Here is a 57671-nt window from a genome sequence, read left to right on the forward strand (position 1 = left end):
ATATAGAAGGCAAAAAAATGCGTATAAGCTTTTTTAATGCCCCTCTCTACCTCGCCTTAAAACGCCATACGTCGTGTATTCGATTTACGCCTCAGGGCATTATTAAGGATGCCAGCCCGCCATTTCTTGAGTCGATGGGCTATCAACTAGACGATATAAAGGGTAAGCATCACCGCATGTTTTGTGATGAGCAGGAAGTCAGCAGTGCCGAGTATCAACAGTTCTGGCACTCATTAGCGGCAGGGGATAGCCGTCAGGGTCGTTTTTGTCGCGTACGTGCGAACGGTGAAGAAGTCTGGTTAGAGGCGACGTATGTGCCTATACGAAATTTTCGAGGCCGTGTGACGGAAATCCTGAAAGTAGCGAATGATGTCACCCAGCGTCATCAAGAATCTCAACGGCAAAAGGCCGTGCTAAAGGCGCTCAATGACTCGATGGCCGTCATTGAGTTTACCCCTCAAGGGGAAATACTCGAAGCCAATAAAAACTTTGAAGCCGCGATGGGGTATCAACAAAAAGATATTATTGGTCAACACCACCGTATGTTTTGCCCACCTGACTTCTATCGTAACAATCCTGATTTTTGGGAGCGCTTGGCCCAAGGGGATTTTACCAAAGGCCGCTTTGAGCGCATCACTAAAAATGGCCAAAGCATCTGGCTAGAAGCCACCTACAATCCTGTTAAAGATGAAGATGGCAATGTGACCGAGGTAGTAAAATTCGCAGCAGACATCACCCAACTGGTCGACAAAGCCAATGCGACAACGGGAACGATTGGCTCCGCCCAAACCAGCACGTCACAAATTGAACGTACCGCTAAAGATAGCCTCGACCACTTGGATGAGATGGTAAAAGGCTCAGAGCAAGCCGCTCAAACGCTGGCCCAGGCACAAGAGCTTGTAGAGGCCCTGCATAAACAGTCGCAAAGCATTCATGCGATTACTGCCTCTATTGCCAAAATAGCCAGCCAAACCAACCTGCTTTCTCTTAACGCCGCGGTTGAAGCCGCCCGCGCAGGTGAACAAGGGCGCGGCTTTGCCGTGGTGGCTAACGAGGTACGCCAACTGGCTAAAGGGTCCAGCGAAGCCGTGGCACAAATTTCCCAAGTGCTAAAAGACAACAGTAACCTTGTCGAACGCACCACCGAAGCCATGCAACAGGTCATTCAACAAAGCAAAGCCGGGCAATCCAGGGTTAGCGAAATTGATGCGATTGTGAACAAGATTCTCCACGACGCTCAGGACGTCGCCCGCTCTATTGAGCAACTGGCTGCTGATACGCGGCTATAAGAAACGCTCAAACAAAAACGCCTCCGTGAAGAAGGCGTTCTTGTTTTCTCTGCAGCGGCGTCAAACGAACGGTCTTAAAAACGGTTTGAAAAGGCCGTTTTATGCAAACACTTGCGTCCATTCGCCACGCTTGGCAAGCAGGTCACGGGCGAGCTTCTGGGCGCCTTCCAGGCTGTGGCTCGCGGCCCAGCCGCACTGCATTTCGTTACAGGCAGGCACTTCAGTGGCCACCAGAACGTCGTTCAGCGTTTGCTCAATGATGGTTAACACGTCGTCGTAGTTATCGTGATTGATCATCGCGATATAAAAGCCGGTTTGGCAGCCCATCGGGCTGATATCGACCACTTTATCGGTATGATTACGCGATAGTTCAGCCATCAAGTGCTCAAGAGAATGCAGCGCTGGCATCTCCATGTGCTCTTTGTTTGGCTGGCAGATACGCAGATCATATTTATGAATCTGGTCGCCGTTCTGGCCCTGTTTGATATCAGCAAGACGTACATAAGGCGCTTTAACCTTGGTATGGTCCAGGTTAAAGCTTTCAACGTTCATTTTTTTTTCGGTCATGGTTGCTCCGCGTTTATCGGTGTCGTGGACCCATTCTACACGCTGGGGTTATACCTTGGGGGCATCAAAATTCCACGGTTCATCGGTATACACGCATACGTTGGCATCTTCGATATCGCCATCCGGTGATTCAACGTGCTTGGCAAAGAAGTCCTGGATCTCTTTACGCTGACAATGTGCTTCAAACTCCTCACGGCTCGCCCAGATTTCATGGAATACAATCGGGTAACTGGTGCCTTGAGCGAAGGGATTATCGATCTGGCGGGTCACCGTGTAGTGAATGCAGGCATCTTCCCGGTGTGTGTTTGGCTCCAGCGACTGAAGCGCTTTGAATACCGCTTCTTCTTTGCCTGGTTTGGGTTTGAAGCCAGCAATACAGTAAATTTTCTCTGACATGATCGCGTCCTGATATATGAATCGTACGTCATTATGCGGCTTGTTCTTATCGGTTAACAACCTGGCGAATAATACGCTCGGCCAAGGCCTCCAAGTCAGGCACCGTCATATCAGGTTCAATGCCCCAGGGGTCAAAGGGCGCATCGGAATGACGCCGCACCCAGGCACTTCGCAGCCCGGCATGGGTTGCACCAATCACATCAAAGGCGTTGCTTGAAATTAACCAGGTATGCTCAGGGCGCGCTTCCAGCTGTGAGCGAAGATAGCTATATACCGCCGGGTCTGGCTTAAAGCGCTTGATATCATCCACGCTGATCACCGCATCCATGTGGCTTTCTACACCGGCACGTACCAGTAACTGGGTTACCGCCTCCGTCGTGCCATTGGAAAACGCCACGCAACGAATGCCCGCATCACGCAACTGATCAAGCGCATCCACCACATCCGGGAAGGCTGGAAGCTCTGCATATACATCCATGAGGTGATCGTGGTCATTGTCAGAAAGACCTGCTTGCAGCGCGCGGCTGGTAAACACCAGAGCTTCTCTCGTGCATTCTGAAAAAGGCACATAAGCGCCCATTAAGGCATGCCGAAAGCTGTACTCAAGCTGCTTTTCCCGCCAGCGCTTGGCAAATTCTTCTGCGTTAGAGGCATCGCTAAGTCGCCGTTCGAGTTCCGCCGTAACGCCTTGGGTATCAATCAGCGTGCCATATACATCGAAAGCCAATACCGGTTGCATAGCCACTCCTAATGTATCCGTTCACCGTCACTGTATTTAGTAGCATAGCTTCCCACCCCAAAAACAAAAACGCCGCTGCATAAGCAAGCAGCGGCGTTACCAGATCAGCGTCTTTTCATTAAATCGTCAACGCAGCTTCCTGATGGCCCGCTTTTAAATCTCCTGAGCGGGTAAGTTCATCGGTTACCCGGTCAATGGCGCGCTTGGCACGGCCAATCACGTCATCAACTTCTGCGCGGTTAATGGTCAGCGGAGGCGCAAAACCTAGAATGTCGCCTTGGGGCATGGCGCGAGCAATCAGGTTCTCTTCCATGGCGGCGGCGGCCACTCGCGGTCCTACTTTGAGGGCAGGGTCAAAGTGCAGGCGCTGCTTGGCATCCGGTGAGAACTCAAGCGCGGCCATTAAGCCAACACCGCGTACATCCCCCAAGAGCGGATGGCCTTCAAACGTGGCCTTAAGCTGCGCTTGGAAGTAGGCACCGGTTTCAGCCGCGTTGCCCACCAGGTTTTCACGCTCGATGATATCCAGGTTGGCAATACCGGCGGCACAGCCCAGCGCGTGGCCAGAGTAGGTCCAACCGTGACCGATTGGGCCAAACTCGCCAGTGCCCTGCTCAAGCACTTGCCATACTTTTTCACCCACAATCACGCCAGAAAGCGGCTGATAGGCGCTGGTCAGGCCTTTGGCAATCGTGACCAGGTCCGGCTTCATGTTGTAATGGTGGCTACCAAAATCAGAGCCGGTACGCCCAAAGCCACATACCACTTCATCGGCAATCAACAGCACATCGTACTTGGCCAATACCGCCTGAATCGCATCCCAGTAACCTTCGGGCGGCGGTACGATACCGCCTGTGCCCAATACCGGCTCGCCGATAAACGCCGCCACCGTATCCGGGCCTTCTTCGAGGATCATCGCTTCCAGCTTGTCGGCACAGAAGGAGGAAAACTCAAGCTCGGTCATGCCATGCTGCTCGGCGGCACGCAGGTAGTAGTGCGGCGCTTCAGTATGCCGGATGGTATCAATTGGCAGGTCAAAGTGGTCATGAAACGCCTTAAGACCGGTCAAGGAACCAGAAGCAATGCCCGAACCGTGGTAGCCGCGCATACGCGAGATGACTTTTTTCTTCTGCGGGCGGCCAAGTACGTTGTTGTAGTAACGCACAATTTTCAGCTGGGTTTCATTAGCGTCACTGCCCGACATGCCGTAGTAGACCTTGGACATGTTCATGCCAGCGATTTTCAGAATACGCTCAGAAAGCGCGATCTGCGGCTCGTTCGAGTGGCCGACATAGGTGTGGTAGTAAGAGAGCTCCATCGCCTGCTTGTAAATGGCTTCGGCAATTTCCGTGCGGCCATAACCGATATTAACGCAGTAAAGCCCGGCAAAGCCGTCGATAAATTCGCGGCCATCCTTATCGACAATATTGATACCTTTACCGCCGGTAATCACACGGCCCGGCGCATCGCCATGGGCGAAGTCACGCAGGTGGGTAGAGGCGTGAAAAGTGACTTTGCGGTCGCGTTCGATCAGATCCTGATGTTGGCTCATAACGTTCTCTCTGTACGATAAACCTCCCCGATCAGCGGGAAGGAATTTGAAATATTGCGGGCTTCACGGCTGGTTAGTCACACGCGAACACGCTGTAAACCCATCCCTGGGCGCTCGGCTTTTTCACTGACCGCCATGGATGGCGGGAATGCCGAAACTGAATGGAGCATGTTTCGGCCCTGAAAAAGACGGTTCGCTTAGCGCCTAACTAGCCTCTACTGCGAAACTATCTACTCTAGCTCCCTGATACAGAACCCAGCGCGCCTAAGCAGTAATACTTGGTTTCGAGATACTCGTCGATACCGGTGGCGCCGCCCTCACGGCCAAGGCCAGACTGCTTCACGCCGCCAAAGGGTACCGGTGGGCCGGTCATCTTGACGGAGTTTACACTGACCATGCCGTACTCCAGCGCACGCATCAGCTTCCAGATCCGGCGGATATCATGGGTATACACATAGGCCGCCAAGCCATACTCAGTATCATTGGCAAGCTCAATAACTTCTTCGTCGCTCGAATAAGCGGTGATCCCGGCCACGGGGGCAAAGCTCTCTTCCCGCCAGACTTTCATTTGTGGCGTTACGCCTGTTAATAGCACCGGCATAAAGAAGTTTTCGCCCGGCGCTTGGTTCTGGTCTCCCATCACCAGCGTGGCGCCCCGAGAAATCGCGTCATCGACAATCGAGGCGGCCTTCTCTACCGCCTGGCGGTGAATCAGCGGGCCAAGATCGATCTCGCCCTGCAAACCATTGCCGACGGTTAATGCCGCCATGCGCTCGGTAAACTGCTCAACAAAGGCGTCATGAATGGATTCGTGCACCAGAATCCGGTTGGCCGCCAAACAGTCCTGCCCTGCCGTTTGAAACTTGGCATCTACCGCCGCGTAAGCCGCCTCTTTGGGGTCCATATCCGGCCCGACGATAAACGGCGCATTACCGCCCAACTCCAGTGAAAGGCGCTTAACAGTTCCCGCACTTTGCTCCATTAACAGGCGGCCAACGCGGGTGGAGCCGGTAAACGACAGCGCCCGGATGCGTGGCTCGCTGCACAGTATTTTTGAAACCTCGGCAGGCTCACCCAAAACAACGTTAAAGATACCGTCCGGTATGCCTGCCCGCTCGGCTAATTCTGCCAGCGCCAGCGCTGAAAAAGGCGTTTCATTGGCCGGTTTCACAATCACCGGGCAGCCAGCAGCCAGCGCGGCCGCCGCTTTACGGGTAATCATGGCCAGCGGAAAATTCCACGGCGTAATCATCGCGGCAATGCCAACTGGCTCTTTAATAGTCCCCAGCGAGGCATTAGGAATATGGCTGGGGATCGTTTCCCCATAAGTGCGCTTACCCTCTTCCGCAAACCAGCGCACGAAACTTGCTCCGTACTCTACTTCGCCCCGCGCATCGGGCAGCGGTTTGCCCTGCTCCAGGGTCATGATGGTCGCCAGGTCTTCGCGGTTGGCCTGAATCAAATCGTACCAGGCCAGCAAGCGCTCGCAGCGTTCATCGACACGCAGTGCGCGCCAGTGAACAAAGGCTGCCTCAGCGGCATCCACCGCCACGGTAATCTGCTCGGCTTCAAGTAAAGGGATATGCCCGATCGCTTCGTTGGTTGCCGGGTCATACACCGCTTCTTCACGGCCACCTTCCCCATGCGTCCACTTGCCATTCACATAAGCGTACTGGCGAAACAGGCGCGGATCTTCTAGCCGTTTCACCAGCGTGGTCGATAGTGTGGTCATGGGCACCTCCCCTGGCTGAAGCCATTAACCGGCGACAAACCGTTACACGTTGACGATTGAAGAGATCGGCTTTTGGCCGATCCTTTCGATGTGCCTAGCGTAAGGGAGAAGACGCACGAAGTGTTTTTGAAAACCAGGGCTTATCGTGCGACTTTTTTTGTCTATGGACGTTTAGCAGCGTGTTTTTTTGGAGGGAACGCGTGAGGGCCAAGAAACGCCGTTAAAGAACGTTGTCAACATCAATACCCATCGGCTGACGCTTAACCGTTTTGGTCACGATATAGGTGAAGTAACGCTCAATGCCCGCCTCAGACACCAGCCACTTATCCATGAGCCGCTGGTAGCTATCAATCGTGCGAGCTTCAAACTTCACCAGATAATCAACCCCACCGCCGACGGCGACACATTCGGTGACCTCTGGCGTATCCATGACCAAAGCTTCAAAGCGCGCAAAGCTTGCGGCGTTGTGGGCTGTAAGCTCAATTTGCACCCACACAGGGTTGCGCGGCACCAGTACATCGGCATTGATGCGCGCGGTATAGCCCTGGATGACCCCGGCTTTTTCCAGGCGTTTAACCCGCTCCCAGCAGGGGCTGACCGAGAGATTAATCGCCTCGGCCAGTTTGGATTTGGTGATCCGCCCATCACGGGAAAGGATATCGAGAATTTTAAGATCAAAACGGTCGAGTTTTATCATGCCTTGGGCTATGCCTCCAGGCGGTCGACGACATCGGCAATCACCGCAATGGTGTCCCCCATATTGACCAGGGCCGGGGCGCGCCGGGCCATCAAAATGCCATCGCGTTCGGCGCGGTAGGCAACCGGCTCGCTACCGGTACGGGTCATATCGTACACGTAAGCCAACACCTGCCCTTTGGTCACGGCATCGCCCAGCGCCACGCAAAGCTCAAGTACGCCGGAGTGCTGGCTCTGTACGTAGCAGCTGGCGTCAGGCATATCGAGATAGACCTGGCCGCCTTGCGGCATATCCACCTCGCCCTCTAGCAGGCCGTAATGGGTCAGAAAGTTACGTACGCCGCGCTCGGTAATCGCCATACTTTGTGGCGTGGAGGTGCCACCACCGCCAAGCTCTGTGGCCACAAACACCTTGCCTTGGCGCTCGCAAGCAGTATCGAAGAGTTTTTCGGCATCCAGCTCAAACATCACCATGGCGTAAGGCGCACCAAACGCTTTGGCGCCTTCCAGCGCGGCCTGTTGCTGGGCTTTATCATCCAGCACATGAGAAGCACCAAACGGCAGAATATCCAGCGTGCGGCCACCGGAGTGTAGGTCCAGTACCACATCGCTCATGGGCACCAAAACGCGGGTAAAGTAGTCGGCAATTTGCAGCGTTACGCTGCCGTTGGGGTCACCGGGGAAACTGCGGTTAAGATTGCCCTTATCCATCGGCGATGTCCGCTTGCCGGCCATAACGGCGGGCGTATTCATGCACGGCACAATAATCACCCGCCCACTGACGTCCTCTGCGGTGAGCGCATTGGCAAGCTTGAGCAGCGAAGTAATCCCCTCGTATTCATCGCCATGGTTGCCCCCGGTTAATAGCGCTGTGGGGCCTTCGCCATTTTTCACCACGGTAATCGGGATCATTACCGCCCCCCAGGCCGAGATATCGGTGGAGATGGGCAGCTTTAAAAAACCGTGCTGCACGCCGTCAGCATCAAAGTCGACAGTCGCGGAAATCGGGCTTGGTCGCAGGGTCATAACGACTCCTTAATCAGTTATAACGGCTTATTCTTTAACGACTTATCATCATTTAACAAATAACTGCCGTGGAAAGTTGGCCAGCGTCTCGCAGCCTGTTTCAGTAATCAGGATGCTTTCGGTAATTTCCAGCCCCCAATCCTCCACCCAAAGCCCAGGCATAAAATGAAAGGTCATACCGGGTTGCAGGATGGTCTCATCCGAAGGACGCAAACTCATGGTGCGCTCGCCCCAGTCCGGTGGGTACGAAATACCGATAGGGTAACCGCAGCGTGCGCCACCGCGGTCAAAACCGTATTTATCCATCGCCGCCCCCAGCGCCATGGCGATATCCGCCGTTCTATTTCCCGGCTTAGCAACGTCCAGGCCGTTTTCGATACCTTCCAGAAGGGCTGATTCAGCGCGAATAAAGTCGGTCGGCGGTCGTCCCAGAAATACGGTGCGCGACATGGGCGCGTGATAGCGCTTGAATACTCCGGCAATCTCAAAGAACGTGCCCTCGCCTTCACGAAACGGCGTATCGTCCCAGGTCAAGTGTGGAGCAGCGGCATCTTTACCGGTTGGCAGCATGGGGACAATGGCGGGGTAATCGCCGCCATACACTTTCCCATTTTCATCGAAAAAGCCTTCTATCCCCACCCGGTAAATTTCCGAGACCAGCTTGCTTTTGGGAAGCCCCGGTTCGATGACTTCCAGAATACGCGAGTGCATGCCTTCAACAATCTTGCCGGCAATGCGCATATAGGCGATTTCCTGAGGCGACTTGATTGCCCGGCACCAGTTCACCAGCGCATTGGCGTCAATAAAGCGCGCGTGGGGCAGCTCGCGTAGCAGGCTCTGGTAGGCTTTGGCGGTGAAATAGTAGTTATCCATCTCCATACCCACTACGCCGGTATGCCAGCCGCGATCAGGCAGGATCGACTGCGCCAGATAATCCATCGGGTGCATATCCGGATTTTGAACGTAGTAATCCGGATAATAAGTAATATTAACGGGGTCAATCCAACAGGTGCGCAGCGCGCCGTTAGCGTCCATACGACGCCCAAACCATACCGGCTCGCCTTCCAGGCCAACCAGTACACATTGGTGGACGTAGAATGACCAGCCGTCGTAGCCGGTCAGCCATGCCATATTCGACGGATCACTGACGATCAATACATCAATGCCGCGGCCGGCCATTTCAGCACGCACCTTCCACAAGCGCTGTGCATACTCTTCACGCGTGAAGGGCAGGGAAACCTGAGTCATCGGGCAACTCACCATCAAAGATCACCAAGAACCGGTGCGCGTTTTTTACGCCAAGCAACGGGGCACAAGGGCGACCAGGCTACCGCCATGGAAGGCTTGCCAATGTCGTCTTAGCCCGATACTAGCACCACCCCGTGGTTGCGGGTCAAAGCCTTTATTTAACTCATGTTGCCGGCTCTCTTAACCGGCCACGCAAAAGCTTCAGCACCGCGCGATCATCGGGGCCAATCAACGGCTTATTTTCAAGTTTGTTTTCAACCAGCTGGCGAAAATGCTCCCATGTACGGCCATCCCGGTAGCTCTCCACCACACGGAGATCAATGTAGGCCAAACGCCGTGGCATGTTACGACTTGCAGCGTGCAGACAACCTCCCCATGATAAATAAATAGAGTGAGAGACACCCATTCACCACGCAGGAGCCGAAATGAAGATTGTTGTGCACACCGATGATGCCACTCAATGGCGCGACGCCCTTTCCAAAGCGCTTCCTAACGCAACGGTCGTGACCAGCGACGCTCCCGAAGAGGCACGACAAGATGCTGACTATCTTGCGGTATGGAAAGCCCCTGCGTATCTCTTGAAAGAGCAGACTCGGCTTAAAGGCATCATCAACCTGGGCGCAGGAGTAGATTACTTACTCGGCACGCCAGGGCTGCCCGCCAATGTCCCCATCGTGAAGCTGCGCGATGCGGGCATGAGCGAGCCAATGGCCGACTACGTACTGTATGGCGTCTTACATTTTTACCGCAGTATGGACCGTTACACCGCTCAGCAAGCCAACGCTGAATGGCAGCCGCAACGCTTGGTAGATAAAGCTGATTGGCCAGTAGGTGTACTCGGCCTGGGCGCTATCGGGTCGCAGGTTGCCAGCGTCTTGCAGCAAGCGGGATTTCCTGTGCTGGGCTGGAGTCGTTCACCCAAAACCATCACAGGTGTACAGTGCCTACATGGTGAGGAAGGACTGGACGAGCTTCTTGGCCAAGTGCAGAGCGTGGTGACTATCCTGCCCGATACCCCCGCCATACGGAGTATTCTTAACGCCGAGCGGCTCGCCAAACTACCCAAGGGCGCCAGCGTGATCAACCCAGGCCGAGGCAGCTTGATTGATGAACAGGCGCTTCTTGAGGCACTGGGTGATAACGCTACGCCAGGCCACTTGCGCGGCGCGTTGTTGGATGTTTTTTGTGAAGAGCCGCTGCCCGCTAAAAACCCCTTATGGCAGCACCCCCGCGTCATCGTCACCCCCCACATGGCAGCGCCCACCCCGGTGAACGATGCGATTGACCAGGTCATTGCCTACCTGCATGCCTTTGAGGCGGGTGAAGACCTGCCTACGGTTAACCCCACACAAGGATACTAAGTCCGTTAAAACCAGCATGGGCGCCGCTGTCTGCACGCAACGGGTGGCGCTTCTTTCATAGTGATACACCGACCGCATCACGTGCGCATCAAATGTTAAGATACCCACTAAAGGCGCTCGAAATATATGCCAGGCCATGGAAATGCATGACAGATATGCAAGCAGGTCTTTGAACCCAAGACGACTCAGCTTATTGGGTTTATTTGCAAACAGCGCTAGCTAGCGGGGACTGCTTGCTCATAAGGAGAATCAGGATGCGACTCGCCCGTTTAAATGTTGTATCGGCTTGTATACGACTGTGCACCGCTTGGCTATTACTCAGCGCTGTACCAGTCAATGCAAGCGAAGAAGCCGCCAGCACTCTTGCAGACATAGTGCCATTTGAAGCGCAATACCGGCTGGAAACCCGCAACTGGCCCAGTGCAACGATTACCCATACGCTCAGCCAGGAAGGCCAGCATTGGCTAAGCGATATGCGCTTTTCATTGGCCATAGTCAGCGGTCAGGAGTACAGCCGCTTTTCAGTGGCTGATGACGCCGTCCGTTCACTGCTTTTTAGCAGCAGCTACTCGCTTCTGGGCGTAGGCGACAGCTATCGATTAACCGATAGCGATATTGCAGCACTTGATCGTCAAGCCGCGCTGGTTGATCTCTCTCGGCGTGCAGGCCATGAAACATGTACACAAAGCGCACCCTGTGATCTCGATTTTGTTGACCACCGCGGCCGAGATGAGCACCTCCAGTACTACGCCACACCAGCCACACACATCGTCAACGTGCCCGCTGGTGAGTTTGAGGTACAGCAGGTCATTTTGACGGATATCGAAAAACCCGACCGCCATCTGGAAATCAACTTTCACCCAGACTGGCCCGGCCTGATTGTCTCGGCGGATTATCAAAAAGAGGGTCGCCGCCAAACCCGCATCAGGCTTACTCAATTTAACCCTTAAGGCGCCACACCCTACATGCTGTCTGGATTATTGATTGTTCTTCTGCCTCTGATAGTGGGCTATTTATTACGCATTCACTCTCCTTACCTCCAGCAATTGATCAACCGTGCCGTTAGCGGCTCGGTTTATCTTATTTTGCTCTTCATGGGGGTAAGTCTTGCCGGGCTTGAAAATCTAACCAGCCAGCTTTCGCGGCTGGGGGGCAATGCATTGCTGCTGTTTAGTATTACCACGGCGTTTAACCTGGCCGCTTTATGGTGGCTGTCTCGCCGGGTAGCCCTACAAACGGGGGATTCACCTGTCGTTAAAAACGCACCGACCAGTAAGCTGGCCGCCATGCAAGGCTCGTTACTCTTGCTAGCAGTAGTGGTGGGCGGCGTTATAACAGGCCTGCTGCTGGGCCCAAGGCTAGGCGAGACGCTTTTTACCGCCGCAGACCTGTTAGCTGAATGGGTACTTTACGCGTTGCTAGTACTGATCGGCTGTCAGCTACGCAACTCCGGCATGCCGCTTAAGCAAATTCTGCTCAACCGGCTAGGGCTTGCTATTGCGATAACGCTGGCCGTTAGCTCGCTACTGGCGGGATTGGCTGCCGCCCCCTTGCTCTCGCTTAGCTGGAATGAAGGACTCGCCATGGCGTCTGGCTTCGGCTGGTATTCGCTTTCAGCCATTTTAATTGGCGACCAGCTAGGGCCGCTAATGGGCGGCGTGGCGTTTTTTAACGACCTTTCCCGGGAACTTCTGGCGTTTATTTTGATTCCGCTAGTGATCCACCGCCACACCGCCCTTGCCATTGGCTACGGCGGTGCCACGTCAATGGACTTTACCCTGCCTGTAATTCAACAGCACGGCGGCGTCGCCTGCGTGCCCATCGCGGTGGTTAGCGGGTTTATTCTTTCGCTGCTCTCGCCCCCTTTGATTCTGTTTTTTCTCTCGCTTTGACGCTTTATTGCACGCTAAAAAAACGCTGTGAGCTACCCCCACAGCGTTTTAAAACTACTCCCGTTTAATACGTGCTGTAGCTCTCCAGCTTGCTGTTTAGGTGCATACGAACGTTAGCGCTGCGGTCATCAAGGGAGTGCTGAATATCATCGGTGTCATGCATTTCCATTGAATAAGTGAAAACGGGAGGCGATTAAGCGCCCGCTTTTGCCGCCCGCGCGACGTGAAGCTTCTTGTAACTTTCAATCAAACGTTGATGACGCTCCAAACCATCAAGCTGCATGTTGGTGGGCGTCAGACCGTAAAAGCGCGCGCTGCCTTCCACCGAGCCGACAACCGCCGCCATGGTCTCTTCGCCAAACATGCGCTGGAAGTTAGGCAGGTAGTCGTCGATTTCAAGCTCGTCGTCCAGGGCAATTTCCAGCGTCGCGTTCATCGCCTGGTAGAAGAGACCACGTTCAACGGTGTTGTCGTTGTACTGCAGCAGCATCTGTACGCAATCAAGTGCTTCTTCATGACGGCCAAGCGCCAAGTAGACCAGAAGCTTAAGCTCCAGAATGGTGAGCTGGCCCCATACCGTGTTTTCATCAAACTCAATGCCGATCAGGGTGGTGATATCGACGTGGTCATCCATCTGGCTCTCTTCGAGGCGCTCGACCAAATCGGTGAGCTGGTCATCCTCTAATTGATGCAGATTGAGAATATCCTCACGGTAATCAAGTGCCTTGTTGGTGTTATCCCAGATCAAGTCTTCAATCGGATACACCTCAGAGTAGCCCGGCACCAGAATACGGCACACCGGCGCACCGAGATCCTCATGGACCGCCATGTATACCTCGGCCCCCAACTCCTCGAAGATACCGAATAGCGTTTCGGCCTCTTCTTCGTTGGTGCCGGAGAAATCCCACTCGCTGAACTCGAAATCCGCCTTGGCACTGAAGAAGCGCCAGGAAACCACACCAAAGGAGTCGATAAAGTGTTCAACAAAGTTGTTGGGCTCGGACACGGTCTGCGAGTTAAACGTTGGCAGCGGCAGATCGTTCAGGCCTTCAAAGCTGCGCCCCTGTAAAAGCTCGGTCAGGCTGCGCTCTATCGCCACTTCAAAGCTTGGGTGGGCGCCGAAGGAGGCGAACACGCCGCCGGTGCGCGGGTTCATCAAGGTCACACACATCACCGGGAACTGACCGCCCATGGAGGCGTCCTTTACCAGCACAGGGAAGCCCTGAGCCTCAAGCGCCTTAATGCCTTCAACAATATTTGGGTACTTCGCCAGCACATCTTGCGGTACATCTGGCAGGGTCATTTCCTGCTCCAGAATTTCTCGTTTGACCGCTCGCTCGAAAATTTCTGACAGGCACTGCACCTGAGCTTCCACCAGCGTGTTGCCCGCGCTCATGCCGTTGCTCAAGAACAGGTTTTCGATCAGGTTGGAGGGGAAGTAGATCGTCTCGCCATCCGACTGACGCACAAAGGGCAGCGAGACAATGCCGCGCGCCTCATTGCCGGAGTTGGTGTCAACCAGATTCGAGCCGCACAGCTCGCCTTCCGGGTTGTAGATCGCCAGGCAGTGCTCATCGAGAATTTCAGTGGGCAGCTCATCGTTGGGCCCGGGCTTAAACCACTTCTCATTGGGGTAGTGCACGAAGTCGCTATTGGCGATTTCTTCACCGAAGAATTGGTCGTTGTAGAAGAAATTGCAGCTCAAGCGCTCAATAAACTCGCCCAGCGCCGAGCACAGTGCGCTCTCTTTGGTGGCACCTTTGCCGTTGGTAAAGCACATGGGCGAGGCCGCATCGCGAATATGCAGCGACCAGACATGAGGCACGATATTACGCCAGGAGGCGATCTCGATCTTCATGCCAAGATCAGCCAGCAGCGCGCTTATATTGGCGATGGTATCTTCAAGGGGTAAATCCTTTCCCTCGATATAGGTGCGCTCGCTGCCTTCCGGGGCACCCATCAACAGCGCCTGGGAATCCTCATCGATATTCTCGACGGTTTCGACCTGAAACTCGGGGCCGGTTTGAACGACCTTCTTGACCGTGCAGCGATCAATCGAGCGCAGAATGCCCTGGCGATCTTTCTCGGAAATATCTTCGGGAAGCTCGACCTGAATCTTGAAGATCTGCTTATAGCGGTCTTCGGGGTCGACGATATTGTTCTGCGAGAGGCGGATGTTTTCGGTAGGGATATCCCGCGCGTTGCAGTACACCTTCATAAAGTAGGCGGCACACATGGCGGATGACGCCAGGAAGTAGTCAAACGGGCCAGGCGCCGAGCCGTCGCCCTTATAGCGAATCGGCTGGTCTGAAATAACGGTGAAGTCGTCGAACTTGGCCTCGAGGCGGAGGTTATCGAGATAGTTGACTTTGATTTCCATGAGCGGGCATCCAGAGCAATGAGTGTGCCTGGGCGGTTGAAAACAGAGCCCTCGGCGAATTGCCACCCATTATCCAGTTTTTGACCCGCTTCGTCTTGGTAAGTCTCGTTAAGCGCTTATTCAGCACTGAGCAGAAACGGAAGAGCTTCGTCTAGCAGCGTCTCGGGGATCTCTTCAGCAATATAGTGGCCGCAGGGCAGCGCCTTACCTTCCACCTGGGTCGCCACCTTGCGCCATTCGCTTAGTGCATCAAAGCAGGCTTCAATCGCGCCTTCAGCACCCCACATCACTTTTAGCGGGCAGGTAAGTTTTACACCAGCGTCGATATCGGCCTGATCGTGGACTAAGTCGATCGTGGCGCTGGCGCGGTAGTCGCCACAAATGCCGGTCGCGGTGCCGGGCAGTGCCAGGCAGCGTTCGTATTCCTTCAGCGCTTCCGGAGTAAACGGCGCCATCCCGGCACTGCGCGCACCCATCACACTTTTCAGGTACTGGGCCGGGGCGCTATTGATTAGCATTTCAGGCAGCGGCTGGGGGCGAATCAGAAAGAACCAGTGCCAATAGCTGCGCGCAAAGGCCTCGTTGGTGCCGCGGTACATGGCAAGGGTCGGCGCAATATCGAGAAGCACCATACGCTCAACGCGTGAGGCGTAGTCAACACCCAAGCGGTGGGCGACCCGCGCACCGCGATCATGCGCCAGCACTTTGAAGCGCTCGAACCCCAGATCACTCATCAGCTCGGCCATATCAGCTGCCATGGTGCGCTTTGAATAATTGAGATGCTCGGCGTCATCGTCGGGTTTGCCGCTATCGCCGTAGCCGCGCAGGTCGGCGGCTATTACGGTGAAGTGCTGGGCAAGCGTTTCAGCCACCTTATGCCAGATCACATGGGTTTGCGGGTGGCCATGGAGCAGCAGTAACGCGGGGCCGTGGCCTCCTATACGAAAAGCAATACCAACACCCTTTATGTAACGCAAATGCTTTTCAAACCCTTGGAACATGGCAGGCTCCTGGCTCAGTAATCGATATGAATAAACCGGTGGCTTAAAGGGTTGCTCATTCAACTGGCGACGTCAGCACCTGCTCGAACAGCAGCTTTTCAAACACTTCCATGGGAGCATCCGACTTCAGCGTCTTGGCACGCAAAATTGCCCCTTCCCAGCCGGAAAGAATAAAGCTTGCCAACTGATGCGGGTCCAGTGCTTGAGTGAGAGCCCCCTGGGCCTGGGCTGCCTGCAGGCAGTGAGCAAAGCGTGCTTCCCAACGCAGGAACGCGTGATTAAGCGCCTCGCGAAAGCGAACACTCTGCCCTGCCATCTCCTGACCTAAATTGCCGATCAAGCAGCCGGCCGCATGGTCGCGCTCGCTCATGTAAGCACGGCTGGTGGCAAAGTAGCGCTTCAGGCGGTCAAGAGGGGGTGTCATCGGATCTTCAAGCAGAGCGACCAGACTAGCATCATAGTCGTTGGCAAACCGCTCAATCACCGCCAGGCCAAAATCTTCCTTACTGGAAAAGTAATGGTAAAACGACCCCTTGGGCACGCCGCAGGCGTTAAGTACGGCATTAATGCCCGTTGCATTATACCCTTGTTGGGTAATCAGCTCAGCACCAGTATCAATTAACTTATCGCGGGTGGCGGTGTTTTTCATACGCTTGCACAAGACTCATCGGCCGGACGGTATTTATGAGAAATAGGTGTCGTGATAAGTCGCAGGCGTTTAGGTTAGCGAAGAGTTGCACGCTATTTTCATAATGCTTACCTAATCTCTGCGAGCCAGTGCGTGATGCTAGCATGATACGCTTCTTATACCGGAATTTTCGCTTTTACTACGTTTTCGCTCTTGCAACGGGTACTCCGTGTTAATAAAACCTCATGACTCTTTCTCCTCGATGCAACAAGGCCGTGTCCGTTTAGGCGCCGTGCTGGCCCTGTTGGTGTTTGCCATCGGCTTAGCCTGCGCCTGGTGGATTATCAGCCAGCCGCCACGTATTGAGCGGCGGGCTCCCCCGCCACCCACGCCGCCTGTCGTCAATGTCATGACAGTCGAACAGAGCGCCCTATCGCCTCTACTGAGCGGCTTTGGGCGAGTAGAAGCCGAGCAGACAACCCAGCTGGCCAGCCGCGTGGCAGGTCAGTTGGAACGCTTTGGAGAGGGCGTTTTTCCAGGCCAGGTCGTTGAGGAAGGTGCGCCCGTTGCGTATATCGACCAGGCCGATTTGCGCCTTGCCCTGGAGGACGCCGAGGCCCAGCTAAGCAACGCCCAAGCGCAGGTGGCGCTTGAAAATGCCGAACAGCAGCGCGCCCGTAGTGAGTACGAGTCGTTTGGGCGCCAGCTTTCCGCCGAGCGACGCTCGCTGGTCCTGCGCGAGCCTCAACTTCGCCAGGCCCAGGCTCAACTGACTCAGGCACGTGTAATACGCGACCAGGCAGCGCTCAACCTTGAGCGCGCAACGTTGACCGCCCCGTGGAAGGCGATGGTGCAAGAGCGCTTGGTGGGCGCTGGCAGCCTGCTAAGCCAAGGAACCGAGGTGATTAATCTGGTCGGTGTTGAGCAATTCTGGGTGCGCGCCTCATTGCCCGGCGATGCACTTGAATGGCTGGCGCCGGGTAGTCAGGTCACGATTACCAGCCGGGGCTGGCCAGAAGGCGCTTCGCGGGAAGGCGCACTGATATCGATCTTACCTAATCTGGAAGAGAGCGGACTTCAGGCACAGCTGTTGATTGCGGTGAATGACCCATTGGCGCTGGACACCGATGGTCCCGCGCTGCGCTTGGGCGATGTAATGCGAATAGCCTTCCAAACTCAGGCGCAGGAAGACCTGATTGCCCTGCCCTCAGCGGCGCTACGCCCGGGCGAGCGCGTTTGGTGGGTGGACGATGAAGACCGCCTACACAGCACAACGGTGTCGCTTGCCTATCGGGGTGAAAATGAAGCGCTGGTGCGCAGCGGCCTGGAGGCTGGTCAGCGCGTTGTCACTTCAGGACTTGCCCAACCCCAGGAAGGACAACAGGTTCGCGTTCGCTCGCGCAACGATGCGCCCACCCGTGATGAGGAGAGCAGCTAATGCGTCGCGGCCCGCTTGCCTGGATGATTGACCATGGCGTTGCGCCTAATCTGCTGATGCTGCTGTTTATCGTGGGGGGCCTTATGGCATCGCTCGCGATTAAAAAAGAGGTCTTTCCTGAGTTTGAAATTGAAATTGTTCAGGTCAGCATCAGCTACCCCGGCGCCACGCCAGAAGATGTCGAGCAGAGCCTACTACTTCCCGTTGAAGCGGCGGTATCGAATGTAGAAGGTATTGACGAGCTGACCTCCAGCGCTGGTGAAGGCAGCGGTATGGTCAGCGCGACGCTGATTGACGGCGTCGATGTGATGCGCGTTTATCAGGATATTCAGCAGGCAGTCAATGCCATCACTACCCTACCCAGTGCCGCCGACCCGCCCCGCTTCACGCTAGCGGGCGGCTCGCGCAGTGTGGTCAGCCTTCAGGTTTACGGCTCGGTTGGGCTTGCCGCCCTTCACGACGCCGCCGAGGATGTGCGCGCTGAACTGCAGGCCGCTGAGGGTATTTCACGCGCCGAGCTTTCGGGTAATCGCGAGCGCGAGATCCAGATTCACTTGGATGAAGAAGCTATTGAGCGCTACGGGCTTGATCATCAGCAGCTTGCCAGCCGCATTGGAGCTGAAGCGCTGGACCTGGCAAGTGGCCAACTCACCACGGCTGAAGGCGAGTGGCTGGTGCGCTACCAAGGCCGACGCAACAGCGCCGCCGAGTTTGCCGACCTGCCAATCCTTACCACTGCCCAGGGCACGCCCATTTTGCTGGGTGATATCGCCCGCGTGAGCAACGGCTTTGCCGAAACGGATCGTGAAGAGTTTTACAATGGCGAGCCGGGCCTATCGGTCAACATTTATCAAATTGGCCACCAAACCCCGACCAGCATTTCCGAGGCGGTCTACGGCGAACTGGAGCGCTTGCGAGCGGGGCTACCGCCGGGCGTTAGCCTGGACGTTGCACGCGACAGCTCGGAAATATACGAGGACCGCTTAAGCCTGCTGTTAAAGAATGCCTGGATGGGTCTGGCGCTGGTGATGGTACTCATGGCGCTGTTTCTTGAAGCGCGGCTAGCATTTTGGGTCACGCTGGGTATTCCTACGGCCTTTTTGGGCGCCATGCTGTTTCTGCCCTGGATCGGCGTCTCGCTGAATATGATGTCGATGTTCGCTTTCATTATCGCGCTGGGGATCGTGGTGGATGATGCGATCATGGTGGGCGAAAACATCTACAGCTATCGTGAGGAAGGCTACTCGCTGCGCGATGCGGCGGTCAAAGGGGCAGGTGAAATTGCCGTTCCGCTCACCTTTGCCATTTTGTCGAATATCGTGGCGTTTCTGCCCCTGCTGTTTTTACCCGGCTTTTTGGGCATGCTGTTTGCCACTCTGCCCGTGGTGGTCGTCACGGTGTTTTTGATCTCCTGGGCCGAAGCGCTGTTTATCCTCCCCTCCCACTTGGCACATAGCCGTAAACCGCGTGAAACACCGGCTTGGCAGCGGCCGCTGGAAGCGTTGCGCCAGCGCCTGCAGGGCGGGCTGCATCACTTCACATACCATCAGTTTGAGCCGTTTCTACAACGCGCACTTAATCAACGCTTACTGAGTGTCTCCATCGGTGTTGCGGTGCTGGTGGTAGTGCTGGCATGGTCCATGAGTGGACGGTTGGGCTTTTCACTCATGCCGCGTGCCGAATCCGATCAGGTTCAGGCAACGGTAACGCTGCCGATTGGCACCAACATCAGCGTTAGCCGAGAGCTTAGCCAACAGCTACTGGACGCCGCCCAGCAGCTGAGCGAGCGCGAAGAGACGCTAGCCTTTAGCAGCACGCGCAGCCGCTTGGATGGCGAAGAGCTGCAGGTACGGCTCGATATCGCAAGTAGCAGCCTGGACGCCTGGCCGCCTTCACGTATTGCAGGTGAATGGCGCGAGCTGGCGGGGGATTTAATTGGCGCTCAGTCGGTACGTTTTGAGTCAGATTTTGGCGGCCCCGGCAGCGGCGCTGCGCTTAGCTTGCGCTTATCTCACCCCGACACCCAAGTGCTGGAAGCCGCCGCCGCCCGGTTGGCCGAAGTGCTTGGTGAGTATGAGCTAACCGATATTGACAGCGGGATTGGCGATGGCAAACCTCAGCTTGAAATGCGCCTTTCCGCAGAAGGCCGAGCGCTAGGCCTGACCGGCAGCGACCTGGCCCAGGCACTGCGCGGACCTTTACAAGGTGCCACGGCGGTTGAACAGTTTGTGGGGCGTAGCGAGATCAGCGTAGAGGTACGCCTGCCCGAAACCGACCGCGCGAGCTTAAACGAACTTTACCGCATGCCCGTACGCACGCCCGACGGGCTTAGCGTGCCGCTTTCTCGCGTGGCAGACATTACCTTAAGCCAAGCCTCAAGCAGCCTGCAGCGCATAGATGGCAGGCGCATTATCACCGTGACGGCGGATTCAGAGGGCGACCAAACCATTAACCAGGTACTGGCCACCCTTCAAGAAGACGTGTTCCCAACGCTTACAAACTCCTGGCCGGGGCTTGAGGTCAGCCTGGGCGGCCGCCAGCAAGATACCGCCGACAATCTGGCCGCCCTTCGCACCGCCATGTGGCTTATGCTGGCCGCCCTTTACGCACTGTTGGCGATTCCCTTCAGAAGCTATTTGCAGCCCTTATTGGTGCTTGCGGCCATTCCGTTTGGCGTTGTTGGTGCTGTGGTGGGCCACATGATTATGGGGTTTGGGCTTTCGATTATCAGCCTGCTGGGCATGCTGGCGCTTTCCGGCGTGGTGATTAACGATGCGCTGGTACTGATTGATTACGCCAACCGCAAGCGGCGCGAAGGGGTGGCGCCACGCGCTGCCATTGTGGCGGCTGCTACCCGGCGCCTGCGGCCTATCATGATGACCACACTTACCACCTTTCTGGGCCTGGCGCCCATGATTCTGGAAACCTCGCGGCAGGCACGCTTTATGATTCCCATGGCAATCTCGCTGGGTTTTGGCATGATCTTCGCGACGGTCATTTTGCTGATACTGGTGCCCTGCCTTTACCTGGGTCTGGAGAACTGGCGCGAGCGACTTAGCATGCCTCGGCAACCTCTTCAGGAGGGCACTTCCTGATGGCCGTTACCTTGCCCACTTGGCGTCCTTCCCGGCTAGGACTAAAGCTGTTCTCGGCCATACTCAGCGTTAACGTGGCCATTTCCGCCACCATGTTTCTAGCCGTTTCCTACAGTATCGACCGTGGTTTTATCGACTATTTAAACCAGGCCCAGGAACGCCGTGCCATGCTGCTGGCCGATGGTTTGATTACCCGCTGGGAAACCCAGCAGGACTGGCGCTGGCTTGAACACAACCCGGAACGCTGGCCGCATATCGTGCGTTTTGAACTGGGTCAGGAGCATCGTGAACGCCCCTCCCCCTTGGGCGAAGCGCAGGATTTTGCGCTGCGTGCGCCAAACGGTGAGTTTGTGATTCCACCCATGAATGGCCGTATGGGCCCCGGCGATTGGCGCTGGCTCACGCTTCACAGCGACAGCGAGGCCATTGGCTCGTTAGGGTTTCGCCCTCCTCAGCAGATGATGGAGCGCATGGAAAATCGCTTTCTAGAGCTGCAACAGCGCAACCTGGTCATTATTGTTATCTCGATTGGGCTAGCATCGCTGCTGCTGGCCGCCGGGCTCTCGTGGTGGTTAAGCCGACGTACGCGGGCACTGGCTATCGCCACGCGGCGGCTTACCGAAGGCAACTACCATACTCGCCTACCTGAACGTGGTCGGGATGAGCTTGCCCGTTTGGCGCGGGACTTCAACGTACTGGCCGCCACATTGGAAGCCAACCGTGACGCCCGTGCACGCTGGGTCTCCGACACCGCCCACGAACTGCGCACGCCCTTGGCCGTGCTACGTGGTGAAATTGAAGCCATGCAGGACGGCATTCGCCCACTGAATCAGGAAAACCTCAGCTCGCTGGCGCAGGAAGTTGCCCAGCTTGAGCACTTGGTCGCCGATTTACGCCTACTTTCGCAAAGCGATGCTGGCGCGCTTGATATTCATCTGGCCCCCATGAACCTTAGCGACAGCCTGGCCAGCCGCCTTGAAGATGCGGACCGCTGGCTCAATGGCAGCGGCCTTACGCTGACGACGCACATAGCCCCCGGCGTAATGATTCGAGGTGATGCCCAGCGACTGCATCAGCTGTGGAATAATCTGTTGGATAACAGCTGCGCCTACACCGATGCACCGGGCAAACTTCAAGTAACGCTCAACATTGAGCGTGCCCAGGCGGTGATTGTTTGGCAGGATAGCGCACCGGGCGTTCCGGAAAGTGAGCTTTCCCGGCTTACCGAGCGCCTTTACCGTGTTGAAGGGTCACGCAATCGGGCAAGCGGCGGTAGTGGCCTAGGGCTATCCATTGCAAGCGCCTTGGTGATTGCGCACGGTGCAACGCTTGAGGCATCCAATGCGCCGCTAGGCGGGCTTTGCTGGACCTTACGTTTTCCGTTACTGACTTCCCATTAATGACAAGCGAGTCCGCCATGTTCCAAGACGCCCCGCTATTGATTGTTGAGGACGAGCCAAAAATTGCCCGCCTCATGGATGATTATTTAAGCTCCCACGGTTTTAATGTTGCAACGCTGGGTCATGGCGACGATGTAATACCCTGGTTGCAGCAGCACCCCACCACGTTGGTGCTTTTGGATGTCATGCTGCCCGGCAAAGATGGTTTGATGCTCTGCCGGGAAATACGTCAGACGTGGCCTGCTATCGCAATTATTATGGTGACCGCCAAGGTGGAGGAAGTAGACCGACTGCTAGGGTTGGAGTTGGGCGCCGATGACTATATCTGCAAACCTTTCAGCCCCCGCGAAGTAGTCGCCCGCGTGAAAGCGGTACTACGCCGCAGCCAAGCACTTGCCGAACAGGCCCACACCCCTGAGGCAGCGGTTTCAACCCCGGTGACCCTGAATGACGATGGCTGGCAGGCACTAGCCAACGGCCATGACTTGGGCCTCACCGCGGTTGAATTTCAGCTGCTGCGAGTAATGATGCAGTCACCTGGACGAATCTTTAGCCGTGAGCAGCTAATGGACCATATGTACCGAGACAACCGGATTGTTTCTGAACGCACCGTCGACAGCCATATTAAAAAGCTGCGCAAAAAAATCACTGAAGCCCTCCCCGAGCAGGAGATCATTCGTTCGGTGTATGGAGTAGGGTATAAATATCAGCCCGAGGGCTAACCCGCAGGATTAAACATGAAGGCGCTTATAGTAGAAGATAACGACAATTTAGCGCGCTCGATGGCCACAGCACTTAGCGAGGCAGGATTCAACATCACCGTCGCTAACGACGGCGCACACGCACTCCCAATGCTCGTGCAGGGTGGTTTCGATCTGATGGTATTGGATTTGGGCCTGCCTGAATTGGATGGCATTAGCCTTCTACGCAAACTGCGCCATCAGCAGAACACTATCCCCGTGCTGATTATTTCCGCCAGAGACACGCTGGACCAACGCATTTTAGGGCTTGAAGAGGGCGCAGATGACTACCTTTGCAAGCCCTTCTCACTTGATGAAGTAGTAGCCCGAGCCCGGGCACTGGTCCGGCGTGCCAAGCATTTTGGTGGTGAAACACTTAGCTGTGGCCGTCTGGCATTTTTACCCGACGCAATGGAGCTAAGAATTGATGGCCAGCCTGTAACGCTGCACCGTCGAGAGCTGGAAGTAATGGAATATCTGATGATTAATCAAAATCGACTCGTCAGTAAGGACCAGATTATTGATCGACTTTCCACTATGGGCGAGCCGGTCAGTTATGCAGCGGTGGAGACTTATATTTCACGCATCCGCAAGAAAATTGGCTACGACTTCGGCTTGAAAACGGTCCGCGGTTTAGGCTATTACCTGGCCCCCAAAGAAGCCCCCAACCAGGAATCCGACGCTTGATATGCTTGCTATCAAATCGATAAAAAGCCGCCTGCTGCTGTGGATTGGTTTACCGTTTACTGCCCTGGCATTTCTGGCGCTTCTTTCGAGCTATCTATTGCTGACACGCCAGATTAACGAAACCTTCGACGATATGCTGCTCAATGCCGCCGAGCGCTTGGAAAGACGCATCTACACGGTAGACGGCGCGCTACGCATTAATATGCACTATTTTAGTATTAGCACCCTAGGTAGTCGTGGTGAAGGCAAAATATTCTATCGGATGCAGGAAGTAGACGGCGATATGATTGCTGGCTTTCAAGGCTTGGGCGACCCGCCTACTGACCTCTCTGAGCCGGTTTTTTACGACGTGACGTACGCGGGCAACGAGCTACGCGCCGTCGCCCTGACGTTTCCTTTTAGCCGGGGCCGCGAGAACATCAATATTGAAGTGATCGTTGCGGAGTCCAAAGAGGCGCGCTACACGCTTACCAATGACTTTATGGTGACACTCACCGGGTTGACGATTGTTGCCGGAATTCTTGCTATCACCATCGCTCTACTGGCGATCTATCGTGGATTAGCCCCGCTTAATACCGTAAGCCAAGCGCTTCGCCGCCGCTCTTCTCATGACCTTCAGCCGCTTGAAGACGACGCTCCAAAAGAGATTCGCCCACTGATTCTCAGCATTAACCAGCTGATGCTACGTATCCGTCGCAGCATTGAGAGTACACAGCAATTAAATGCCGATGTGTCCCATCAGTTGCGAACGCCCATTTCTGAAATACGTGCGCTAACCGAAATCTCGCTAAAAACGACCCAGGAATCGGCCGTTCGAGCCAACCTTATTGAAATACAGCGTATCTCGGAACATGCCAGCCATACGGTCCAACAGCTTTTGAAATATGCCAAGACCCGCAGCGAGCTGATGGATGAGGCCCATCTTGAAGCCGTCGATCTGGTGGCAATATGCCAGGATGGCTGCGCGCAAACAGCAACCAGCATCTATCAGAAAGGCCAGGAGCTGTCGTTCGATCAGCCTCATACCATTTCCAAAGTGCTGGGCGATCCGATCATGCTGCTCTGGCTGGTGATTAACCTGATTGAGAATGCCAGCCTGCACGCGGGAGGCGCTGAAGCCTATCAGGGTCCAATCGATATCGCCCTAACAACGCAGCAGCAACAGGTAATATTGACGGTGAGCGACCAGGGAGTCGGCGTGGAAGAGGCGCAACTTGGCAAGCTGACCGAGCGCTTTTCCCGCCACAATCCGCACGCGCCCGGTAGCGGTTTAGGCTTGGCTATTGTGGAGCAGATCGCCACCGCCCACGCCGCTCTCCTCTCTTTTAATAACCGACCACAAGGCGGTTTCGCCGTGACGGTGGCGTTTCCCGCTATGCAGCCGCCTGCTTTGCAATACGAATGACCAGCGGGGTCATAAAGATCAGCAGTAACAGGCGCAAGACATGGTGCGACACTACATACACCGGGTCGATATCCATCACCATGGCGATGACGGCCATCTCCCCGACGCCGCCGGGAATCAGCGCCAGCAACACCGCCACAAAAGAAAGCTGGGTCATGCTGGCGACCAGCCAAGCTATGAGCGCTGCGACAATCAGGGCAAACAGTGCATACACCATCCCAAACCGCCCCACGCTGACTACCTGAGACCAGTGGGTTCCTGAGAAACGCGCGCCGACCGAAGAGCCGAGCACCAAAAAGGCCGTGAACACCGTCCAGGTGGGCAGCGAGTAATCCATCCCCAGGTTCGCGATGATGGCGCCTGCGGCCATCGGGCCTAAAAACTCCGGAATGGGAATGCGCAGCAAGCGGGCAAGCCACCAGCAAAGCGGGACCAATAACAGCGGCAGCGCATCCATCAGCGAGAGCGATACGGGCGAGCTTTGCAGCGTGACATCATCCACAAAGAAGCTTGCCAATAGTGCCGCCCCGGACACCACGGTGACCAGACGCAGCGAGTGCGCGATAGCGATCCAGCGCACATCGCCATTGGCGCGCTCAGCAAGCACTAGGGCTGAATTCATGCTCCCTGGGTAGGCGCAGAACATCGCATCCATGGGCCCTACGTTGGCGCGGGTAAAGATAAAGTACCCGCCCACCAGCATAAGCCCCATATAGACCAGCATTGCCAATACACTTGGGTACCACTGCACCAGACTGACCAGTTCACTGGCCTGAATGCGGCTCCCGATAAAGAGTCCCAGCAGGGCAATAGCCACACGGTGCAAGCGCTTATCAACGCCGGTTTTAACACCGCCAAGCGATACCGCCATTACCATAAAAAGTGCGCCCAGCATCCAGGCCAGGGGCAATGAAAAAAGGGTGGCAATAACGCCACCCAAGCAACCCAAGACTAACGTTTTCAGCGTTTTTTTTGCCATTATGTTACGCCTGTTTGGCCGCACGCCAGGCACTAAAGCGCGCCATTAACGGCTGGCTAAACAGTGAAATCAATAGAAGTCCTAGAATCCCCAAGGTCACCGGGCGCTCGAAGACATAGGTGATATCCCCGCCGCTGATTTGATACGAATGGAGCAGTGATTTCTCCGCCAGCGAGCCCAGCAGCATACCGATAACGGCGGCAGGCACCGAGTAGCCATAATGGCGAAAGATCCAACCAATCACTGCAAATACCAGCACAGTGGCGGGACCTGTCATATTGCCGGTCAAGCCAAACGATCCCATAACCGCGAGTACCAGTACCGAGGGAATCAGGTAGCGCATGGGTACTTTGACGATGCTGGCCAACAGCGGGATAAACAGCAGACCCACGACCACCAGAAGAAATACTTGGGCGAAGTTGGCAAAAATGATCGCGTAGACCACATCGGTTTGCTGACGAATAAACTGCGGCCCGCCGGTGATGTTATGCATGGCAAACGCAGCCAACATTACCGCCGTTGCACCACCGCCGGGAATGCCAAGCGCCAGCAGAGTAGCCATTGAGCCGCCTTCAGAGCTGCTGTTAGCGGCTTCTGATGCCACCACGCCCTTCGGGTTACCCTTGCCAAACGAGTCAGGATCTTTATCACGACGCTTGGTTTCAATATAGGAAAGCAAGTTGGAAACCGAGGAGCCAACGCCAGGCACGGCCCCTACTAACACACCTATCAAACCACCACGAATCATCACAACCGGATAGCGCATTGCCATCTTACAGCCTTCAAATATCTCGCTGATTTTCACCTTACGCGAATCGGCGGATTCAACGATGAAGCCTTTGTTGGCAAGCTTGAAAAGTTCTGAGGCCGCAAACATGCCCATCATGGCAGGAATAACCGGAATACCATCAAGCAGATACGTTTTCCCCATGGTGCCACGCGCCAGACCAATTTCACTAAACCCAATGGTTCCCACCAAGAGGCCGACAAAGCCCGCCACCAAGCCTTTAAGTACCTGCTCGCCCTTCAGGCTCGCAATCAGCGTCATGCCCCACAGGATGACCACAAACATTTCGGAAGGGCCGAGCCTCAGCACCAGATAGGAGAGCGGCTGAATCATGAAAAACAGAACGAGATAACCCATCAGCGCGCCCACCACGGAGGCGGCCAACGCCACGCCCAGCGCCTGGTTGTGCTGCCCCTTGCGCGACATCGGGTAGCCATCAAAGGCGGTGGCAATGGCCGATGAAGTGCCCGGGATATTCATCAAAATGGCAGGAATACCCGCGCCGAACGAACCGCCGGTAAAAATAGCGGTTAAGAACAGCATGGCCTGAATGAAATCCATGTACATGGTCATGGGCAGGAAGATCGCCATGGCCATGGAAATCTGCAGCCCCGGCGTTGCGCCAAAGATTAGCCCCAGCACAATACCGGGTATTACCACGAGCCAGGGGCCAAAATTAGAAAAGAGCAGGTCCAGACCCTGCTGTACTGTGCCAAAATCAATCATATTGCCTCCTTAACTGGGTAGCAGTAGCAGCGTCATGGGATAGGGCAGCATCTGAGAGAAGAAGAACGCCACGGCGAACCCGAACGCTGCGCTAAAGCCCATCACCGCTAACCAGTTACGCTCACCTTTGAGGATCAAAAAGAGCGCGATGAACAGCACGGTCGCCACATCAAAACCGAGCGTTTCAAGCGATAACACATAGGCACCAAACAGAACTACGACGGGCAGCGTTTGATGTAACGGCTCCTCGTCGGCAGCGATGCTAAACAGTGTCCCCTGCTTTAGGCGTAGCAACAGCTCGATGGCGATAATCGACAGGACAATGACTGAAAGTGGCAGTATCAGCAGTAAATTCTGGGGTTGTGCCGAGACGCTGATCGCGTCCAGCAAATACCACAGCGTAAAGGAAGCCAGACCGATGAGAACCAGAAAGTCCCCATAGTCGCGTTTCTGTGCAGGCATGGTTCAACTCCAGGCTGGCCACATGAAAAGTGGCCAGCCATGACAGGAAGATCAGTTAAGCAGGTGTGCGTACTTTTCAAACACAGCGTAGTTTTCGCGCATCAGCTCGTTGGCGCGCTCGGGCCCAATCCAAACACCCCCCATTTCATTACGCTCGAGGTGCTCTTGAACGTCTTTACGGGCCAGCGCGCTCTGGATGGCTGAAGCAAGTGCTTCAAAGCGCTCAGGATGCTGACGCTCAACTTCGCTAGTGACCGCAAAACCACGCATCGAGCCCTGCAGTACCGGAACTTCTACGTCCATCGGTGCCAGCGCTTCGTTGATCGTGGGGGCATCCCACTGGTCGATGCGCTCGTCACTCACGATAGCAAGCGGCGTCAAGAACTCACGAATTCCCTCACTGCCCTGGGCACTGATAGAAACGAAATCCACCTGACCACCAGCCACCGCTGAGCGGGCTTCACCGCCGCTGTTGTACGTCACCAGGTTAAGGTTTTCTTGAGGAATACCAGCTTCTTCCAGCAGCAGACGGATCATCAGGTGACCGGCTGAGCCTTGAACCACCGCGCCACGCACCTGGCCGCGCTCTTCGCGAATCGCTTCCAGCAACGAAGGAAGATCTTCGTATCCGCTATCTTTATTGGCGGCGATCAGATCCAGGTCGAACCACTGAAAGTTGATATACGAAAAATCATCAACACTAAAGTTGGCACCACCGGTCAGAATCGAGTTGGCCAGGTAAGGAGCAAAGGTTGAGGCATAGGTGGTGTATCCATCGTCCGGCATGTTCAGCACGTAGTTGGATGCGACCTGAGTTCCTGCGCCTGGACGGTTAGTCACTTGCACTGGCACGCCAATCTCTTCAGCGATATAGCCTGACATAATACGCGCCAAACGGTCAGCACTACCGCCGGTACCAAAGCCGACGACCATATTGACCGGGCGTTCAGGATAATCATCTGCCGCAGCGGTAGGCATGATTAACGCGAGTGACGCGGCAACAACCGTGGCACCAGCGAGTAGTGATTTCATATTGAAGCTAAACGGAGCACAGATTTTCTTGGGCATAGCGAGTTCTCTTTTTTATAGAATTATAAAGTCTTCAAACAGGCTACTGCCTGCGGAGGACAAAGCTATCCCACAAACCTTTCACCAACCTTGCATGACGAAAAAAGCCAACTAAAGTCTAACCATATAACTGCTATACGTCAGATATCCCCCCGCCTGCATCATCACCGTTATTGCACACTCCGTGCATACGGTTTGCACTCCCCCGCTCGATACTGACATTGTCAACTTACCAGGAGGTACGTTATGAAAATGTCATTACGCCAAGTGTTTGCCCCGGCTCTGCTGGCTATCGCGCTAACCCCACTTGCTGTGGTTGCACAGGCAGACCAGCATGAAGGTCGTCATTCAGGCGCTGACCGCGAAACCTTCTCGCAGCGCATGGAAGAGCGCCGCCATGAAGTGTACGACCGCGCCGGTTTGAACGAGGAGCAGCAAACGGCCCTCAACGAGCTAAACGCAGAGCACTTCCAAGCCATGCAGGCGTTGCGTAAAGAGCACCAGGATAAAGTTGCGGATATTCTTTCCGAAGAGGAGCGTGAATCTTTAAAGAACGCCATGAAAGAAATGCGTGACGAGCACCACAGGGATGGTAGAGGCCACGGTAGACACGGCCCGCGCGTTCAGCATGAAGACGCTACGGAAACCGCTAGCGAGTAAGCGCTTTTTTACTGTTAAGTCTTGTCAAGACGCCCGGCTTTTGCCGGGCGTTTTTGTATGCGCGCCTTGCCAAAACCTCACCTACCATTTCCTATCACTATCAAGACTGATTTGTAGTAAGCGCTTAAACAGCGTATTTTATATTGAACGTTCATTCAAAATAAAATGTTTCATCACTTGTCTCAACCAATGGAGTCCGCCTACATGGCGAAAGACAACCCCTCCCTGCCCTCTCGCGACCGCCTCAACCCCGTGGTTTTTCATGGCAGTATGGCCGGCATATTGATATTTCTGGTGCTCACCCTGCTGTTTACCCAACAAGCCGGTGCATTTTTTAATGCAGCGCTTGCCTGGGTCAGTACCACCTTTGGCTGGTACTACATGCTGGCGATTGTGGCCTATCTGGTCTTTGTCGTGGTGATTGGTATGTCGCGGTTTGGCAGTATTCGCTTGGGCCCCGATCATTCGCGGCCTGAATTTTCATTGCTTTCCTGGTCGGCGATGTTGTTCGCTGCAGGTATCGGCATTGATTTGCTGTTTTTCAGCGTGGCTGAACCGATTTCTCACTACCTGGCACCGCCCGACCTGACACCCGAAAGCCAGGCTGCGATGCGTAACGCCGTCGTTCAAACCTATCTGCACTGGGGGCTCTCCGGCTGGGGGCTGTACGTGTTGATGGGTATGGCGCTGGCCTACTTCAGCTATCGCCACCGTTTGCCGCTAGCCATTCGCAGCGCGCTCTACCCGCTTCTGGGCAAGCGTATTTATGGGCCTATCGGTAACGCGGTGGATATCACGGCGGTGGTTTCTACCGTATTTGGTATTGCCACCAGCCTCGGCATTGGGGTCATTCAGCTTAACTACGGGCTGGCCTACATGTTCGATGTACCGGAAACGATTACGGTACAAATTCTTTTGATTGTCCTGGTGGTCATACTGGCAACCATTTCCGTGGTTACCGGGGTCGAAAAGGGTATCCGCCGCTTATCCGAGTTTAATATGCTGCTGGCACTCTGCCTGATGCTGTTCATACTGTTTTCAGGCGACACGCTGACACTGCTCGATAAGGTAGTTAACAACGCCGGTGACTATCTTTCCGGCTTTGTGGCGGCAAGCTTTGACACGCACGCCTTTACCGATGATGGCGCCCAGGAGTGGAAGATGGGCTGGACGATCTTCTTCTGGGGTTGGTGGATCGCCTGGACACCGTTTGTGGGTCTTTTCCTGGCGCGTATTTCTCGTGGTCGCACCATTCGCCAGTTTGTCGCCGGTGCGCTGTTTATACCGCTTGCCTTCATTATGGTATGGATGTCGGTATTGGGTAATAGCGGTATTGAGCTGGTCGCCAACCAGGGCGTGGCAGCACTCGGCGAGCAGGCGCTTAATACACCGCAAACTACGATTTACACCCTACTTGAGTACTATCCTTACGCAGCCATCACGGCAGCGGTTGTCACGATCCTGGGCGTTGTGTTCTTTATTACCTCCGCTGACTCCGGCGCGCTGGTGCTGGCTAACTTTACGTCTATCTTAAGTGACGTTAACCACGATGCGCCCATCAAGCTGCGCATTTTCTGGTCAGCGGTGATTGGCTTGATCACCATTGCTCTACTGATGGCCGGTGGGCTTAACGCTCTGCAAAGCGCAGTAGTGATTACCGCGCTACCCTTCTCGGTGGTAATTTTTGCGGTCATGGTGGGGATGTACAAGGCGCTAAAACTTGAAGGCAACAAGGCCGATGCACGCCGCGCCATTACCGGCAGCGCTCCAGGCGGCGATTGGAAGGAGCGCCTGGACCGCGCCCTGGACACATCCAACCGAGCTGGCGCTGCTGCAACCATCAAGCACTCGATTCGCCCAGCCATGACTCAGTTTGCCCAAGAGCTTGAAAGCCGTGGCCAGCCCGCCAATGTGAGTGAAGAGCAGTTGGAAGGCGAGCCGCTCCCCAGGCTAACGCTGCAGGTGGATTTTGGCGATGCCACCAGCTTTGTCTATCAGGTGTATCCACACCGGATGCGCACACCGAGCTTTATTGAAGCCGACGATGACTTCTATGTGCGCCTGGATGTCTATCTGGCTGAAGGCGGGCTGGATAAAGACCTGAACGGTTATACCCGCGGCCAAGCGATTGGCGACCTGGTAGGCGAGTACGAGCGCCACCTGCACTTTTTGACCCTGGCAGGCCAGGAACGCGGCACCGTACAACCCATGCCTGGCAGCATCGGCGAACCGCCGGAGAATGCTCAGCTGTAACTGTGATCGCATTTACCCAAAAGACGAATCCCGGCCTATGTGCCGGGATTTTTGTGCCTAATCGTTCGAGCCTCGCGCCTCAAGGCTGAGAATCAACAGCAGAGAGGGTGTAACCCATTATTCGTCGCAAGCGGGCTGTCGTCAGAGGGGCAGATAATACCGCTCGGCACCATGCCGAGCGGGGGAGCGAGCGCGGATTAGAAAAAACCGAGCGGATTGATGTCGTAACTGACCAGTAGGTTCTTGGTTTGCTGATAGTGCTCAAGCGCCACCTTGTGGGTTTCACGGCCAACGCCGGACTTCTTGTAGCCACCAAATGCCGCATGGGCGGGATATTGGTGGTAGCAGTTGGTCCATACGCGACCAGCCTGAATGCCCCGCCCCATGCGAAAGGCAACGTTAATATCCCGGCTCCATACACCTGCACCCAAGCCAAACTCGGTGTCGTTGGCGATCGCCAGCGCTTCTTCTTCATCCTTAAAGGTGGTGACCGCCACCACCGGGCCAAAGATCTCCTCTTGGAAGACGCGCATCTTATTGTCGCCTTTCAGTAGCGTCGGCTGGATGTAGTAACCCTTGTCGTAGCTGGGGTCGAAGCTTTCTTTATCTCCACCGGTCAGAAATTCAGCGCCTTCCTCACGGGCGATATCCATGTACGACATGATCTTGTCGTACTGCTCTTGAGAGGCTTGAGCGCCTACTTGCACATCGGTATCCAAGGGGTTGCCGCGCTTAATAGTCCTGGTGCGCTCAAGCACCTTGGCCATAAATTCTTCGTACATGCTCTCTTGAATCAGTGCACGTGAGGGGCAGGTGCACACTTCGCCCTGGTTAAAGAAGGCCAGCACTAGGCCCTCTACCGCTTTATCGATAAACGTCGGCTCGGCGCTCATGATATCGGCAAAGTAGATATTGGGTGATTTACCGCCCAGCTCCACGGTGGAAGGAATAATGTTTTCAGCGGCGCACTTAAGAATATGTGACCCCACCGGCGTGGAACCGGTAAAGGCGATTTTGGCGATACGTTTGTTACTGGCCAGTGCCTGGCCGGCTTCTGCACCGAAACCATTGACGATATTAACCACACCCGGCGGCAGCAAGTCACCAATCAACCCCATCAGCACCAGCACAGATGCGGGCGTTTGTTCGGCGGGTTTAAGTACTACGCAATTACCGGCGGCAAGCGCGGGGGCCAACTTCCAAACAGCCATTAAAATAGGGAAGTTCCAGGGGATGATCTGACCCACCACGCCCAGCGGCTCATGAAAATGATAAGACACGGTGTTGGCGTCAATATCGGCAGCGGAGCCTTCCTGCGCCCGAATGCAGCCCGCAAAGTAGCGGAAGTGATCAACCGCCAAAGGAATATCAGCATTCAGGGTTTCACGCACGGCCTTGCCGTTATCCCAGGTTTCTGCCACGGCCAGCTTTTCAATGTTCTGTTCAATGCGATCAGCAATTTTTAGCAGGGTATTGCTGCGCTCAGCGGCAGAGGTTTTCCCCCAAGCAGGTGCAGCCTTATGGGCGGCATCCAGGGCTTTATCGATATCGTCAGCAGTAGAGCGCGGAATTTCGCAGAAGACCTGGCCATTGACAGGGCTAATGTTATCGAAATACTGCCCATTAACGGGCGGTACAAACTCACCTCCGATGTAATTGCCATAGCGTTTTTCAAACGAGACGACGGACCCATTATCACCCGGATTGGCATAAATCATGAGAAGGCTCCTGAGGATTATGATTATTAAACGTGCCCTAACAGTATTGTTTATTATTGCCAATGACGATATAGCTTGATGCTAGGGTTAGCCCTTATCCCTTGGTAGAAGACTGCCTCTGCCGCCAACGTTTGAGTGCGCTGTGGGTTCGTGCAGCGGTGTGGCGCACTACACCAAGTGATTCATCAAGCTGGCTTTTTGTATTTCCCTCCTCACGAGCTAACACTTCAAGGCTTTTGGCCTTCTCCGCCAGCGCCTCTGCGCCCATACTCAGCGACTCCCCACGAAGCTGATGTGCCAATCTGGCTATCTGCTGCCGAGCCTGTTCGCTAAAAGACGCTTCCGGCGTGGCAAGGTATGCGCTCAGTTGGGACACATAGTCGCTGATCTGCTGATGATACAAAGCAACCAGGTTTATCAAGTGCTCATCGCCCAAACTCTCCTGAAGCATGGTGAGCGTGTCAGCATTCAGTACATTGTGTTCAAAAACATCGCGTTCAAAAACATCATGCTCAAACGTATCGCCCTGCTCCTGCGCGGGCACCGCTGTCTTACGGGCTAGCGCTGACGGCGATAAATGCAGAGCAAGCACGTCACCAAGCGCCAGAAGCGAAAGCGGCTTGGTAATGTAGTCGTTCATTCCGGCAGCCAGGCAGCGCTGGCGGTCATTGCCTCCCGCTGTCATGGCAATAATGGGCACGTCCGCCAACCAGCCTCCTTGCTCACGCAGGTGCCGCGTCACCATCAAACCGTCCATATCAGGCAGCTGTATATCCATAAAGATTAAGTGCACCGGCAAGGACGCCGCCATGTCTAGCGCATCCTGCCCATTCTCGGCACACACGACCTCGCACCCCAAGCGTGACAAAAGCCCGGTCGCGACTTTGCGATTAATGGCGTTATCCTCCACTAACAGCAGTGCTGTACCCGCAAAGTTTCTCGTCTGCTCATTAGGAAGCACTGCCTCGACGGGCATCGCTTTAACCAGCGGCAGTTTGCACCAAAATGTACTTCCCTGTCCCAGCCTACTCTGCACACCCAACTGCCCGTTCATGGCTTCACTTAGGCGCTTACAGATAGCAAGCCCAAGCCCCGTCCCCCCGTAGCGGCGAGCGACCGATGCCCCCGCTTGCTGAAAAGGTTCAAATAACGCCGTTTGCTGCTCTTCACTAATCCCGCACCCGGTGTCGCTAACTTCCAGTAGCAGGTGCTCCACCGTTGAAGAGACCCGAACAGTGATCGCTCCGTGATCGGTAAACTTGGTCGCGTTCGCCACAAGGTTAAGCAAAATCTGTCTCAGACGACCCGCATCAGCCATCACCCAACGCGGCACCAGCGGGTCGATATGCATGCTTAACGCCACCCCTTTGGCCCTCGAACGCGGTTCAAATAGCGCTACTACGCTATCAACCAAGGGCCTTAATTCAGTAGGTGACGCTTCAAGTGTTAAATGGCCTGCTTCGATTTTGGAGAAATCGAGAATCTCGTTGATCATGGCCAACAGCTGGTTGGCGCTCTCATGAATCGTGCGCGCGTAATCTTCTACCTGGGCCGAGCTTGCTGGCTCACTGAGCAGCTCGCTCATGCCGATCACGCCATTAAGCGGGGTACGAATCTCATGACTGACCATGGCCAGGAAGTCGGACTTGGCATGATTAGCAGCCTGCGCCTGCTCGGCGGTCACTTCCAATTGTTGGCTTAGTTGCTCCTGTCGACGCCGGGCTGTCGCACTTTCACGCATTTCTCGGATCAGGAACGCAATGACCAACAACACAGCCAGGCTCATACCGACCAGCAGCGTCATTAATAATTTATAGAGCGCGCTTAACACACGGCGCTCTTCAGTGGCAGACTCCGCCAGGTAACCATTGATGGTGATGACAAACCGCTCGGTTAGCTGGGTGAGTGCTTCAAGCTCTGCTTCAATTAACACAATGGGCAGTTGATCCAGCACCTCATGAGGTGCAAACAAGAGGTCCAGCGGTTCCATCTGCTGGCCTATTTGCGTTAGCAACTGCCTCGCCCCTTCAATGTCAGTAATCAGTGAGTTGACTTCCCCTTCTTGAAGCAACATAAGACGGCTATACAAAAGTTCAAAACGCATATTCAGCTCGTTTTGTACCACCGGGGGCATCTCTGCACGGGATGCTGAAAGCAAGTGGTTAAGCAGCTGTACTGCATCACGATCGAGTTTATAGGCGACCCATGAGGTATCTTCGCGCAAACTTTGTGTGAGGTTGTCCTGCCGCCAAGAGGCCAGAGCAGCGACTACCAGCGCCGATGCAAACAGCAGCACGGTAATAATGGCCACCAGTTTAAGGCGGCGAGGATAACGCAGCAGGCGGGGCGAGCGCACTTTGGCTCGGTTAAAGAACATCTATACGCCTAACCTGCCAAACAGCTCTAAAGCGCACTTTTTCACTTAGCAGCGTCTCGTCCTGATCAAACGGATAAAGCACCCAAAGAGGCCCAAACTCGCGAATAGGGATGTGCTGGTTATTTCGTTTAAGTGCCAGAATGACGTCGTAATCATAAAAATCCTTGATCGGTATGTCAGCCACATAGCCGTTAAGGGCCGATACCTCTATCGCATCACCCTTGGCACCTACGTGCTCAAGCACATCACGTAACAACGGGCCTGAATATTGACTGACGCCACTTGTCCAGGGCGTACTCGTTTCAAACGCGTGCTGTGGCAGCCCCTCTAACATGTCAATATCAAAGTCGGCACCCGCTTCGGTATTCACATTTACAATATTGCCTCTTACTTCCAGCAAAACGTTACCATCTGGTGCTTCCAAGGGGGTGGACACATCGGCAAATCCAGCCAAGGGAGACCCTAGCACCAGCAGAACCCACCCCAGTAATAATGTTCTCACGATGACATCCTCATATAACTTTGCTCTATAGTTTTCTATTCAACTTTCGATACAAACACCCGTAGAGTATCGCGATCGGCTTACCCAGGTCAGGAAAAAAAGCGACTTTCTATATTAATTACAATTAGATACACCTACACAGCTACTTAAAGACTACTATTTTACTAAACATTACCGTGGGGTTATAAAAAAACTCCAGCTCATATGAGCTGGAGTTTTCATAGTGCCTGATACCTTTTAAAAAGCGCCTAGCGAACGATCATGACGGACACCTTTGAGTGATGAACAACATGCTCAGCATTCGGGCCCAGTACATAGTCGACAAACTTATGCCGAGTATGAGAAGCCATCACGATCAGGTCCACGTCCAGCTTTTTACCCACCTTAATGATGGCCTCCCAGGGGGAGCCATCGACAATAATGCTTTGGGTTTTAACATCCTGCGGAATATTGTCCTGAATAAACGTATGCTGCGCCTCTTTCATGGCTTCATGCGCTTTTGCAGAAAAATTCTTGGGGAAGTAAGCCCCTACCATCGGCATTTTGAGTTCTGGCAGCACAGTGACAATGTGCAACGACGCACCGAAGGTCTGGCAAAGCGTTACCGCCGTGGGCAACGCTTTCTTCCAGGAACCCTCTTCATTCAAGTCCACGGGCAGTAATATTTTTTGGTACATGACAACCTCCCTAGGCCACTGCCGCGCCATCATGATCAGACTTTTTACTACGCCGGCGACGCTGCATGAGCACAACAAAACCAAATATTGCCAACGCCGGTAGCCACATCCACTCTTTCGTCCAGCGGTCTACAGGGGCCAGTACTTCGATAATCTCCTGGTCGAAGTCAAACCCCAGGTCGGCGGCCTGGCTGCCGAAGGCGACGAAATCGACTAGCGTTTGATCACCGTCTACATACAGCTCCATACCGAGGTTTTCCAGGCGCTCCTGGCCCGTATCACCGCGGGGCACCGGGACCAGTACGTAGGTCGTCATTGGCGAGCCAAAAGCATCTTCACCAGCGATTTGTACCCGCAGGTTACTGCCATCCTCGACACGCTCAAGGGCATCAGCAAACTGGGCAGGCGGCACTGACGCATACGGGTCATGTATCTTGTCCATCCAGAAGCCTGGGCGGAAGAGCGTGAAAGCGACCAATAGCAGCAGCAGCGACTCATACCAACGATTGCGCGTCAGCATGTAGCCTTGCGTGCCTGCGGCGAAAATCAGCATCGCCACGGTGGCCACAATAAACACCACCACGCCCTGCATCGGGGTAACATCAATGAGCAGCAGGTCCGTATTAAAGATAAACAGAAACGGAAGCGCTGCCGTACGCAGGCTGTAGTAGAACGCCTGGAAGCCTGTCCGAATCGGGTCCCCTCCGGACACAGCAGCAGCCGCAAAAGAGGCCAGCCCCACGGGCGGCGTAACATCCGCCATAATGCCGAAATAGAACACGAACAGGTGGACAGCGATCAGCGGCACAATCAGGCCATTTTGCTGACCCAGCATCACAATCACCGGCGCCATCAAGGCCGAAACCACAATATAGTTAGCGGTCGTGGGCAAGCCCATGCCTAGAATCAAGCTCAGCAAGGCGGTTAAAAACAAAATCATCATCAGGTTACCGCCTGACAGGATTTCAACCACATCTGCAAGCACAAGGCCCACACCGGTTTGCGACACCGCACCCACCACGATACCCGCTGTGGCCGTCGCGATACCGATACCGATCATGTTACGCGCGCCAGTCACCAGGCCGTCCCACAGGTCTAAAAAGCCCTCTTTGATATCGGCGGCCATTTTGCTGCGCCCACGGAAGACGGCAATAATGGGACGCTGCGTCACCATAATAAAGATCATGAACACCGTGGCCCAAAAAGCGGAAAGCCCAGGCGAGAGCCGCTCGACCATCAAACACCAAACCAGCACAACAACCGGCAAGATATAGTGCAAACCGACCATTACGGTGGGTCGTGTCTGCGGCAGTTTAATAACCTTGGCGTTAGGGTCATCCATTTCCAGCTCAGGATAGTGAGACCCGATTTTCAAAAGCCCTACATAAATAATCGCCAGGCCGATTGAAATGACCCACGGCGTTGCCTCACCCAGCAAGGGCTTGAGCCACCCAAGGCCGTAATAGACCACCACCGACAGCCCCATTAACAGCAGCAGGCCGGTTAAAAATCCTATGATTTTGTTGAGTAATGGACGGGCTGGGTTATTGGAAGGCAGCCCTTGCATATTGGCTTTAAGGGCTTCCAGGTGAACGATATAAATCAGCGCAATATAGGAAATAATCGCAGGCAGGAAGGCATGTTTAATAACGTCCACGTACGGGATGCCGACATACTCAACCATCAAAAACGCAGCCGCGCCCATTACCGGCGGCATGATTTGCCCATTCACCGATGAGGAGACTTCAATGGCACCGGCTTTCTCAGCGCTAAACCCCACCCGTTTCATCATGGGAATAGTGAAGGTGCCCGTTGTTACCGTATTGGCAATCGAGGAGCCGGAAATTAGCCCGGTCATGCCTGATGCCACAACGGCCGCTTTTGCAGGGCCGCCTTTAAGATGGCCTAACATCGAGAATGCGACTTTTATAAAATAGTTACCGGCACCGGCCTTATCGAGCAACGCACCAAACAACACAAACAGAAAGACAAAGCTGGTAGATACACCTAGCGCGATACCAAAGACGCCCTGGGTACCCAACCACTGGTGGTTGATCAACCCTCCCAGGCTGACGCCTCGGTGGGCAAGAATGCCCGGCATGTACGGGCCAAACAGGGAGTAGCCAATAAATATCGCGGCAACCACCATCAGGGGTGGGCCAAGCGCACGCCGAGTAGCTTCCAGCAGCATGATAATGCCGACGATGCCCACCACGATGTCCTGCGTGATAGGGCGCCCGGGGCGCTGCGCCAACTCTGAATAGAAAAGAAACAGATACCCACCGCAAAAGGCCGCTACCGCTGCAAACATCCAGTCTTGTAGCGGAATACGGTCGCGCGGTGAGCGCTTTAACGCAGGATAGGCCATATAGGCCAAAAACAGCGCAAACGCCAAGTGAATAGAGCGTGCTTCAGTGGCACTAAAAACACCGAAGCCGATCATATAAGGGAGTGGAGATGCAATCCATAGCTGGAACAGCGACCACGCTGCTGCAATACTTACCAGCAACTTACCGGGTACGCCGTGAGGCTTCCTTGCCCCTGTGTCACTGGCGGCGACCATATCCTCCAGGTCGCTCTCAGTGGCGTTAGAGGGTTGTTTGTCATCACGCATACGCTTGCCCTGCCTAATGGTCAGCGCTGACAATCAGCGCTTTCAACAAGAAGCGCGGACACCCGAGGTGCCCGCGCTTAAACTTCAAAAGCAATCACTATTGATCCTGGCTAATAGCGTCACACTAGGATCTTATTCGATCCAGCCACGCTCGCGGTAGTAACGTGCAGCGCCATCGTGCAGCGGTGCAGTTAGACCGTCAGAAATCATGTCTTCTTCGTTAAGGTTTTCGAACGCCGGGTGCAGGCGCTTGAAGCGATCAAAGTTATCGAATACCGCTTTAACCGTTTCGTAAATAACCTCTTCATCCACGTCAGTCGATGAAACGAAAGTGGCTGCTACACCGAAGGTTTCAACGTCTTCGTCGTTACCACGGTACAGACCACCGGGGATCACAGAACGCGTGTAGTAAGGATACTCTTCGATCAGCGTATCGATTTCATCACCAGTGACCGATACCAGGTTCGCATCAATCGTGGTGGTGGCTTCCTGGATGGAGCCATTCGGGTGGCCTACCACATAGACCATCGCATCGATGTTGTTATCAGACAGAGCTGAAGCCTGTTCCGCCGCATCCAACTGAGATGCCAACGCGAACGTATCTTCGTCCCAACCAAACGCTTCCATGACGACATCCATGGTGTTGCGCTGGCCAGAGCCTGGGTTACCGATGTTAACGCGCTTACCCGGGAAGTCGCTGATATTGTCGATACCCGCATCCGCACGCGCGACAACGGTAAGAGGTTCACCATGCATGGTGAATACCGCACGCATGTCACCCCAGGGGCCTTCTTCTTCAAAGTTGGCTTCGCCGTTGTAAGCACGGTATTGAACGTCAGACTGGACAACGCCCATATCCAACTCACCGCTTTTCATGCCATTCACGTTGGCAACAGAGCCGCCTGTAGAAGGCGCATTACAGCGAATACTGTGCTCTTCGCTGCCACGGTTAACCATACGGCAGACCGACTGGCCTACGACGTAGTAAACACCGGTCTGGCCGCCTGTGCCGATTGTAATATAGCGCTCTTGAGCAACAGCGGGGGCAGCAAACGTAGCTGCTGCGATCAACGCGCCAGAAAAAGTGGCGGTAGAAAACACATGGCGATTCATGGATACACCTCTATCTTGATGTTGTGAGCGTTATGCGTTTTGGAACCACCGATGATCTGTTCCCTCGGGTGATTTTTCGTCCAAAACGTTTTCAAGACAAACTGTTATAGTTCGACATCCTGAAGTGCCGACCTTAACTACTTTAGCGAAAAAACCGCTAATTAGCGAAGCCAATACGTGGCTTCAAGGATACGAGCGGCGCCTATTGAAACACGACTCTAACGCTGCGTAACGTTTAGTCACCGTTAATTGCTATGCCTCTTTTGCATAGGGGATATGAGATAAGCAACCAAACTTCCCGAAAGCCTGCCTGGCCCGTCAAAGGGTTGGTTGCTTAATAAGGTATAGCTCAATAGGCAGGGGTAGCCAAGCCCGCATGGAGGTTCCCTGAGGTTCGCAACCTACACGCCGGCAACAACAACCAGAACCACACCACGCCCTAAGCGTGGTGTGGTTCCTTTTTACCGATTCTTATGGCGATACAAGCGCCGTCGCGCCTTGAAGAGACCTACTGATCGATGGGCTTGCAGAAGCCGGCTTGATCCGGAATCGAAATACAGTCGCCCACTTTAATGCCGCGTTCGGCGAAGTAGCCGCCATTGACTTCAAGGGCCGCCCAAAATGCGGCACCTGCCGGATAGGAGGGACAATTGGCCGGAACACTGGACTCACAGGGAGGCATGGTGTTAATCGCTACGATACGCCCCTCCTGATCGATAAACGCGATATCCAGCACAATGCGCGTGCGGTACATCCAAAAAGTGTTGCCAGCAGGCTGCTCGCTCTCGAAACGAAACAGCATGCCGCGGTTTTCAGGCAGCGATTCACGCTCCATCAACCCTCGCTGACGCTGCGCCGCGCTTTTGGCCACTTCCACTTCCAGCCGGTGTGGGCCTCCGTCACTATGAATAGCCAGAGGCAGTAAATCGCTCTCTGGGTCAGCGCCCTCAGCCCAGGCGAGCGCGCCCCAAACCGTACCGGGAAGCAACGCGACCAAAGGCAAGCCTAACGCAGCTTTTAGCATAAGACGACGAGTCGGGTTCATGGAGGCAGGTCCTTTAATCGGTAAGCTGGTCAATCGTCATGACTTTCATCGTATTGGTACCACCATGAGCATTCATGTGATCACCCCGTGTCAGGATGACATGATCCCCCGGCTCGGCAAGCTTATGTTGCACCAGCAGTTCCAGCGCACGACGATTAAGCTCGGTCGCACTCATTTCTGAGGTATCAAACGGTAGCGACACGACGCCACGATATAGCGCCATACGCCGTTGGGCGATGGGGTTATGGGCAAGGCCGACAATCGGCAAACCAGAACGGATGCGCGAGGCAATCAAGGGGGTATAGCCGGAGGCGGTCATGCAGGCAATCGCGGCCACACCGGTCATATGGTTGGCGGCGTACATCGCAGAAAGGGCAATGGTTTCATCGGGGCGAGTAAAGCCTTCATGAATCCGGTGGCCCGACTCTTGTGCCACCTTTTCACGCTCAGCGCCCAAACAGACACGCGCCATGGCTTCCACGGTTTCCACCGGATAGTCGCCTGCGGCAGTTTCCGCTGAAAGCATCACGGCGTCACTGCTATCCAGCACGGCATTGGCCACATCAAACACTTCAGCGCGGGTAGGCAGCGGCGCCGAGATCATGCTTTCCATCATTTGAGTGGCGGTAATCACCGCACGGTTGAGCGAGCGGGCGCGTTTGATCATGCGCTTTTGCACGCCCACCAGTTTGGCGTCGCCAATCTCAACCCCCAGGTCGCCTCGGGCCACCATCACCGCTTCAGAGGCTTCGATAATGCCGTCAAGCGTTGCCTCATCGGCCACAGCCTCGGCACGCTCAACCTTGGCCACTAGGCCAATCTCCTTGCCCTCTTCACCCAGCAGACGGCGCGCTTCCAGCATGTCTTCGGCATGGCGCGGGAAAGAAATCGCCAGGTAATCAACGCCAATCTCAACGGCGGTTTTTAAATCCTGTTTATCTTTATCCGTTAGCGCCGGGGCAGAAAGCCCACCGCCCTGTTTGTTGATGCCTTTATGATTGGAGAGTTTGCCCCCCACTACCACGTGGGTATGAACCTGCTGGCCTTCTACGCGGGTAACGTCCAGCACCACACGGCCGTCATCCAGCAACAGGCGGTCGCCAGCGCCCACATCCTGAGCAAGGGTTTTGTAGTCGCAGCCCACTTGATGAACGTCGCCTGCATCACTGTCCATCGCCATATCCAGCACAAACGGCTGCCCCTCTTTCAGGGTCACCATGCCCTCTTTAAAGCGGGCAATGCGAATCTTGGGGCCCTGGAGGTCCCCCAGTGCTGCCACACTGCGCCCCAGCTTGGCAGCAATTTCGCGCACCCGTAAAAGACGCTGACGATGATCATCGGGCGTGCCGTGGGAGAAGTTCAAACGTACGACATCTACCCCCGCTTTCAGCATTGCCTCCAAAACGCCCTCACGGTCACTGGCGGGCCCCAGGGTGGCAACAATTTTGGTACGGCGAAGCGGGATATGTGTCTGTGCGTTCATAGTTTTCCTAAACAATCACGGGGTTTGTCATTAGCCTATCAGTATAAGACCACCAGGATGACAACCGTAAGGCGTGTGCACAAGTTATTCGCGTAAATCGACCGTAATTTCGAGCGAATACTCTTCGCAGTTATTACCTTCGCCGCCGCGATCCACCACTAAGAACTCGCCTTCACGCTCAAGCACCGACTGTATCGCATGCCAAGTGCCTGCTCGGTAGTTAACGCCCTGACGGCCGTCGGTAACAAACGCACGCACTGTCTTTGGATCAATCGTCTCGCCTGGCGGTGCGACCACCACAATAAAGCGTTCCTGATGCAGCGGCATAAATGCCTGGCTGCCCAGTGGATGGCGCTCTAAAAAGGTTAACTCAAGCGGTAAGGAAACGGGCTGACTCACAAACAGATTGATCAGCGTGTGGGCGTTTTCACCCAGGGTTTGCACCTTCGCCAGGCCGTGATGGCGCTGGGTACGCCCGGCGTTAATGGCAAACGAGGGTGACTCGCGCGCGTCGATGACCTCGCCAAAAGGCGCGAAGGCCTCACGCGTCAACGGCTCGGCGGTGAGAGTCAGCATGCAGGCCTCCTCATGGCTTTCTCCTTTACTTCAGCGAAAGAGCTTGAGCTTTGCGTGGCGGTTGACGTCCTTGTAAAGCAGGTAGCGAAACGGTCCCGGGCCGCCGGCATAGCAAGCCTGAGGGCAGAAAGCGCGCAACCACATGAAATCCCCTGCTTCCACTTCCACCCACTGCTGGTTTAGGTGATACACCGCCTTGCCTTCCAGCACGTAAAGGCCGTGCTCCATGACGTGGGTTTCATCAAACGGAATGACGCCGCCGGGCTGGAAGTTGACGATGGTGACGTGCATGTCATGGCGCACATCGTTAGGGTCGACAAAACGGGTGGTCGACCAGCGCCCTTCCGTGCAGGGCATCTCGCTGGGCGTGATCGCCTGCTCGTTGGTGACGAAGGCTTCCGGTACATCAAGGCCGTCCACGTACTCGAAGGCCTTGCGAATCCAGTGAAAGCGAACGGCTTCGCGGGATTCATTGCGCACTCGCCACTCCACCCCCGGCGGAATAAACGCATAGCCGCCCGGGGCCATGGCGTGGCGCACGCCGTCCAGACTCAGCGACAGCTCGCCCTCGACCACGAACAGCACACCTTCGGCATCCTCCTCAGGCTCAGGCTTGTCGCTTCCGCCGCCGGGCTGCACTTCCATGATGTACTGGGAGAAGGTCTCGGCGAAGCCGGAGAGCGGTCGCGCCAGCACCCAAGCGCGGGTACCCTGCCAAAACGGCAGGTTACTGGTGACGATATCGCGCATGACGCCTTTCGGGATTAGCGCGTAGGCTTCAGTAAAAACGGCCCGATCCGCCGTTATTTGGGTTTGCGGTGGATGCCCGCCTTGAGGGGCATAGTAAACCGGATTGTTCATTGAATGGCCTTTTATGAGGTAACGGGCGGATGGTGTTTCGCCCAGTGGCGGGCGATATCGACGCGTCGAGCGACCCATACGCGATCATGGGTCTCTATATAGTCTAAAAAGCGCTGTAGGGCGCGGAAACGTCCCGGGCGTCCCAGCAAGCGGCAGTGCATGCCGATAGAGAGCATCTTGGGCGCTTCTTCCCCCTCTTCATACAGCACATCAAAGGCATCGCGCAGATACGTAAAGAAGTGATCCGCCGTATTGAAGCCCTGCGGCGCAGCAAAGCGCATATCGTTGGTGTCCAGCGTATAGGGCACAATCAGATGAGCGTGATCACTCCCCTGGCTGTCGGTAACGGTCGTCCAAAAGGGCAGATCGTCGCCGTAATAGTCACTATCGTAAAGAAAACCGCCTTCATCCATAATCAGCTTACGGGTGTTGGGGCTATCGCGCCCGGTGTACCACCCCGCTGGCTTCTCCCCGTATAAGCGCTGAAATATCTCCACGGCTTTTTGCAGGTGTTCACGCTCAATGTGTTCGGCTACTTCTTGGTAGTGAATCCAGCGGTAGCCGTGACACGCGACCTCATGCCCCAGCTCCTTGAATGCCTGGGCGACATCAGGGTTTCGCTCTAGCGCCATCGCCACACCAAATACCGTTAAAGGCAGCCCCCGCCGCTCAAATTCGCGAAGAATACGCCACACGCCTGCCCGAGAGCCGTACTCGTAGATCGACTCCATGCTCAAGTGGCGGTCAGCGTAACTGGCTGCGCCGATGATCTCGGATAAAAACTGCTCAGAGCCATTATCTCCGTGCAGCACGCAGTTCTCCCCACCCTCTTCATAGTTGAGGACAAACTGTACGGCGATTTTGGCCTTGCCTGGCCAGTTGGCATGCGGCGGTGTACGCCCATAGCCTTTTAAGTCACGCGGATAGCAGAGGTCAGTGGTTAGCGTCATCAGCGGGCCCTTCGGTTATCACCAAGCGTATAAATTCAATTAATTGACCATTATTGTATACAAAATAAACATATTAATAGCCCACGGCAATATTCCCAGGAATGGCTGATCAACCCATCGTATCTCTTATAACTTAAAAAGCGCCAAACCTGAGCGTGTAGACGAATCTATTAGCCTTTTTAATGAGAGTAAAGGCCTTGCTCTTGGCGATAAAGCCCCCTATTTTTGTATACAAGATACATCGGATCGTTTACCTACAGGATCGCGTGCTGTGCACATACATATTATTAACCCCAATACGACGGCATCCATGACCCAAGCCATTGGGCAGGCTGCTGAGCTTTACGCTTCTCCGGGGACCCGCATAAGCGCGTCTCAACCTGAATCAGGTCCGGTTTCCATTGAGAGCCATTTTGATGAAGTGGTAAGCGCGGTAGGCGTGGCCGAAGAAGTACTTAAAGGTGAGCAACAAGGCGGTATTGATGCCTATATTGTGGCCTGCTTTGGCGACCCTGGTCTGCTTGCCGCGCGTGAAGTAACCCGTGCCCCGGTGATTGGCATTGCTGAGGCAGCCTTCCATTTAGCCACGCTAATCAGCACGCGCTTCTCCATTGTTACCACCCTGGGGCGTACCGGCATTATTGCCGAGCACCTGCTTGAGCAGTACGGCTTTCGCCACCACTGCCGACGCATTCGAGCCGCTGAAATTCCGGTACTAGACCTTGAGCACCACCCCGATGCGGCGTTTACCCGAATTGTCGAGGAGTGCTGCCGCGCCAGGGACGAAGATGATATCGGCGCCATCGTGCTGGGCTGTGGTGGTATGGCGAACCTCACCCAACAGATTAGCCACGAAGTGGGTATTCCCGTCGTTGAAGGTGTAAGCGCAGCCTTGAAGCTTGCAGAATCCCTGGTCGGCTTGGGACTGCATACCAGCAAACATGGCGACCTTGCTTACCCACGCCCCAAACCCTTTACCGGTAAGTTTGCCGCCCTATCAAACCTTCCATTGCCGCTTAAATAGCACGCTCATCAGAAGGTCAGAAATTCGTTAATCAGTGCATTCGTAAAAGAACCAGAACGTCCAGTAGTACGCCATGCCGCAAGCATCTTTCAGGCTACAACCTGAGAAACCAACAATACTCATAATCTTGCGAGGACGACATCATGAGCATTTCAAATGCTGCTCTTGCGTCAGAAGACGCTTCTACAGCGCGCACTAAAGCCCTGGGGGAGGAAAGCCTGGCCCCCCAGGGTACCCGAATTATGGGGCGAGGCTCCTACTTTCTGGCCTGGTTTGGTGGGTGCGTTTCCATCGGCACCTTTGCCATGGGCTCAAGCGTTGTCGGTACGTTAAACCTGCTACAGGCAACGCTTGCCATCGCCATCGGGTGCTTTGTCATCGGCATTGCACTGGCGATTAACGGTGCAGCGGGCTACAAATACGGCATTCCGTTTATGGTGCAGGCGCGCAGCACATTTGGGTTTACCGGTACGCGTATTCCCGGCCTGGTTCGCGCGTTACCTGCCGTGGTGTGGTACGGCTTTCAAAGCTGGATTGGCGCAGGCGCACTCAACATGGTGTCAGCAACCCTGTTCGGCTTTGATAACCTGGTGTTTTACTTTATTACCTTCCAATTCCTGCAAATCGGCCTTTCGGTGATGGGCTTTCAAGGTATCAAGTGGCTGGAAAATATCGGCAGCGCGTTTATTTTGGCCTCGCTGATGTACATGTTTTACGCCACGGTGCAGCGCTATGGCGATGAATTATCCGCCAGCCTGTTCACCATGGAAGGCTCTTGGGGCATGCCATTCTGGGGCGCCACCATGCTCTTTTTAGGCATCTACAGCACCATGATGCTTAACGTCAGCGACTACTCGCGTGAGCATAAAAAAGGCACGGCCCAGAGCCTGCTTACCACCATTTACGCCATGTCGATTCTACCCTGTACGCTGTTTATGGGCCTGATCGGCTATATGGTGTCGGAAGCTACGGGCACCGCAGACCCCATTCAGGTGTTTGCCAATGCCGTGGATAACACGCCGCTACTAATGACCACTCTGCTGTTTATCGCCTTTGCCCAGGTCACGACCAATGTACTGAACAACGTGGTGCCGCCTACCTATGTACTAATGGACATCTTCAAGATCAAGTTCCCGGTCGCGACCGTCATTGTCGGCCTGTTAGCGTTTGCCACCTTCCCCTGGAAGCTGGTTCAACCGGGCTCGGCCGCCGGTTTACAGCTGTTTGTCCAAACCTACTCGGCCTTTCTGGGCCCCATCTTTGCCATTCTGGTGGTGGATTACTACATCATCCGCCGCCGCACGTTGGATATCAGCAAGCTCTACGATCCCACCGGCCCTTATCAAGGCGTCAATAAAGCGGCTCTCGTTGCAACCGCGGTGGGCATCCTGGCAGCACTCTTTTTCTCTGCGGTCTCCTGGTACGCCAGTTTAATTCCCGCCGGCCTTACCTATTACCTGCTGATGAAACACTGGCCCGCCTGCCAGCGTTTTACACGCTAACCCTCCCCAATCCGACGGCTGCCTACGTGCAGCCGTGCTGACGATTAATGCAGAGAGAGCCTGCCATGCATGAGCAACCGCCTAACAGCGATCTTGATATCAAGCAGTTCGATCCCTCGCTTTATAATGAAGATCTGGCCCCCTTAAAGCCCCAGGCACGCACCTGGGGCGCATTTGAAATCTTTAACGTGTGGTCCAACGATATCCAAAGCCTGTTTGGCTATACCCTCGCGGCATCGCTATTCCTCACCTATGGCTTGAACGGCTGGGCAGTGATGGCAGCGATTATTCTAGCCGGTGTTATTGTCATGTTTCTGGTGAACCTAACGGGCAAACCAAGCGTTAAATACGGCATCCCCTTCCCAGTGATGGTGCGCGCTAGTATGGGGGTGCGCGGTGCCAACCTTCCCGCCATGCTACGCGCGATTGTGGGTATCTTTTGGTATGGCGTGCAGACCTATTTCGCATCAACGGCAGTCGCCCTGCTGATTACCGCCTTTATCGGGGCGGGCAGCGGCACGACCTTCCTGGGCCTTTCTGGCGTCGCATGGGTGTCATTTGTGATCGTGTGGCTTTTTCAAATCGCGATCTTCTGGCAAGGCATCGAGCGGATTAAGCACTTTTTGAACTGGGCAGGCCCGCTGGTGTACGTGGTTATGGTCGTGCTGATGGGAATTGTCTGGTTCCAGGCAGGAGACGAGTTGCTGCCCGCCATTGGGACCATCTTTAGCGGCAGCGGTGAGCAAAACGTGGGCGCCGTGGGCGCGTTTCTTGCCATTGTAGGCACCATGGTGGCCTACTTTGCGGCCGTGGTGATCAACTTTGGCGACTTTACCCGCTTTGTAAAAACCGAGCGGCAAATGAAGCTGGGCAACCTGCTTGGGTTACCGCTTAACGTGGCGTTTTTCTCGTTTATCGCGCTTATTATTACTGCCGGTACGCTGGTACTGTTTGGCGAGGCGCTCACCAACCCCGCCGATATTGTTGAGCGCGTTGATTCATTACCGCTGACCATCATCGCCGCCCTCACCTTTTTTGCCGCTACCGTGGGCATTAACCTGGTCGCCAACTTTATTCCGCCGGCTTATGACCTGGCCAACCTCTTCCCCAGCAAAATCAGCTTTAAGGTGGGTGGCTTGATAACCGCCGTTATCGCCTTCTTTGTGGGAGCGCTGTGGATCTCGGTGATTAGTCAGATTGGCATCCCCGGCTTTGTCAATGCCCTTGGCGCTATTGTCGCGCCGTTCTATGGCATTATTGTGGTGGACTACTACCTGATTAAGCGCCAACACCTCAATATGCAGGAGCTATTCTCCTCAGCCCCTGGCAGCGCGTACTACTACACAAACGGATGGAACCGCCGCGCCTTACTTGCGTTTGGCTGCGCAGCGCTGTTCTCGCTCTCCACGGTGCTAGTCCCTGCCCTTTCAAGCCTGGACGGCTACGGCTGGCTCATTGGTGCAGGATTAGGAGGCGCGTTCTACTTTGGCTTGATGCGACAGTTTAAGGCAGCACCCACCCTTACCCAGCAGAAGGCAAGTTGAGGTGAGTGAGCTTTAACGAATGTTTCAGGAACTGGTGATTTAAAAACTGGTGATTTAAAAACTGATAATTTAAAACTGACAGTTTAGGCAATTTGAAAGCGCCATCAGCTTTGTGCCGATGGCGCTTTTTTAGAGTGAGGCAGCAACGAAAACGTCAGCGCCTAGTGGTTTTTCTCAAGCGTTAAATGGTTGTCTATTTCCTTTATTCTGTCTTCCGTGTGGTGATTGACGTACAGCACCGTGGTTTCCTTGCCTTCACAGATTTTCTCGATGAGCGCGAGAACGAGCTGGCGGTTCATGTCATCAAGGCCCAGGCAGGGCTCGTCGAGTATTAGAAGCGGCGGGTGCTTCACCATGGCACGGGCAATCAGTAGCAACCGCTGGTCGCCGTAGGAAAGCTTATTGAACGGCTGGTCGGCACGCGTTTTCATACCCAGTAAATCAAGCCATTGATCGGCAATCTTTTGCTGATTATCGGTAGATTTTGTGTAAACGCCGATACTATCAAAAAAGCCCGAAATGATGACGTTCCTGCAGCTAGTGCTGACACGATACTCCCATTGCAGGGCCGTGGAGACATAGCCGATGAACTGCTTGATCTGCCAGATACTTTCACCGTTACCGCGCTGGAAACCAAACACGAAAATATCGTTGGTATAGCATTGCGGGTGGTCTCCCGTGATCAAGGACAACACGCAGGTTTTACCGCTACCGTTAGGACCACTCAGTTGCCAGTGTTGCCCGCGTTCGATCGTCCAGTCGAGCGAGTCCACGATTACAGTATCGCCGTATTTAATCGTCGCTTGCTTAAGCTTTACTAACGGCTGGTTGGGGTCGAGCGCGGGCAGCTGATGGGCAGGGTCGGCCTCGGGTACGCTTAAGTCAGTCGTTTTCAAATGCAGCAGTTGGTAAAGCTCGTTGAAGGCGGCCTCATCCTGGCGGTCTACTGTGAACGCCAGTCGCCCACCTTCCCTACGCGCCCTATTGCCTTGCTTTTTATTCTCTTGCGCCGGGTCTGGCCGGTCTTTATCCAGGTAAGCCACATGAGTGATGAAGTCCGGCATTTCGTCGAAGCGATTGAGCACCATCACCATGGGGACGCTTTCGATAATAGAGGCAAGATGGGCTTGCAGCATGGCGAGCGTGTCGACGTCCAAGCCATCGAACGGCTCATCTAGAATTAGCAGATCAGGCTTGTTAGCCAGCGCGCGGATCAACATGACTTTGCGGGTTTCACCCGTGGAGAGTTTGCGAAAGGCGCGGTCGAGGAGTTTCGTCAGCCCGAATTTCTCCACCAGCTCGTAAGCCAGTTCGGCATCCTCGCAGTGCTCGAAAATCATTTCACTGACCGGCGTGCCGAGCGACACGACATCCATGATGTCGGCATCGTCTTTTTTCAGCTCTTCTGCGATAAGCTCGGCCTGCGCTTCAAAAGAGACCAGCCCGACGCGCTCGGGAAGCCCTTGAACAGTGCCCGCTTCAATCTTGCCAATGCCAGCCAGTGCCGCCGCCAGAGCCGACTTACCGGAACCGTTAGCGCCGGTGATGACCCAGTGCTGGTGAGGTTCGATGGTCCAGTCAATCTCGCTTAGAGTGAACCGATCATCGAAGCTGATCGTCGCATTGTTTAGCTGAATGCTCGCCAAGCGGGTTGAAGGCTCCATGAACATGTTCCTTACATTGGTAAAAAAATCAGGGTTCGGAAAGTCTTTATCCAGGGACAAAAAAGCCGAGCATATCGTGGTGGATATCTCGGCTTTCCATTGACTAGCTAACGGTTAACCCGTGGGTTAAACGATCTTCTTCATATCCGCCATGTGGCCACGCAGCACGGCGCCAACAGCTTCCACCGGGTGAGCGCGAAGCGCATCGTTGACCTCAATCAAACGTGCGTTATCGACACCGTTGTCGTCCAGATCAAGGCCTTTACCGATGACATCGGATTTAATGCCCTTCATGAAGTCTGCCAACAGCGGCACACAGGCGTGGTTGTACAGGTAGCAACCGTACTCTGCGGTATCAGAGATCGTCGCGTTCATTTCGTACAATTTCTTGCGCGCGATGGTGTTCGCGATGAGCGGCGTTTCGTGTAGCGACTCGTAGTAGGCAGACTCGGCGATAATGCCCGCTGCGGTCATGGTTTCGAACGCAAGCTCAACGCCCGCTTTCACCATGGCGACCATCAAGATGCCGTTGTCGAAGAACTCCTGCTCGGAAATTTCAACGTCGCCAGCAGGCGTTTTCTCGAAGTTGGTTTCGGCAGTGTCTGCACGCCATTTCAGAAGGTTAGCATCATCGTTTGCCCAGTCTTCCATCATCGTGCGGGAGAAGTGGCCGCTCATGATGTCGTCCTGGTGCTTGTTGTACAGCGGACGCATGATGTCTTTCAGTTCTTCCGCCAGATCAAAGGCCTTGATCTTGGCCGGGTTGGAAAGACGATCCAGCATGTTGGTCACGCCGCCGTACTTAAGCGCCTCGGTGATGTTTTCCCAGCCGTACTGAATCAGTTTGGAGGCATAACCTGGCTCAATACCCTCTTCGATCATTTTATCAAAGCAGAGGATAGAACCGGTTTGCAGCATACCGCAAAGAATCGTCTGCTCGCCCATCAGGTCGGATTTAACTTCCGCGATGAAAGAGGACATCAACACGCCCGCTTTGTGGCCACCAGTGCCCACTGCGTAGGCTTTCGCCAGCGCAAGCCCTTCGCCTTTGGGATCATTGGCTTCGTGCACAGCGATCAAGGTAGGAACGCCGAAACCACGAACGTATTCAGCACGCACCTCAGAACCCGGGCACTTGGGCGCCACCATGATGACGGTCAGATCATCACGTACCTGCATGCCCTCTTCTACGATGTTGAAACCGTGGGAATAAGACAGGCAAGCGCCTTCTTTCATAAGCGGCATGACAGCGTTCACCACTGCGGTGTGCTGCTTGTCCGGGGTCAAGTTCAGAACCACGTCCGCCGTCGGGATCAGCTCTTCATAAGTACCCACCACGAAACCGTTTTCAGAGGCGTTCTTCCAGGACTGACGCTTTTGCGCAATGGCTTCAGGACGCAGTGCGTAGGAAACGTCCAGGCCGCTGTCGCGCAGGTTCAACCCCTGGTTGAGACCTTGCGCGCCACAGCCAATCACTACCATTTTCTTGCCTTTCAGCGCGTCGACACCATCAGCAAATTCTGAGCTGTACATGAAACGACATTTTGCAAGCTGAGCCAGCTGTTCGCGTAGCGGCAAGGTATTGAAATAGTTAGCCATCGTTTACATCCTGATTAAGTATCATCACGCTATCGATGCACGACACACCGACACGAAAAAAAGTGACACAGCCGCTCAATACGGGATCCAGCGCTATGTAAGTGAATCCAATCTAACCAAAAACGACTATTTCTTAAATTGATATATTTGCAACAACACGTCCCTATTTTCACAAAACGCTATTATCATGGCGCTTATGAACTTTAAACTTTTGAAACAATTCCTCGCGCTGGCCGAAACGCTGCATTTCGGCCGTGCAAGCGATGAGTGCTACGTCAGCATTTCTGCGCTTTCGCGCAACATCCGCCATTTGGAAGACGAACTGGGCGTGTCGCTGTTCAACCGCGACAACCGGACCGTGGTGTTGACTCAGGAAGGGCAGAAATTCCTCAAATATGCCCGCGATGCCAGCAGCCAATGGAATTTGATCCGTCATGAGTTGACCGACAATCTTGACCAATTAAGCGGTGAAATCAGTTTGTATGGCTCGGTGACAGCAAGCTACAGCTTTTTGCACGAGCTGCTTCGCCGCTTTCGTATCGCCTACCCGGCCATTGAAATCAAGCTGCGCACCGGTGACCCGGAACACGCCATTGCGCACGTGCTGGATGGTAAAGAAGACCTTAGCATTGCAGCAAAGCCTGCCCATCTACCGCGAGGCTTGGCCTTTAAGCCCATCGCTACGTCGCCGTTGCTGTTTATTGCCCCGCTGGAACAGCAAGTGCCGAATGCGCCAACCGGCACACCATTCACACCGGCAGAATGGGCGAACACGCCCATGATTCTATCGGAAAGCGGCGTCTCCAGAGCGCGTGTAGATGAATGGTTTCGCAAGCTAGACATCTCGCCACGTATTTATGCCCAGGTCACCGGTAATGAAGCCATTGTCAGCATGGTGAGCTTGGGCTTTGGTATTGGCGTGGTGCCTAAAATCGTCCTCGACAACAGCCCATTGGTGGGTCGCATTCGAGTACTCGACGTAGCGCCGGAATTAGCACCCTACGATATTGGCTTGTTTACCCTGAAGAAGAACCTGAAAAACCCGCTGGTCGAGGCGTTCTGGAGCTTGATGTAAGCCCTGTTCGCGGCGTTAGCGATTAAGCTCACTTCAGTCCCCAAATATCTGCTGTAGGTCCGGGGCGCTCTCCTCTTCTTCGACCATGGAGAGCGAGGCTTCAATCGCTTTTAGGTGGCGGCTCATAAAGGCTTTGGCGCGCTCGCCGTTGCCGGACTCCAGATAGCCGATCAGGTCGTCATGGTCGTGGGATTCGCAGCCCAGGTGGCCACGGTGGCCGTATACCGCAAGAATAAGCGATGAGCGCGAGCAGAGGCGTTCTACAAATTCGGCAAGCGTGGCATTGCCGGAAAGCTGGGCGAGGCGCACATGAAAATCTGCTGACAGGCGAATGGCGGTGCTCTGTTGTCCACTGCGCAGCGCGTGACGCTCCTCGCGGGCCATCTCGCGCAGTTCAGCAGCTTCTTTTTCACCGATTCGCTTTGCCACATCGGGCATTAATCCGCACTCGACAAGCTGGCGGGCATCGAAAACATCCTTGGCTTCATCGGCGGTGGGCCGGGTAACACTGGCACCACGGCGGGGCGTTAGGGTTACCAATTGCTCCAGCGCAAGGCGCTGTAAAATCTTGCGTATGCCGGTACGGCTAATGCTAAACACGTCGGCAAGCGCATCTTCACGCAGCCTGGCACCGGGCTTTAGGCGCTGTTCAACAATCGCATCACTTACCGCACGATATATAGCATCGTGACGTTCATCGCCCTCTTTTTCTGGAGCAACCCGCTTCGCGGTCGCCTGCGCATCACTCATGTGGCTCTCCTATCGCCTCCTTACTTTGCATCGCGTCATGATATCGCGCTTGGCCTTGCTTGAGTGGGCGATATTACATGACGTTTGGCTAATGATGAGCAATAAAAAAGCGCTGCGTCCAGAGGATCGCAGCGCTTTCATCGCCATGCAAATGGCTTAACAGGGATTTACTTTTTTGCCGACTCTGCTGACTTCTGACCGTTATCAGCCGCTTTCTGCGTGGTATTACTCGCCTTCTGGGCATTTTCTTCGGCCATTTTGGCGCTGTCCTGCATAAAGCTCTGGCTGATAGAGGTTACTTTTTCAGAATCCCCTTTCACCCGCTCCATGAAGTCACTGGCAACGCGCTGCTGGCTTTCCATGGCTTTCTTAAAGCCATCGGTATCTTTAACTTCCAGCCAGGTGCGTGCCTGGGAAATGGTCATATCTGAGTACGCGCGGGCAGCATCAAGTTGAGCACCCATCAGCTTTTCATAGTAATCAAGCGCTGCATGCGTGTAAGAACGCATGGGTGATACAAAGGCAGACTCGAACTGTTGGGTGTTATTCTCTGCAGTCTTCATCATCACGACATCTCCTTGAGTTAGCTAGCAGGCCGCCGCCCGTTAGTCGTGGAGGCGCTGCTGATGCGTTGGCATTTGCCGCTGCTGTACGTAAACCTAGCAGCGCCTTTTGTGCATCGCAACATGGTTTTTTATATTCTCGTGCGCCACATGCCTCTACAGCTCTCAATATGATTTTAAATCAGCAGGTTATTCGATTTTTAATTTAAATCACGAATCGTGATTGCCTGGCGCGCAACCCCATTATGAGCATCCAACATACGCGTAAACCACTCAGTGACCGGATCATCGGGTTCGGTCAACGGCTCAAGCGAGACGGTGTGTGTCCACATCATGCTTCCAAACAGTAAGTAATCGATACCGCTGGGTGTTTCGCCATCTAGAAAAGGACTGCCATGTAACTGATCACGTACCGGCGCCAGCACCTGGTAAAGCTGCTGCTTGCCCTGCTCGGGGTTATGCACATCTTCCAGGCGTGCCCCAAAGCGCGCTTCACGGGTTTTACGAAAGTAATCACGGTCATCAGGGTGAATGGCGGCCAATAAATCCAGTGCAACGCTACGAAACAGGGCAGGCGTTACGCTGCGCTCGACATAGTATTTAAAAAACAGCGCGCGTTGGTACGCCACTCCTTCACCCAAAACAGGGGCATCGGGATAGGCTTTATCCAGGTAGCGCATTATCTTAAAACTATCGGTAATGACCTGACCCCCATCGCACAGCACCGGGACTTTATCGTAGTCGGCGAACGCCAGCGCCTGCTTGTCCTCAAACCGCCAAGCGATGGTGTTATAGGCCAGACCTTTATGAGCAAGCGCCATACGCACACGCCAGCAATAGGGAGAAAAACGCAGTCGTTCGTCACGGCCACACAGGTCATAGAGCGTACGTGTCATGTTTTTGCCCTTACCGTTAATGAAAAGAGGAAATTTAAAAATGGCGCATTCATCGCCATTGAGCTTAAAGCACTGGCTGGAGAAGTAGCGAGTCTCAGCACTGTCTTTTAGTCTAATAACGACCCTCTTCAATGAAGCTTAAAAACAATTAACAACACATATAAAACAATCATTTATAATTCACGCAAGGGCTTATATAGACCTTACAAACTTGCCCCTTTTGGCAAGACCTGTTTCGTAATAGTGTTATTATTTGCTCTGAGCCGTATCTTTTCAATGTTGCGCTTAGGAAGCCTCTGATTAACGTAATGAGCACAGGTCAGACAAGGCAAAAATCAACGAAAAAGCGGAATTTACAATTTGTAAATGAGCATTTTAAGATGATTTTTAACGCAGTATGACCAAGCGCAATAGTTAATCAGAGGCTTCTTAGCACTTAAACCATTAGACAGAGATAGCGCATACCCATAAATAAAAAGGCAGTTTTCTTATGAACGAAACAACACTTGCTCTTCTGGCTTTTTTGCCATTACTGCTGGCAGGTATTTTACTCGTTGGTTTTAAAATACCGGCCAAAATAGCGATGCCGATTGTATTCCTCACCGCAGCCACTATTGGGCTGACGGTTTGGGATATGTCATTTAGCCGCGTGGCCGCCTCGACTATCCAAGGCCTTATCCAAACAGCAGGCCTGCTGTGGATTATTTTTGGCGCCATTTTGCTGCTCAACACCTTGAAGCATTCAGGGGGCATTACCGCTATTCGCAATGGTTTTTCAGGCATCAGTCCAGACCGTCGCGTTCAGGCACTGATCGTTGCCTGGCTGTTTGGTTGCTTTATTGAAGGCGCTTCTGGCTTCGGCACCCCCGCTGCCGTGGCCGCACCGCTAATGGTTGCCTTGGGCTTCCCGGCACTTGCCGCTGTCGTGGTG

The 57671-nt window shown here is 54.5% G+C and carries 49 protein-coding genes (1 of these 49 running past the window's edge); 17 read left to right on the forward strand and 32 right to left on the reverse strand.

What is annotated here, in order from left to right:
* Positions 1 to 17 precede the first annotated feature (17 nt).
* A complete protein-coding gene (locus ACT3TJ_RS02245) occupies positions 18 to 1289 on the forward strand; it encodes a methyl-accepting chemotaxis protein (RefSeq protein ID WP_444621539.1) in 1272 nt (423 codons plus the stop codon).
* Between the two features lie 99 nt (positions 1290 to 1388).
* Here ACT3TJ_RS02245 and ACT3TJ_RS02250 read toward each other — a convergent pair whose 3' ends face one another.
* From ACT3TJ_RS02250 to ACT3TJ_RS02290, 9 genes are all read right to left on the reverse strand, one after another.
* Positions 1389 to 1856, reverse strand: a complete 468-nt coding sequence (locus tag ACT3TJ_RS02250; protein ID WP_193054445.1) for an S-ribosylhomocysteine lyase — start codon at positions 1854 to 1856, stop codon at positions 1389 to 1391.
* Positions 1857 to 1904: 48 nt separating this feature from the next.
* Positions 1905 to 2252: a putative quinol monooxygenase gene (locus ACT3TJ_RS02255; protein WP_087111984.1), complete on the reverse strand. Its 348-nt coding sequence runs from the start codon at positions 2250 to 2252 to the stop codon at positions 1905 to 1907.
* A 46-nt stretch (positions 2253 to 2298) separates the two neighbouring features.
* A complete protein-coding gene (locus ACT3TJ_RS02260) occupies positions 2299 to 2991 on the reverse strand; it encodes a haloacid dehalogenase type II (protein ID WP_193057174.1) in 693 nt (230 codons plus the stop codon).
* Positions 2992 to 3109: 118 nt separating this feature from the next.
* Positions 3110 to 4543 (reverse strand): aspartate aminotransferase family protein, encoded by a 1434-nt coding sequence (locus tag ACT3TJ_RS02265; protein ID WP_193054442.1) that lies wholly within the window; start codon positions 4541 to 4543, stop codon positions 3110 to 3112.
* Positions 4544 to 4778: 235 nt separating this feature from the next.
* Positions 4779 to 6275, reverse strand: a complete 1497-nt coding sequence (locus ACT3TJ_RS02270) for an NAD-dependent succinate-semialdehyde dehydrogenase (protein ID WP_193057173.1) — start codon at positions 6273 to 6275, stop codon at positions 4779 to 4781.
* Between the two features lie 220 nt (positions 6276 to 6495).
* Positions 6496 to 6972, reverse strand: a complete 477-nt coding sequence (locus tag ACT3TJ_RS02275; RefSeq protein WP_193057172.1) for an Lrp/AsnC family transcriptional regulator — start codon at positions 6970 to 6972, stop codon at positions 6496 to 6498.
* 8 nt (positions 6973 to 6980) lie between these two features.
* Positions 6981 to 7997, reverse strand: coding sequence for a N(2)-acetyl-L-2,4-diaminobutanoate deacetylase DoeB (doeB, locus tag ACT3TJ_RS02280; protein ID WP_193057171.1), 1017 nt, complete (start codon positions 7995 to 7997; stop codon positions 6981 to 6983).
* A 48-nt stretch (positions 7998 to 8045) separates the two neighbouring features.
* Complete coding sequence (gene doeA / locus ACT3TJ_RS02285; protein WP_172117472.1) at positions 8046 to 9245, reverse strand: ectoine hydrolase DoeA; 1200 nt, start codon at positions 9243 to 9245, stop codon at positions 8046 to 8048.
* Between the two features lie 163 nt (positions 9246 to 9408).
* Entirely contained in the window at positions 9409 to 9588 is a 180-nt protein-coding gene (locus tag ACT3TJ_RS02290; RefSeq protein WP_193057170.1) for a hypothetical protein, read from the reverse strand.
* Positions 9589 to 9670: 82 nt separating this feature from the next.
* Between ACT3TJ_RS02290 and ACT3TJ_RS02295 the strand changes: the two genes are divergently transcribed.
* The 3 genes from ACT3TJ_RS02295 (at position 9671) to ACT3TJ_RS02305 (ending at position 12498) form a co-directional block, all read left to right on the forward strand.
* Positions 9671 to 10606 (forward strand): 2-hydroxyacid dehydrogenase, encoded by a 936-nt coding sequence (locus ACT3TJ_RS02295; protein WP_193057169.1) that lies wholly within the window; start codon positions 9671 to 9673, stop codon positions 10604 to 10606.
* A 254-nt stretch (positions 10607 to 10860) separates the two neighbouring features.
* Positions 10861 to 11556 carry a hypothetical protein gene (locus tag ACT3TJ_RS02300; protein WP_193057168.1) on the forward strand — a complete coding sequence of 232 codons (696 nt, stop codon included), beginning with the start codon at positions 10861 to 10863 and terminating at the stop codon, positions 11554 to 11556.
* 15 nt (positions 11557 to 11571) lie between these two features.
* Positions 11572 to 12498 carry a lysine exporter LysO family protein gene (locus ACT3TJ_RS02305; protein WP_193057167.1) on the forward strand — a complete coding sequence of 309 codons (927 nt, stop codon included), beginning with the start codon at positions 11572 to 11574 and terminating at the stop codon, positions 12496 to 12498.
* Between the two features lie 193 nt (positions 12499 to 12691).
* Here ACT3TJ_RS02305 and ACT3TJ_RS02310 read toward each other — a convergent pair whose 3' ends face one another.
* The 3 genes from ACT3TJ_RS02310 to ACT3TJ_RS02320 form a co-directional block, all read right to left on the reverse strand.
* Complete coding sequence (locus ACT3TJ_RS02310) at positions 12692 to 14878, reverse strand: OsmC domain/YcaO domain-containing protein (protein WP_444665437.1); 2187 nt, start codon at positions 14876 to 14878, stop codon at positions 12692 to 12694.
* Positions 14879 to 14994: 116 nt separating this feature from the next.
* Positions 14995 to 15879 carry an alpha/beta fold hydrolase gene (locus ACT3TJ_RS02315; RefSeq protein ID WP_444665438.1) on the reverse strand — a complete coding sequence of 295 codons (885 nt, stop codon included), beginning with the start codon at positions 15877 to 15879 and terminating at the stop codon, positions 14995 to 14997.
* Positions 15880 to 15934: 55 nt separating this feature from the next.
* Positions 15935 to 16528: a TetR family transcriptional regulator C-terminal domain-containing protein gene (locus tag ACT3TJ_RS02320; RefSeq protein WP_444627673.1), complete on the reverse strand. Its 594-nt coding sequence runs from the start codon at positions 16526 to 16528 to the stop codon at positions 15935 to 15937.
* Between the two features lie 241 nt (positions 16529 to 16769).
* Here ACT3TJ_RS02320 and ACT3TJ_RS02325 point away from each other — a divergent pair, with 241 nt between their 5' ends.
* From ACT3TJ_RS02325 to ACT3TJ_RS02350, 6 genes are read left to right on the forward strand one after another with little or no spacing between them, the layout of a single operon-like run.
* Positions 16770 to 17945, forward strand: a complete 1176-nt coding sequence (locus ACT3TJ_RS02325; protein ID WP_172117569.1) for an efflux RND transporter periplasmic adaptor subunit — start codon at positions 16770 to 16772, stop codon at positions 17943 to 17945.
* Positions 17945 to 21040, forward strand: coding sequence for an efflux RND transporter permease subunit (locus ACT3TJ_RS02330; protein WP_193057165.1), 3096 nt, complete (start codon positions 17945 to 17947; stop codon positions 21038 to 21040). The genes ACT3TJ_RS02325 and ACT3TJ_RS02330 overlap by 1 nt, the downstream gene beginning before the upstream one ends.
* Positions 21040 to 22440: an ATP-binding protein gene (locus ACT3TJ_RS02335; RefSeq protein ID WP_193057164.1), complete on the forward strand. Its 1401-nt coding sequence runs from the start codon at positions 21040 to 21042 to the stop codon at positions 22438 to 22440. Before ACT3TJ_RS02330 ends, ACT3TJ_RS02335 begins: the two co-directional genes overlap by 1 nt.
* Before the next feature lie 17 nt (positions 22441 to 22457).
* On the forward strand, positions 22458 to 23162 hold the full coding sequence (locus ACT3TJ_RS02340) for a response regulator (protein WP_193057163.1): 705 nt from the start codon (positions 22458 to 22460) through the stop codon (positions 23160 to 23162).
* Between the two features lie 15 nt (positions 23163 to 23177).
* On the forward strand, positions 23178 to 23867 hold the full coding sequence (locus ACT3TJ_RS02345) for a response regulator transcription factor (protein WP_193057162.1): 690 nt from the start codon (positions 23178 to 23180) through the stop codon (positions 23865 to 23867).
* Position 23868: 1 nt separating this feature from the next.
* The gene (locus ACT3TJ_RS02350; RefSeq protein ID WP_193057161.1) at positions 23869 to 25272 is read left to right on the forward strand and encodes a sensor histidine kinase; all 1404 of its coding nucleotides are present in this window, start codon (positions 23869 to 23871) and stop codon (positions 25270 to 25272) included.
* Here the strand turns inward: ACT3TJ_RS02350 and ACT3TJ_RS02355 are convergent.
* From ACT3TJ_RS02355 to ACT3TJ_RS02370, 4 genes are read right to left on the reverse strand one after another with little or no spacing between them, the layout of a single operon-like run.
* Complete coding sequence (locus ACT3TJ_RS02355) at positions 25241 to 26251, reverse strand: AbrB family transcriptional regulator (protein ID WP_193057160.1); 1011 nt, start codon at positions 26249 to 26251, stop codon at positions 25241 to 25243. The genes ACT3TJ_RS02350 and ACT3TJ_RS02355 overlap by 32 nt on opposite strands.
* 4 nt (positions 26252 to 26255) lie before the next feature.
* The gene (locus ACT3TJ_RS02360; RefSeq protein WP_193057159.1) at positions 26256 to 27764 is read right to left on the reverse strand and encodes a tripartite tricarboxylate transporter permease; all 1509 of its coding nucleotides are present in this window, start codon (positions 27762 to 27764) and stop codon (positions 26256 to 26258) included.
* Between the two features lie 9 nt (positions 27765 to 27773).
* The gene (locus tag ACT3TJ_RS02365) at positions 27774 to 28226 is read right to left on the reverse strand and encodes a tripartite tricarboxylate transporter TctB family protein (RefSeq protein WP_193057158.1); all 453 of its coding nucleotides are present in this window, start codon (positions 28224 to 28226) and stop codon (positions 27774 to 27776) included.
* 51 nt (positions 28227 to 28277) lie between these two features.
* Positions 28278 to 29294 carry a Bug family tripartite tricarboxylate transporter substrate binding protein gene (locus ACT3TJ_RS02370; RefSeq protein ID WP_193057157.1) on the reverse strand — a complete coding sequence of 339 codons (1017 nt, stop codon included), beginning with the start codon at positions 29292 to 29294 and terminating at the stop codon, positions 28278 to 28280.
* A 246-nt stretch (positions 29295 to 29540) separates the two neighbouring features.
* Between ACT3TJ_RS02370 and ACT3TJ_RS02375 the strand changes: the two genes are divergently transcribed.
* Positions 29541 to 29954: a hypothetical protein gene (locus tag ACT3TJ_RS02375; RefSeq protein WP_193057156.1), complete on the forward strand. Its 414-nt coding sequence runs from the start codon at positions 29541 to 29543 to the stop codon at positions 29952 to 29954.
* Between the two features lie 204 nt (positions 29955 to 30158).
* On the forward strand, positions 30159 to 32207 hold the full coding sequence (gene betT, locus ACT3TJ_RS02380; protein WP_193057155.1) for a choline BCCT transporter BetT: 2049 nt from the start codon (positions 30159 to 30161) through the stop codon (positions 32205 to 32207).
* Positions 32208 to 32404: 197 nt separating this feature from the next.
* On the opposite strand, the gene exaC is transcribed toward betT, so the two are convergent.
* From exaC to puuE, 11 genes are all read right to left on the reverse strand, one after another.
* Entirely contained in the window at positions 32405 to 33925 is a 1521-nt protein-coding gene (gene exaC / locus ACT3TJ_RS02385; protein WP_193057154.1) for an acetaldehyde dehydrogenase ExaC, read from the reverse strand.
* A 94-nt stretch (positions 33926 to 34019) separates the two neighbouring features.
* Positions 34020 to 36302: an ATP-binding protein gene (locus ACT3TJ_RS02390; protein ID WP_193057153.1), complete on the reverse strand. Its 2283-nt coding sequence runs from the start codon at positions 36300 to 36302 to the stop codon at positions 34020 to 34022.
* Positions 36292 to 36804: a molybdopterin-dependent oxidoreductase gene (locus tag ACT3TJ_RS02395; protein ID WP_172117453.1), complete on the reverse strand. Its 513-nt coding sequence runs from the start codon at positions 36802 to 36804 to the stop codon at positions 36292 to 36294. The genes ACT3TJ_RS02390 and ACT3TJ_RS02395 overlap by 11 nt, the downstream gene beginning before the upstream one ends.
* Before the next feature lie 248 nt (positions 36805 to 37052).
* Entirely contained in the window at positions 37053 to 37481 is a 429-nt protein-coding gene (locus ACT3TJ_RS02400) for a universal stress protein (RefSeq protein ID WP_087111921.1), read from the reverse strand.
* A gap of 10 nt (positions 37482 to 37491) precedes the next feature.
* On the reverse strand, positions 37492 to 40095 hold the full coding sequence (locus tag ACT3TJ_RS02405; protein ID WP_193057152.1) for a TRAP transporter permease: 2604 nt from the start codon (positions 40093 to 40095) through the stop codon (positions 37492 to 37494).
* A gap of 132 nt (positions 40096 to 40227) precedes the next feature.
* Positions 40228 to 41208, reverse strand: a complete 981-nt coding sequence (locus tag ACT3TJ_RS02410) for a TAXI family TRAP transporter solute-binding subunit (protein ID WP_193054408.1) — start codon at positions 41206 to 41208, stop codon at positions 40228 to 40230.
* Positions 41209 to 41716: 508 nt separating this feature from the next.
* The gene (locus ACT3TJ_RS02415; RefSeq protein WP_172117450.1) at positions 41717 to 42253 is read right to left on the reverse strand and encodes a DUF192 domain-containing protein; all 537 of its coding nucleotides are present in this window, start codon (positions 42251 to 42253) and stop codon (positions 41717 to 41719) included.
* Between the two features lie 13 nt (positions 42254 to 42266).
* On the reverse strand, positions 42267 to 43736 hold the full coding sequence (gene pyk, locus ACT3TJ_RS02420) for a pyruvate kinase (RefSeq protein ID WP_193057151.1): 1470 nt from the start codon (positions 43734 to 43736) through the stop codon (positions 42267 to 42269).
* Positions 43737 to 43820: 84 nt separating this feature from the next.
* Entirely contained in the window at positions 43821 to 44312 is a 492-nt protein-coding gene (locus tag ACT3TJ_RS02425; protein WP_172117448.1) for an ureidoglycolate lyase, read from the reverse strand.
* Between the two features lie 30 nt (positions 44313 to 44342).
* On the reverse strand, positions 44343 to 45173 hold the full coding sequence (locus tag ACT3TJ_RS02430) for a bifunctional allantoicase/(S)-ureidoglycine aminohydrolase (RefSeq protein WP_444621527.1): 831 nt from the start codon (positions 45171 to 45173) through the stop codon (positions 44343 to 44345).
* Positions 45174 to 45184: 11 nt separating this feature from the next.
* A complete protein-coding gene (gene puuE / locus ACT3TJ_RS02435; protein ID WP_172117446.1) occupies positions 45185 to 46123 on the reverse strand; it encodes an allantoinase PuuE in 939 nt (312 codons plus the stop codon).
* Positions 46124 to 46394: 271 nt separating this feature from the next.
* On the opposite strand from puuE, the gene ACT3TJ_RS02440 reads away from it, so the two are divergent.
* From ACT3TJ_RS02440 to ACT3TJ_RS02450, 3 genes are all read left to right on the forward strand, one after another.
* A complete protein-coding gene (locus ACT3TJ_RS02440) occupies positions 46395 to 47147 on the forward strand; it encodes an aspartate/glutamate racemase family protein (RefSeq protein WP_193054403.1) in 753 nt (250 codons plus the stop codon).
* 143 nt (positions 47148 to 47290) lie between these two features.
* Positions 47291 to 48649 carry an NCS1 family transporter gene (locus ACT3TJ_RS02445; protein ID WP_441677196.1) on the forward strand — a complete coding sequence of 453 codons (1359 nt, stop codon included), beginning with the start codon at positions 47291 to 47293 and terminating at the stop codon, positions 48647 to 48649.
* A gap of 65 nt (positions 48650 to 48714) precedes the next feature.
* Positions 48715 to 50193 (forward strand): NCS1 family nucleobase:cation symporter-1, encoded by a 1479-nt coding sequence (locus ACT3TJ_RS02450; RefSeq protein ID WP_441677198.1) that lies wholly within the window; start codon positions 48715 to 48717, stop codon positions 50191 to 50193.
* 161 nt (positions 50194 to 50354) lie between these two features.
* Here the strand turns inward: ACT3TJ_RS02450 and modF are convergent, their stop codons facing one another.
* Together modF and ilvC are read right to left on the reverse strand one after the other, a co-directional pair.
* Positions 50355 to 51857 (reverse strand): molybdate ABC transporter ATP-binding protein ModF, encoded by a 1503-nt coding sequence (modF, locus tag ACT3TJ_RS02455; protein WP_444621526.1) that lies wholly within the window; start codon positions 51855 to 51857, stop codon positions 50355 to 50357.
* Positions 51858 to 51983: 126 nt separating this feature from the next.
* Positions 51984 to 53456: a ketol-acid reductoisomerase gene (gene ilvC, locus ACT3TJ_RS02460; RefSeq protein ID WP_172117442.1), complete on the reverse strand. Its 1473-nt coding sequence runs from the start codon at positions 53454 to 53456 to the stop codon at positions 51984 to 51986.
* A 196-nt stretch (positions 53457 to 53652) separates the two neighbouring features.
* On the opposite strand from ilvC, the gene ilvY reads away from it, so the two are divergent.
* Positions 53653 to 54531 carry an HTH-type transcriptional activator IlvY gene (ilvY, locus tag ACT3TJ_RS02465; RefSeq protein ID WP_172117441.1) on the forward strand — a complete coding sequence of 293 codons (879 nt, stop codon included), beginning with the start codon at positions 53653 to 53655 and terminating at the stop codon, positions 54529 to 54531.
* A gap of 33 nt (positions 54532 to 54564) precedes the next feature.
* On the opposite strand, the gene ACT3TJ_RS02470 is transcribed toward ilvY, so the two are convergent.
* From ACT3TJ_RS02470 to ACT3TJ_RS02480, 3 genes are all read right to left on the reverse strand, one after another.
* Positions 54565 to 55281: a GntR family transcriptional regulator gene (locus tag ACT3TJ_RS02470; protein ID WP_087111895.1), complete on the reverse strand. Its 717-nt coding sequence runs from the start codon at positions 55279 to 55281 to the stop codon at positions 54565 to 54567.
* A 167-nt stretch (positions 55282 to 55448) separates the two neighbouring features.
* Positions 55449 to 55847: a phasin family protein gene (locus tag ACT3TJ_RS02475; protein WP_444621525.1), complete on the reverse strand. Its 399-nt coding sequence runs from the start codon at positions 55845 to 55847 to the stop codon at positions 55449 to 55451.
* A 197-nt stretch (positions 55848 to 56044) separates the two neighbouring features.
* Positions 56045 to 56740, reverse strand: coding sequence for a glutathione S-transferase family protein (locus ACT3TJ_RS02480; protein WP_444621524.1), 696 nt, complete (start codon positions 56738 to 56740; stop codon positions 56045 to 56047).
* A 490-nt stretch (positions 56741 to 57230) separates the two neighbouring features.
* Between ACT3TJ_RS02480 and ACT3TJ_RS02485 the strand changes: the two genes are divergently transcribed.
* Positions 57231 to 57671, forward strand: the start of a protein-coding gene (locus ACT3TJ_RS02485) for an L-lactate permease (protein WP_444665439.1). 1251 nt of this gene lie beyond the right edge of the window; 441 of the gene's 1692 nt are visible here — the first part of the coding sequence; it begins with the start codon at positions 57231 to 57233; its stop codon lies beyond the right edge, outside the window.

This window comes from Halomonas sp. AOP30-A1-24 (genome assembly GCF_052378165.1).
Classification (GTDB): Bacteria; Pseudomonadota; Gammaproteobacteria; order Pseudomonadales; family Halomonadaceae; genus Vreelandella; species Vreelandella citrativorans.

Bases quoted from the DNA above. Each gene is read 5' to 3' on its own strand.
- ACT3TJ_RS02325 (WP_172117569.1), top strand. From the start codon at position 16,770: ATGCAACAAGGCCGTGTCCGTTTAGGCGCCGTGCTGGCCCTGTTGGTG.
- pyk (WP_193057151.1), bottom strand. From the start codon at position 43,736: ATGAACGCACAGACACATATCCCGCTTCGCCGTACCAAAATTGTTGCC.
- ACT3TJ_RS02295 (WP_193057169.1), top strand. From the start codon at position 9,671: ATGAAGATTGTTGTGCACACCGATGATGCCACTCAATGGCGCGACGCC.
- ACT3TJ_RS02315 (WP_444665438.1), bottom strand. From the start codon at position 15,879: ATGTTCCAAGGGTTTGAAAAGCATTTGCGTTACATAAAGGGTGTTGGT.
- ilvY (WP_172117441.1), top strand. From the start codon at position 53,653: ATGAACTTTAAACTTTTGAAACAATTCCTCGCGCTGGCCGAAACGCTG.
- ACT3TJ_RS02275 (WP_193057172.1), bottom strand. From the start codon at position 6,972: ATGATAAAACTCGACCGTTTTGATCTTAAAATTCTCGATATCCTTTCC.
- ACT3TJ_RS02470 (WP_087111895.1), bottom strand. From the start codon at position 55,281: ATGAGTGATGCGCAGGCGACCGCGAAGCGGGTTGCTCCAGAAAAAGAG.
- ACT3TJ_RS02245 (WP_444621539.1), top strand. From the start codon at position 18: ATGCGTATAAGCTTTTTTAATGCCCCTCTCTACCTCGCCTTAAAACGC.
- doeA (WP_172117472.1), bottom strand. From the start codon at position 9,245: ATGACTCAGGTTTCCCTGCCCTTCACGCGTGAAGAGTATGCACAGCGC.
- ACT3TJ_RS02255 (WP_087111984.1), bottom strand. From the start codon at position 2,252: ATGTCAGAGAAAATTTACTGTATTGCTGGCTTCAAACCCAAACCAGGC.
- ACT3TJ_RS02390 (WP_193057153.1), bottom strand. From the start codon at position 36,302: ATGTTCTTTAACCGAGCCAAAGTGCGCTCGCCCCGCCTGCTGCGTTAT.
- ACT3TJ_RS02305 (WP_193057167.1), top strand. From the start codon at position 11,572: ATGCTGTCTGGATTATTGATTGTTCTTCTGCCTCTGATAGTGGGCTAT.
- ACT3TJ_RS02400 (WP_087111921.1), bottom strand. From the start codon at position 37,481: ATGTACCAAAAAATATTACTGCCCGTGGACTTGAATGAAGAGGGTTCC.
- ACT3TJ_RS02340 (WP_193057163.1), top strand. From the start codon at position 22,458: ATGTTCCAAGACGCCCCGCTATTGATTGTTGAGGACGAGCCAAAAATT.
- ACT3TJ_RS02475 (WP_444621525.1), bottom strand. From the start codon at position 55,847: ATGATGAAGACTGCAGAGAATAACACCCAACAGTTCGAGTCTGCCTTT.
- ACT3TJ_RS02410 (WP_193054408.1), bottom strand. From the start codon at position 41,208: ATGAATCGCCATGTGTTTTCTACCGCCACTTTTTCTGGCGCGTTGATC.
- doeB (WP_193057171.1), bottom strand. From the start codon at position 7,997: ATGACCCTGCGACCAAGCCCGATTTCCGCGACTGTCGACTTTGATGCT.
- ACT3TJ_RS02300 (WP_193057168.1), top strand. From the start codon at position 10,861: ATGCGACTCGCCCGTTTAAATGTTGTATCGGCTTGTATACGACTGTGC.
- ACT3TJ_RS02415 (WP_172117450.1), bottom strand. From the start codon at position 42,253: ATGAACCCGACTCGTCGTCTTATGCTAAAAGCTGCGTTAGGCTTGCCT.
- ACT3TJ_RS02345 (WP_193057162.1), top strand. From the start codon at position 23,178: ATGAAGGCGCTTATAGTAGAAGATAACGACAATTTAGCGCGCTCGATG.
- puuE (WP_172117446.1), bottom strand. From the start codon at position 46,123: ATGACGCTAACCACTGACCTCTGCTATCCGCGTGACTTAAAAGGCTAT.
- ACT3TJ_RS02270 (WP_193057173.1), bottom strand. From the start codon at position 6,275: ATGACCACACTATCGACCACGCTGGTGAAACGGCTAGAAGATCCGCGC.
- ACT3TJ_RS02425 (WP_172117448.1), bottom strand. From the start codon at position 44,312: ATGCTGACTCTCACCGCCGAGCCGTTGACGCGTGAGGCCTTCGCGCCT.
- ACT3TJ_RS02480 (WP_444621524.1), bottom strand. From the start codon at position 56,740: ATGACACGTACGCTCTATGACCTGTGTGGCCGTGACGAACGACTGCGT.
- ACT3TJ_RS02330 (WP_193057165.1), top strand. From the start codon at position 17,945: ATGCGTCGCGGCCCGCTTGCCTGGATGATTGACCATGGCGTTGCGCCT.
- ACT3TJ_RS02405 (WP_193057152.1), bottom strand. From the start codon at position 40,095: ATGCGTGATGACAAACAACCCTCTAACGCCACTGAGAGCGACCTGGAG.
- ACT3TJ_RS02445 (WP_441677196.1), top strand. From the start codon at position 47,291: ATGAGCATTTCAAATGCTGCTCTTGCGTCAGAAGACGCTTCTACAGCG.
- ACT3TJ_RS02320 (WP_444627673.1), bottom strand. From the start codon at position 16,528: ATGAAAAACACCGCCACCCGCGATAAGTTAATTGATACTGGTGCTGAG.
- ACT3TJ_RS02360 (WP_193057159.1), bottom strand. From the start codon at position 27,764: ATGATTGATTTTGGCACAGTACAGCAGGGTCTGGACCTGCTCTTTTCT.
- ACT3TJ_RS02310 (WP_444665437.1), bottom strand. From the start codon at position 14,878: ATGGAAATCAAAGTCAACTATCTCGATAACCTCCGCCTCGAGGCCAAG.
- modF (WP_444621526.1), bottom strand. From the start codon at position 51,857: ATGGAGCCTTCAACCCGCTTGGCGAGCATTCAGCTAAACAATGCGACG.
- ACT3TJ_RS02290 (WP_193057170.1), bottom strand. From the start codon at position 9,588: ATGCCACGGCGTTTGGCCTACATTGATCTCCGTGTGGTGGAGAGCTAC.
- ACT3TJ_RS02450 (WP_441677198.1), top strand. From the start codon at position 48,715: ATGCATGAGCAACCGCCTAACAGCGATCTTGATATCAAGCAGTTCGAT.
- ACT3TJ_RS02260 (WP_193057174.1), bottom strand. From the start codon at position 2,991: ATGCAACCGGTATTGGCTTTCGATGTATATGGCACGCTGATTGATACC.
- ACT3TJ_RS02350 (WP_193057161.1), top strand. From the start codon at position 23,869: ATGCTTGCTATCAAATCGATAAAAAGCCGCCTGCTGCTGTGGATTGGT.
- ilvC (WP_172117442.1), bottom strand. From the start codon at position 53,456: ATGGCTAACTATTTCAATACCTTGCCGCTACGCGAACAGCTGGCTCAG.
- ACT3TJ_RS02375 (WP_193057156.1), top strand. From the start codon at position 29,541: ATGAAAATGTCATTACGCCAAGTGTTTGCCCCGGCTCTGCTGGCTATC.
- exaC (WP_193057154.1), bottom strand. From the start codon at position 33,925: ATGATTTATGCCAATCCGGGTGATAATGGGTCCGTCGTCTCGTTTGAA.
- ACT3TJ_RS02265 (WP_193054442.1), bottom strand. From the start codon at position 4,543: ATGAGCCAACATCAGGATCTGATCGAACGCGACCGCAAAGTCACTTTT.
- betT (WP_193057155.1), top strand. From the start codon at position 30,159: ATGGCGAAAGACAACCCCTCCCTGCCCTCTCGCGACCGCCTCAACCCC.
- ACT3TJ_RS02370 (WP_193057157.1), bottom strand. From the start codon at position 29,294: ATGCCCAAGAAAATCTGTGCTCCGTTTAGCTTCAATATGAAATCACTA.
- ACT3TJ_RS02430 (WP_444621527.1), bottom strand. From the start codon at position 45,173: ATGAACAATCCGGTTTACTATGCCCCTCAAGGCGGGCATCCACCGCAA.
- ACT3TJ_RS02250 (WP_193054445.1), bottom strand. From the start codon at position 1,856: ATGACCGAAAAAAAAATGAACGTTGAAAGCTTTAACCTGGACCATACC.
- ACT3TJ_RS02355 (WP_193057160.1), bottom strand. From the start codon at position 26,251: ATGGCAAAAAAAACGCTGAAAACGTTAGTCTTGGGTTGCTTGGGTGGC.
- ACT3TJ_RS02365 (WP_193057158.1), bottom strand. From the start codon at position 28,226: ATGCCTGCACAGAAACGCGACTATGGGGACTTTCTGGTTCTCATCGGT.
- ACT3TJ_RS02335 (WP_193057164.1), top strand. From the start codon at position 21,040: ATGGCCGTTACCTTGCCCACTTGGCGTCCTTCCCGGCTAGGACTAAAG.